Raw genomic sequence first — 57671 nt, 5'->3', positions numbered from 1 at the left:
CGTCGCCAAGGCCGTCGAAGATGCCGGTGCGACAGGTTTCACCATGATTAACACCTTGGTCGGAACACGCTATGACTTGGCCACTCGCAAACCTATCATTGCCAACGGTCAAGGTGGTATGTCAGGGCCAGCTGTCTTTCCAGTAGCCCTTAAACTAATTCGCCAAGTTGCTCTAGCGTCAGACCTTCCAATTATCGGTATGGGTGGCGTCGACAGTGCAGAAGCGGCTATCGAAATGTTCATCGCTGGTGCCTCAGCCATCGGTGTCGGAACAGCCAACTTCGCAGATCCCTATGCCTGCCCTAAAATCATCGACCGCCTCCCTGAAGTCATGGACAAGTACGGTATCACAACACTTGAAGACTTACGCAAAGAAGTTCGAACAGACTTGTTGGGGAAATAGAATAAATTGATCTAAAAGAAAAAGATGGAAACTAAAACTTCCATCTTTTTTGATTATTTTCTTCTTCGAGCTCTGATTCCCTCAATTACAGTAGCAATTGCCTCTAATTCCCCGTCTGTTAAATGTTCACCATCTAGAACTAAGTTAAGTTGAGAGAGTTGTGAAATCTCAATTCCATTTGAATTCTCTTTCTTTATTTCTTCTTCCAGTCCAAATTTTGTAAGTGAATAATATATTTTCTCGTATGACTTGGGTAACTCATCAAAAGATTCCTCAATAAGTCTTTTAAGTTCATCTCTGTATTTCTCAAGCCAATACTGCGTAACCTCTGCGTCTATATCTAATGTTTCAATAAGATCTATTTTTTTATTAAGACGATTTGGTGTTGACTTTAATACATCAATGTTTAGTTCATGTTTCAAGTAGCTATTTTGGTAATCAGCAAAATCACTCCAACTATAACCTATGAAATATACATGCAAATCATAAGGTTCGATGTTCTTTAGATATAAACCTTTAGAATCTACACAAATTTTTCGACCACAACTGTAATATATAGTATCTTTGCCTTTATGTTCAATGGTAAGTTTACTTTTCCATTCCTCAAAACACTCAGTTGTTGTATAGCGATCCCGTAAAGTCTCGTCAAAACCACTAGCTTTAGCAAGAACTAAAAGATAACTCTCTAGGAATTTTTCTGAGGGAAGTCGTTTCCCAGTTTCAACTAGTGAGATAAGTGTTGATGATGTTTTTGTTTCCTGCTTGATATCTTGAGCAGTCAAAGATAGATTTTCACGTTTCTCTTTTAACCATTTTCCAATCATACAGCAACCTCTCTCGTAGTAATATCGATAATGTGTCCATTCGAAATAATGTCTTCACTTATAAACATTTCTATATTTTCTGGTCTCACGAAACTAGAAAATAAGACCTGTTGACCTTTATTTTGTAACCATTTTGTTAGTTTAATAAGTTCTTTTTTAGCCAATTCAGTTTTGAGGGAGTCGACACCCTCAAAAACAAGAAAATCAATTCCTTCAAAAATTTCAGAAACGTTCTGAGAAATTCCATCATCTTTATTTGATGCAATAATATCTTCAAATTCGGTTGCATTGAAGTATTCAACATTTAGTTCTGGGTGTAATTCAATTATTTTCTCGTAAAGAGAATTTAGTACTTTTTTTGTTGTTTCTAGTTCGTCACAATATAGAATAAGAGGAATAGATTCTTCATCCAAATTGGTGATAATTTTTTCAATAGTTTTATCTAGTAAGTTAGTCGGTTCATTGTTGAAGTTTTCTTCAAAACTATCTGAATGTTGATTACTGTAATATTGTAGTGTGCCATATAGATTATGAGCATCAAATCCTTCCCCCAAAAAAGTAACCTTATTTTGTTCACCTGTTGGGTAGGCTTTAATTAATTGGTTTAGTAGAACACCTATATCTATACCGTTTTTTAAAATTGCATCATAGATTTCTGAGTCGTTTTGATTTAATATATTTCCTTTATTTTCTATAAAGTCAAGGAAACTAATGACAATTTTTTCTTCCTCAGGAGAAAAAATTTCAATAGGAGCCTTAAGTGTTGTTTGTAACTGAACTACAAATGTATCAATTACCTCATTCTTAAGTTTATTTTTCTTTTTCGTCTCATAGCGTTCTTTAATTATATCCCATATGTTATTCCTTTTACCTTCCGAAATACTCATAAAGAAACGATCCAAGTAATAAATTATAAAATCTCCCGAGTCAAGTTTTTCGATATGAATATTATCTTTCCATTCCAAATAGTCAGTTTCATCATCTGTCATATTATCACTTACTGAAAGATCTGCTAGTTTATCTAGTATATCATAAAGCATGGTAGCCGATGGCAAGTGCTTATCGACTTGATAATTTTCTATCTGTTTCACTACCTTCTGATATTCATCTGAGTTATTGTTAACTCGAATTTTTTCAGCATGCATTTTCAATAGTTGTTCAAGCATCTTAACACCTCTTTCTAGTTTTACAATGTAATTTTACAACGTAAAAATACAAAAAGCAATAAAATTTACATTAAAATTTTACAATGTAAAAAATGAATGTAATCTATAATATTAGTCAATAGAAGTAGAGGTTTAGGTATTTAGAACAAAAATCCCCCTTTGACATTCCCTTATAAAAGCGCTATAATAAAAAAAATTGAACTGAACCTTTAATCGAGTCCAGAGAGGCGAGAAAGGTGTACTGAGATGCTACGGCATCACTAAAGGGTAGGGACTGCCCTATTTTCGTGCAACCTTCGCTGACTGGCGGAGGTTTTTTGTGTGAAAGGATATAAGAAATGAGAGAAAATCGTCCTGTTATTGCCCTTGATTTCCCGACTTTTGAGGATGTGAAGGCTTTCCTTGCTAAGTTTCCTGCTGATGAAAAGCTCTATGTGAAGATTGGTATGGAACTTTACTATGCGGCTGGGCCTGAGATTGTACGCTACGTTAAAGAGCTTGGTCATAGTGTTTTCCTGGACCTTAAGCTTCACGATATTCCAAATACTGTGAAATCAGCTATGCGTGTCTTGTCTAACCTTGGCGTTGATATGACTAATGTGCATGCAGCTGGTGGTGTGGAAATGATGAAGGCTGCGCGTGAAGGCTTGGGTGATGGTCCAATCTTGATTGCTGTAACTCAGTTGACCTCTACCTCTGAAGAGCAAATGCATGATTTCCAAAATATCCAAACGACACTTCAAGAATCAGTGGTTCATTATGCTAAAAAGACTGCTGAAGCAGGCCTTGATGGTGTTGTTTGCTCAGCACACGAAGTAGAAAAAATCAAAGAAGCAACAAATGAAGATTTCGTTTGTTTGACACCTGGTATTCGTCCAGCAGGAGCAGCAGTTGGTGACCAAAAACGTGTCATGACACCTGCCGATGCGCGCCAAATTGGTTCAGATTACATTGTTGTTGGTCGTCCAATTACACAAGCTGATGATCCAGTAGCAGCTTATCAAGACATCAAGGCTCAATGGACCGGTCAATAAATTTTCAAAAAGACCTTATTTCATAGGAAAATAGACCGAATTAGGTTATAATAAAGAGTAGAAAACGCTTTACGGAGGATAATAATTATGACATTAGCATCACAAATCGCATCTGACTTGCTTGATATCAAGGCTGTTTACCTTAAACCTGAAGAACCATTTACATGGGCATCAGGAATCAAATCACCAATCTACACAGACAATCGTATTACTTTGTCTTATCCAGAAACTCGTACACTTATCGAAAATGGTTTTGTGGAAAAAATTAAGGAAGAATTTCCTGAAGTAGAAGTGATTGCTGGTACTGCAACTGCTGGTATTCCTCACGGTGCTATCATCGCTGACAAGATGAACCTTCCATTTGCCTATATCCGTAGCAAACCAAAAGATCACGGTGCTGGTAACCAAATCGAAGGTCGTGTGGTTAAAGGCGAAAAAATGGTTGTTGTTGAAGACTTGATTTCAACTGGTGGATCAGTACTTGATGCTGTAGCAGCTGCAGAGCGTGAAGGGGCTGATGTTATCGGTGTTGTGGCTATCTTCACTTACGAATTGCCAAAAGCTGAGAAAAACTTCGCTGATGCTGGCGTGAAATTGGTCACTCTTTCAAACTACACTGAGTTGATCAAAGTGGCTAAAGTGCAAGGATACATCACAGCAGACGGACTTCAACTCTTGAAAAAATTTAAAGAAAACCAAGAAACTTGGCAAGACTAAATATCATGATTGAAGGCGGAACGTTTCAGGCGTTTCGTTTTTTTTAGTATAATTTAGGAAGTAATAGAAGCAGGGAGAATATAAGATGTCAGTAAATGAGTGGTCAGATGCAACGGCAATGGCTGAGGCCGTGCGAAATAAGACGGTCAGTCCCCGAGAACTAGTAAAGGATACTATAAGTGAAGCGGAAAGGACGAATACTAAAATCAATGCTATCGTCAGTCAACGTTACGAGAAAGCTTTAGAAGAAGCAGAAACTAGAGACTTTTCAGATAAACCTTTTGCTGGTGTCCCAATTTTCCTAAAGGATTTAGGTCAGGAGCAAGCTGGTGAGCCGTCAACAGCGGGTTCTCGCCTATTTACAAGTTATCGGGCTAAGGAAACGGATAATTATGTTAAGAAACTTGAGGAATTGGGCTTTATTATTTTAGGACGTTCTAGCACTCCTGAGTTTGGCTTCAAAAATATCAGTGATGCTCAGATTCATGGTCCTGTCAATCTACCTGATGATGTGAGGCGTAATGCTGGTGGCTCAAGTGGCGGTGCGGCTGCTATTGTGAGCTCTGGCATTTCTCCTTTGGCCCCAGCTAGTGACGGTGGGGGCTCTATTCGAATTCCAGCTTCCTTTAACGGCCTAATCGGTCTCAAGCCTACCAGAGGACGAATTCCTGTCGGTCCTGGTTCGTTTCGTGGATGGCAGGGAGCCTCTGTCCAGTTTGCTTTGACTAAGTCTGTTCGAGATACAAAATGCTTGCTTTATCATATGCAGACGTGTCAGATGGAAAGTCCCTTTATCTTGCCCAAACTTGACAAAGATTCTTTAGATAAACCAGTTCAACCTCTGAAGATTGCTTTTTCTACTGTCTCTCCTATTGGTGGTAAGGTATCAGAATCTGCTATTGCGGCGACAAAAAAGGCTGCTAGAACATTAGAAAGTCTAGGACATCATGTCCATGAAATCACCTATCAGCCCTTGAATGGGATTGAAGCTATGCAGTCTTACTACATCATGAATAGTGTTGAGACGGCTGCCATGTTTGATGGTATAGAGGCTGGTTTGGGACGTCAGATGACGCTTGAAGATATGGAGTTAATGACTTGGGCTATTTTCCAATCTGGTCAAAAGATTCCTGCCAAAGTTTACTCTAAAGTCCTAACTCAGTGGGACCAGTATAGCCATCAGATGGCGAATTTTCATGAGTCTTACGATATTCTTCTGACTCCTACAGTTGCGGATGTGGCACCTAAGCATGGGCAGTTTGCCCTCTCTGAAAGCCTACAGAACCAACTCAAGCATATGTCTGAGTTTGATTGGCCAAAACAACAAGAACTTATTTGGGATATGTTTGCGGATAGTTTAGATTGGACGCCTTTCACCCAACAAGCTAACCTGACGGGACAACCATCGATTTCTTTACCTGTCTATCGTGATGGGCAAGGGCTGTCCCTTGGTATTCAACTGACAGCCGCCAAGGGAAGAGAAGACCTCCTCTTACACTTGGCCCAACAAATGGAAGAAGGTTCGGTTTTTAGCTAGCTATACTCATTCTCGGTTCAATTTTTTGTAAAACCCTTTCAAATAGTGTAGTCTAAAATTATAAGTTTTTAACTTAACTTTATTATTTGTTTTAAGGAGACATATATAGATGAAAAAGAGATTTTTCGCCGTTTTTAGCTTAATTTTGGCTGCGGTCTTTTTGGTTGCCTGCTCGTCACAAAGTACAGGTGAGAAGAACTGGGAAAAGATTGAGAAACGTGGTAGCATCAAGGTTGCGACTGCTGGAACACTTTACCCACAAACCTACCACGATGATAAGAATAATTTGACTGGTTATGACGTTGAGATTCTCAAAGAAGTTGGAAAACGTCTTAAGTTGAAAATTGAATTCACTGAGATGGGTGTAGATGGCATGCTTACTGCTGTAAATAGTGGGCAAGTCGATATTGCTAACTACTCACTCGAAGACGACAACAAGAATGTTAAAAATTTCTTACGTTCTGAACCATACAAGTATTCCTTCACTTCAATGGTCGTTCGTGAATCGGATAATTCTGGAATCTCTTCATGGAAAGATCTCAAAGGCAAAAAGGCAGCCGGTGCTGCAAGTACAAAGTACATGAAGATTGCCAAAAAAATGGGTGCTGAACTCGTCGTATATGATAATGTTACCAATGACGTTTACATGCAAGACTTGGTAAATGGGCGTACAGACGTTATCGTCAACGATTACTATTTGCAAAAGATGGCAGTAGCCGCTATCAAAGACAAGTACCCAGTTAAGATCAACGACGGTATCTACAGTAACCCTTACTCAACAAGCTTTACCTTCTCATTGAAGAATAAAACCCTTCAAGAAAAGGTCAACAAAGCCATCAAAGACATGAAGAAAGATGGTACCCTTACCAAGATTTCAGAGAAATTCTTTGCTGGTCAAGACGTTACAAAGAAAACAAAAGTTGACTATACTGAGATTGATATCTCTGATGTTGAATAATATAAGCGATCCAATTGGATCGCTTATTTGCTAAAGAAATGTTTAGAAAGTTAGACTTATGATTATTGATTTTTCACTGATTCTAAAAAGCATTCCTTATGTCCTATCAGGTCTGCCTTATACCTTAGGAATCTCGCTTTTAAGCTTTATGGTTGGGAATGTTTTTGCAATCATCCTTGCCTTTATGCGAATGTCTCAAAAGCCTTGGTTAAAGTATCCAGCCCGCATTTATATTTCCATCATGCGTGGGGTTCCTATGTTGGTCGTGCTCTTCATTCTTTACTTTGGTTTGCCTTATGTTGGTGTTCAGCTACCTGCCCTTCTTTGTGCCTTTATTGGCTTCTCCTGTGTTAGTGCCGCTTATATGGCAGAGATTTTCCGTTCATCCATAGTTGCCGTAGATAAGGGGCAGTGGGAAGCAGCTCGCTCTCTTGGTCTTCCTCAGAAGTCTATTATCCGTCGGATTATCTTACCTCAGGCTATGCGTATAGCAGTAGCCCCTCTTGGTAATGTTATTATTGATATGGTTAAGAGTTCCTCATTGGCGGCTATGATTACAGTGCCTGACATTTTCCAAAATGCTAAGATTATCGGTGGGCGTGAGTATGACTACATGTCTATGTATATCCTAATCGCCCTTATTTACTGGACTTTGAGCTTTACTTTAGAACTGCTTGAAGGCTATCTTGAAAAACGTTTAGCCAGCTATTGATTTTTGAAAAAATTGTTTGAATATCTAATAAAATATTGAAATTTATTTAATTCTAATCTTATAAATGTGGTATAATAAAAGCGATTTAAAATCAGAAAGGTCTTTTGGAATGAAGAAGAAAACAGTCGTTGCAACGACACTATCAACCCTACTCGTCTCAACTGCCATCTTGGCTAATGCTGTCCAAGCTGACGAGATAGAAACTCATGCAGCTGTAACAGCACCAAGCACTGAAGTGGTAGCTACAGAGGCAACTACCAATGCGACATCTACTGCAGCAACAACTGGATCAAGCGAGTCTGCAGCTCCAGTAGCTAGTTCAACATCAGTTGTTACTGCTTCTACAGCTGAAACAAGCGAGACACCAGTTGCCACAACCAGTGAAACAGCAACTGCAACCACAACTCCTACAACAGAAGTCGTGACAAATGCTAGCACAAGTGCCAGCAACGACACTGTAACTGTTCTTCACACCAACGATGTTCATGGACGTATGGTTGAAGATGATCGTAACGGAGTTATTGGTGATGCCCTTTTGTCTGGTATCGTCAATGATTCTCGTTCAAAAGGAACAACCCTTGTCTTTGACTCTGGGGACTCATTCCAAGGTCTTCCAATCTCAAACAGCTCTAAGGGTGAGGACATGGCAAGCGTCATGAATGCTGTTGGTTTTGATGCCATGACAGTGGGTAACCATGAGTTCGATTTTGGTCTTGACCAATTGCGTCGTTTGAGCAAACAAATCAATTTCCCAATCATCACATCTAACGTTTATGTGAACGGCGTACGTCTTTTCCAACCATCTACAATCGTTGACAAAACACCTGGTGTTGATGGAGATGAAGTAGTTGTTATTGGTGTTACTACACCTGAGACAGCTACTAAGACACACCCACGTAATATCACTGGTGTCTCTTTCACCGATCCTATTACTGAGGTTAAAGCTGTTGTTGACCAAGTGGAATCAAATGCTCGTGCTGAAGGTAAGGAATACAAGACTTATATTGTCCTTAGTCACTTGGGTATAGATACAACAACTCCAGTTGAATGGCGTGGATCAACATTGGCAGAAGCTCTTTCAAACTATGCACCTTTGAAAGGAAAACGTGTTCTTGTCCTTGATGGTCACTCACACACTCTTCACACAGCAACATACGGCGATAATGTCACTTACAACCAAACTGGTAGCTACCTTAACAATGTCGGCCGCGTCGTTTATAATTCTGACCGTATCTTGTCACATGGCGTGATTTCACACGACGAAGCTAAGAAGAATTATCAAGTTAACCCAACAGTTAAAACTATGATTGATGATATCCAAGCTAAGTACAAGGCAGATTCTTCGAAAGTCGTTATCGAAAATAGTCCAGTTAAACTTAGCGGTGACCGTATGGACGTTCGTGTTCGCGAAACTAACCTTGGTAATGTTGTCGCTGATTCTCTCTTAGATTACGGACAATCAGCCTTCACACACAAGTCTAACCTTGCCGTAACAAACGGTGGTGGTCTTCGTGAAACAATTGCAAAAGACAAACCAATCACTAAAGGTGATATCATTGCCGTTCTTCCATTTGGTAACTCAGTTGCTCAAATTCAAGTGACAGGTCAAAATATCCATGATATGTTTGTCAAATCTCTTGGTTCTATTCTCCAAGTTGACGAAAGTGGTAAAACTGTTCTAGATGAAAATGGTCAACCTCTTCTTGAACCATCTGGCGGTTTCCTTCAAGTATCAGGAGCTCGTGTTTATTATGACACAACACTTCCAGCAGAAAAACGTATCTTATCAATTGACATTTTTGATCCAGAAACTGGTACCTATAAACCACTCAACACTAATAAAACTTACTACCTTGTAACGAATGACTTCTTAGCTGCTGGTGGTGATGGCTACACAATGCTTGGTGGTCCTCGTGAAGAAGGTCCTTCAATGGATACCGTCTTTGCGGATTACTTGACACATGCAGACCTATCTAAGTATGCAGTTATCAATCCAAACTCACGTACCATTTCTATTTCAAGTGCTGATTTTGCTGCCTTGAACAAAAAAGAAAATGCAGAAGACCCTACACTTAATCCATTGAGTCCTGTTACGCCATCTAGCGTTGCTGAAGACCTTAAAACAACTAAACCAGTTGTATCTAAAGTAGTAACGACACCTAATGGTAAAGTATTCTTCGTTTCAACAAGAAACGAAGCACTTAAAGAAACAGAAAAAGTGGCAGAAGCTTCTGCTCAAACTGAAGTTCTTCCTACAACAGGTGATAAGGCCTCACACGCTGGACTCCTTGGACTTGGAATGTTGCTAACTCTCTTTGGACTTAGTGGAAAACACAAAGGTAAAGAGAAATACTAAGAAGTTTGCAGATAAAAAAAGAGTTAACCATTTGGCTAACTCTTTTTTGTTTTCTTGTTGTTGCTATGTGTTTTTCGATACTGACTTGGTGTTTGGTCGTAATAGTGTTTAAATTGACGGTTGAAATTTGATAAATTGTTAAAACCAACATCAGTAGCAATTTCCAAAACTGGTTTTACGCTATTACGGAGCTCCTCACAAGCAGCATGTAGTCTTGCTTGAATGATAAATTCAGTACAAGAGGTGCCAGTATGTTGTTTAAAAATCGTCATAAAGTGTGTCTTACTATATCCCATGAGCTCTGACAACTTTTCAATCGTGAGATTTTCAGCATAATGTTGATTGATGTAATCAATGATTTCACGAATTTTATCATTTTTTCGATAATGATCATCAGAAGTTTTTCGCTTTACCAAACGATAGAAGTAGAGGAGGTAGATTAATTCTTCCAACTTTGACTTGAGAAGAAGTTCATAGTGACGATCTTTCTGACGAATCATCTTAAAAATCTCAAAAAGAAGAGCTTTAATTTCTGTATAACCCTCGTCTGACGGTCTTAGACATTGTTTAAACTTAAAATTGGAATTCTGTAAGGGCTGAAGATAACGGAGACTAAGCAGATCCACCAGAGACTGCCCCAACATATCCAAATGAAAATGAAGGGTATCAGTATGATGAGACTGATTATCTATGGGATGAATCGAATGAAGCTCATTAGGACATATCAAAAAAATATCTCCAGCCTGACTGTCAAAATAGTCATAATCAATATGATAGCGAGCTGTCCCCTCATAAACGTACTGTATTTCAAGTTCAGGATGCCAATGAAATAGAATATCAGGGCGTCCATTTTCGACCTTAGTTTCCGCCAGTCGAAACGGAAGCAGGTTATCATCAAAATCTATCAAATGTTTAAAATCAGTATCAGTAGCTGCTTGACTCATGATTAACCTTTCAAAACCATAGGATAATACCATGATAGCATTTTCTATCTTAAAAAGCATGAGTTAATCGTCTTATAGTATTGGTAGTTTTTTATTTACATAATTTTATTTCTGGAGTTATGTATGTAAAATAAAAAGATGACTAAGCATCCTTTTTACATAAATTTAGTTATGTTTATTTGCCTAGACAGAACTGACTAAAGAGTTGTGTAATGAGTTCATCTGGGGCGGCGTCACCAGTAATTTCTCCTAAAACTTCCCAGGTGCGTGTCATATCAACCTGTAAGAGGTCAACAGGCATGCCTAATTCAAGACCTTGATTGACTGCTTCAAGACTTTCGAGAGCTTTTTCAATGAGTGAAATGTGACGGGAATTTGAGAGATAAGTAGCATCTTTCTCCACTAGGCCAGCATTATCAAAGAAGAGCTGATTGATGCGATCTTCGATTTTGTCAATATTTTCATTCTTTAGGACTGAAATTGGAATGACATCTTCGGGAAGCTCTTCCATTTGGATTGCTTGTGGTAGGTCTGTCTTATTTAGAAGAATGATGCGATTGCTATTTTGACTGATTTCTAGTAATGTACGGTCTTGCTCTGTTAACGGTTCGGAGCTATTAAGCACAAGGAGAACCAGGTCAGCCTCTTCGAGAGCTTTCTTGGAACGCTCAACACCAATCTTTTCAACCACATCATCTGTGTCCCGAATACCAGCGGTATCGATTAACTTAAGTGGAACACCCTTGATATTAACGTATTCTTCAATGACATCACGGGTAGTACCTTCAATATCTGTTACGATAGCTTTCTCCTCGCGTAGGAGATTGTTAAGAAGACTAGATTTTCCGACATTTGGACGACCAATGATTGCCGTTGAAAGGCCTTCTCGTAGGATTTTCCCTCGTTTAGCAGTGGCCAGAAGATTTTCTAAAAGTGCTTGGAACTCTTGCGTTTTTTCACGGACAAGAGCTGTGGTGACTTCTTCAACATCATCATATTCTGGGTAATCAATATTAACTTCGACTTGAGCCAAGGTGTTAAGGATTTCTTGGCGAGTGTTGTTAATGAAATCCTTGAGCGACCCATCAAGTTGAGAGACGGCAACGGCCATAGCCTTATCAGTTTTAGCACGAATCAAATCCATAACAGCTTCGGCCTGAGTCAAGTCCACACGACCATTCAAAAAGGCACGTTTGGTGAATTCTCCAGGCTCAGCCATACGAGCTCCAGAACGAATAAGGAGTTGGAGGATTTCATTAGTCACAGCAACCCCACCGTGAGTGTTAATCTCCACGACATCCTCACGCGTAAAGGTCTTTGGCGCACGCATAACACTTACCATGACTTCATCAATGGTTTCCTCATTTTCGACAATATGGCCGTAATTGATAGTATGTGAAGCAACCGTTTCTAGCTCTCTTCCTTTGAAAACTTTATTAGCAATAGCAATAGCATCGGTTCCAGATAAGCGAACGATACCGATAGCACCCTCACCTAAGGGCGTTGAAATGGCAGTAATCGTATCAAATTCTTTGGTAATTGACATAGTTATTCCTTTGGATTTTTTCTGTATAAGTTTTAAAATGATTTAATTTCATTGTAACGCAAAAGAGCAGTAGTCGCAAGGATTGGTGCTAATAAAGCCAAGAAAAAAGAGCCTAAGCTCTTTTTTTATTTGTGGCGTTCAAAGTATGATTTGGTTTCTTTAATGATGATTGGTGAAAGCACTAGGAGGGCAATCAAGTTAGGCAATGCCATCAAGCCGTTTACGATATCCGCAATTTTCCAAACAACATCAAGTGTGAGGTAACCACCAAGAGCAACCATAACCACAAAAATGAGGCGGTAGAGTGGAAGGAATTTAGTTGATTTAAAAATGAATTCGAAACAACGTTCACCATAGTAAGACCAACCCAAGATTGTTGTAAAGGCAAAAAGAACTAAAGAAAGTGTTAAGGCAATCTCACCAAAAGTTCCGAAAACAGATGAGAAGGCTGCCTGTGTCATTGGGGCACCTTCCAGGCTACCTGACCATTGACCAGTTACAAGGATAGCAAGACCTGTAAGCGTACAGATGATAATCGTATCAATGAAGGTACCTGACATCGAAATCAAACCTTGTTCAACAGGTTCTTCGGTCTTAGCGGCAGCGGCAGCGATAGGAGCTGATCCAAGGCCTGACTCATTTGAGAAGACACCACGCGCAATACCAAGTCGCATAGCGACCATGACTGTTGCACCAGCAAAACCACCTACGGCTGCTTTACCAGTAAAGGCAGATTGGAAGACCATTTCAAGAACTGGTAAAAGTTGATTAAAGTTTGTAAAGATAACCACAAGAGCTGCTAGGATATAAAGTCCAGCCATAAATGGTACGACCTTTTCAGAAACTTTAGAGATAGATTGGATACCACCAAAAATGATGGCAGCAGTTATAAGAGCAAGTAAGATACTTACGATTTTTGGTGACCAGTCAAAGCTGTTTTGAAGTGAGGCGGTGATTGAGTTAACTTGAGAGAAAGTACCAATCCCCAACCATGCAACAAGCACACCTGCAAAGGCAAAGAAGTAGGCCAAAGGTTTAGCAATTGTTTGCCATTTTCCAGAGAAACCATGTGTGATGTAATACATTGGACCACCAGAAACATTACCTTGGTCGTCAAGTGTACGGAATTTAATAGCCAAAAGACCTTCGGAATATTTGGTTGCCATACCAAAGAAAGCGGCAATCCACATCCAGAAAAGGGCACCAGGTCCACCAGTTTTGATGGCTGTAGCTACCCCAACAATGTTACCTGTACCAACAGTTGCAGCAAGAGCTGTCGCAAGGGCTGCAAAACTAGAAATATCACCTTCACCTTTATCTTCAGCAAAGATAAGTTTAAAAGCTTTAGGAAGACGAAGAACTTGCAAAAGTCCAAGACGAAGCGTAAGGTAAATCCCAGTTCCTACAAGAAGGACCAAAAGGGGTGGACCCCAGACAAAATCATCAATGGTAGTAAAAAAGTCTAACATAAATGTAACAATCTCCTTTAACCGAGACGTCAAAAAAGAGGTTTGGCTTAACCAGACCTCTGAGAATACAAAGCTATTATTACAAGTTAAAAACTTGCGATGCTTTCTGTCCTTTTACCTGAGAGTTTCGGTTGTTACCCCTTGCCCCTTCGGTGTCTTGTTTACAGCTAAGGCTGCTTCAAGATCTCTCCAGAAGTCCGTCAATCACCAGTCTTCCTGATGACATCACTCGGTTTTTATTTTATTGTGGTTCTATCTTATCGAAAAAACCGAACAGTGTCAACACTAATTTTCGTCAAAACTATAAAAAACCGAATATTATACTTAAGAATCCCTTTCACCAAAACCTAGAAAAGCTTGGAATAACAATCATTTTAAGCAAACAACCTCCCAATAAAAACAAACGATTATTTGCTAAAGTTATTTCACACTCATTATGAATAGAGTCTGCATTTTCATCCAAAAAATGATAAAATAGTAGAGCTTATTTTTGAGAATGGAGAATATGATGAACCCATTATTAACTGGTATGAATGACAAACAGGCCGAAGCCGTCCAAACGACTGAAGGTCCTTTGTTGATTATGGCAGGTGCAGGATCAGGGAAGACACGTGTACTTACCCACCGAATTGCCTACCTTATCGACGAAAAAATGATCAATCCTTGGAATATTTTGGCCATTACCTTTACCAATAAGGCAGCTCGTGAGATGCGTGAGCGTGCTATGGCTTTAAACCCAGCAACTTCAGAAACCTTGATTGCGACCTTCCATAGTATGTGCGTGCGAATCCTTCGTCGTGAAGCGGACCATATTGGCTACAATCGAAACTTTACTATCGTGGATCCTGGTGAACAACGTACTTTGATGAAACGTATTCTCAAGAATCTTAATCTTGATCCTAAGAAGTGGAATGAACGTGCCATCTTAGGGACGATTTCCAACGCAAAAAATGACCTCTTGGATGAAGTGGCTTATGAGCACCAAGCTGGTGACATGTATACTCAAATCGTTGCTAAATGTTACAAAGCCTATCAGGAAGAGCTCCGTCGTAGTGAAGCCATGGATTTCGACGATTTGATTATGATGACTCTGCGTCTCTTTGACAAAAATCCCGATGTGCTCGCTTATTATCAGCAGCGTTATCAGTATATTCACGTGGATGAATATCAAGATACCAACCATGCTCAGTATCAGTTGGTAAAACTCTTAGCATCTCGCTTCAAGAATATCTGTGTCGTGGGTGATGCTGACCAATCAATCTACGGTTGGCGTGGGGCTGACATGCAGAACATCCTTGATTTTGAGAAGGACTATCCTGAAGCTAGGGTTGTCCTCTTGGAGGAAAACTACCGTTCAACCAAGAAAATACTCCAAGCAGCCAACGAAGTTATCAAGAACAACCGTAACCGCCGTCCTAAGAAACTTTGGACTCAAAATGATGACGGTGAACAAATTGTTTATTACCGTGCTAATGACGAGCGTGATGAAGCTGTTTTTGTTGCTTCAACTATTGATAACATTATTCGTGAAGAAGGTAAGAACTTCAAGGATTTCGCTGTACTTTACCGTACCAATGCTCAGTCTCGTACCATTGAAGAAGCTTTACTCAAGTCTAATATTCCATATACCATGGTTGGAGGAACAAAGTTCTATAGCCGTAAAGAAATTCGTGATGTCATTTCTTACTTGAACTTGATTGCCAATCCTGCTGATAATATTAGCTTTGAACGTGTCGTTAATGAACCTAAACGTGGAGTTGGGCCTGGGACACTAGAAAAGATTCGTAACTTTGCCTATGAGCAAAACATGAGCCTCCTAGATGCTTCAGCTAATATTATCTTGTCTCCTATTAAGGGGAAAGTAGCTCAGGGCGTTTACAATTTTGCTAACATGATTCTGAACCTACGCGACCAGCTAGATGGGCTAAGCATCACTGAAGCTGTAGAGGCTGTTTTGGATAAGTCTGGTTATCTGGATGCTCTTTCGATGCAACAAACACTTGAAAGTCAAGCGCGCATTGAAAATATCGAAGAATTCATGTCTGTTACTAAGAATTTTGACGAAACCAACACCGATGGTACGGAAGACGAGACAGGTATTGATCGTTTAGGCCGTTTCTTAAACGATTTAGCTTTAATTGCTGATACGGACGATGGTGATATGGAAGCAGCAGAGGTAACCTTGATGACTCTCCATGCTGCCAAAGGGCTTGAATTCCCAGTTGTCTTCCTAATTGGTATGGAAGAGGGAGTCTTCCCTTTGTCACGTGCCTCAGAAGAGCCAGATGAACTCGAAGAAGAGCGTCGTTTGGCTTACGTAGGTATCACTCGGGCGGAAGAGATTCTCTTCCTTACCAACGCTAATACGCGTACGCTTTTTGGTAAGACTAGCTATAATCGTCCTAGCCGTTTCTTACGTGAAATTTCAGATGATTTATTACAATATCAAGGTTTAGCACGTCCAGCCAATTCATCATTTGGTGTTCGTTTTACAAAAGAAGAGCCGACACAATTTGGTCAGGGCATGAGTTTACAACAAGCGCTTCAGAACAGAAAAGCAAATGCACAGCCGCAAAGACATACTGGTGTTCAGCCATTTTCAAAAGCCACTGGGGAACTACCTTTTGGTAAGACTTCAGACTCTGGCAGCTCAGCTACTGATTGGGAAATCGGAGATATCGCTCACCATAAGAAGTGGGGAGATGGTACCGTCCTAGAAGTAACTGGAAGTGGCAAGACACAGGAACTTAAGATAAAATTCCCAGAAGTTGGACTTAAAAAAGTCTTGGCAAGCGTAGCACCTATTGTGAAGAAATAGAAAGGGACCAAAAGGTCCTTTTTATAAGCCCTCCCTATCACATTGATAAAAAATTTCTATTAGACAGCTAGCTTTTCTGGGTGTAGAATGAAGGCAACTTTTGTTTTGGAGGACACCCATATGTCACGAGAATTTTCATTTGAAACCTTACAATTACACGCTGGACAAACACCTGACAAGGAAACAAAATCACGTGCTGTTCCAATTTACCAAACCACTTCATATGTTTTTGACGACGCTCAAGAAGGTGAAGATCTCTTTGCCCTTAGAAAGCCTGGTAATATTTACACACGTATTACCAATCCAACAGTAGCAGTACTTGAAGAACGTATTGCAGCCCTCGAAGGTGGTGTTGGGGCCTTGGCTACGGCATCAGGTATGGCTGCAATCACTTATGCTATCCTTGGTTTGGCACATGCTGGCGATCACGTTGTTGCTGCGACAACCCTCTATGGTGGGACATTCAATCTCTTAAAAGAAACTCTTCCACGCTATGGTATCACAACAACTTTTGTAGATGTTGACAATCCTGAAGAAATTGAAGCTGCTATCAAAGATAATACCAAGCTTGTCTTGATTGAGTCTTTGGGAAATCCGCTTATCAATATTCCTGATTTTGAAAAAATTGCTGAGATTGCTCACAATCATAAGATTCCATTGGTTGCTGACAATACTTTTGGAACTCCATATCTCATCAATGTTATCTCCCATGGTGTAGATATCGTGGTTCATTCTGCAACTAAGTTTATCGGTGGACATGGAACAACTATTGGAGGTCTTATCGTCGATTCTGGTAAATTTGATTGGGAAGCTTCAGGCAAATTCCCACAGTTGGTTGACGAGGACCCATCTTACCACAATATCAGCTATACGCGTGATGTTGGCCCAGCAGCATTTGTAACTGCCCTTCGTACACAACTTTTGCGTGACACAGGGGCTGCCTTGGCACCTTTCAATGCTTTCTTGCTCTTGCAAGGACTTGAAACACTTTCACTTCGTGTCGAACGCCACGTCGAAAATACGAAAAAAATCGTAGACTTTTTGGAAAATCATCCAAAAGTTGAAAAAGTTAACTATCCTGGATTACCATCAAGTCCTTACTATGATTTGGCACAAAAATACTTCCCTAAAGGTCCAGGTTCTATTTTCACTTTCCATGTTAAAGGTGGACAAGACGAAGCACGTACCGTAATTGATAGTCTTGAAATCTTCTCAGATTTAGCTAACGTTGCTGATGCAAAATCTTTGGTGGTGCACCCTGCAACAACGACTCACCAACAATTGGCAGAAGCTGATTTACTAGCTTGTGGTGTCACTCCAAATCAAATTCGTATCTCAGTTGGTTTGGAAAACGCAGATGATTTGATTGAAGATTTAAAACTAGCTCTTGATAAAATCTAAGTATTTCAATACAAAATAATTTAGCCAGCTCTTTAGCTGGTTTTTTGTTATACTATCCCTATGAAATTTGTTTTTGATTTGGATGGAACCCTATGTTTTGATGGTATGACCATGTCAAAAGACCTACAAAAGGTTCTTTTAACTGCACCAAAATACGGGCATGACATTATTTTTGCAACAGCACGCTCTTACAGAGACTGTCTTAGTATTTTAGAAGGAGAATTGAGAAAGCTGACAGTAGTTGGCTTAAACGGTGGTGAAATCTTTCAAGATGAACACTTAGTATCGCAATACACAATACCTTCTCCTGCTCTAAGAACGATTGTTAGCTACTGTGATACTTATAATCTCCCTTATTTTATTGATGATACCTTTAATTATGCTATTCAAAATCCTGAGCAAATCCCTTTTCTTTCAAATGTTGATCCATTAAACAAAGCAAGGATTTTGCCTGTTCATGAACTTAATGAGCCTATCAAAGTTGTTATTCCACTTGTAGAGCATGAAGATATACGTGAAGACTTTATCTTTAATCTAAACAAACTGGAATGTTTAGACCTTAGTTATCATGATATCGAAAGGTGTCTTTACATTAATCCTAAAGGTGTAACCAAGGCTAGTACTGTTTTAAACCACTTTGGTAAAGACTTTGTAGCTTTTGGAAATGATCAAAATGATATTTCTCTTTTCAAAAATGCTATATATGGAGTGCAAATTGGTGATTATCCCTACCTAAAAAACTTTGCGGATGAGGTTATTCCTGCAATTAATGCAGTTATTGCTGAAAAAATTAGACTACTGTTTGAAAAGTTCTAAACAAATGCTTAGGCTTATTGCTATATTTACAGTACAATAGTTAAAAAAGTATTGGAGGACTAACATGCCAAAATTTATTGGAAAACCAGTTACGGTAGCAGAAGACAAACAACTTCAAGTTGGAGATACCTTGCGTGACTTTAACTTGACCGCGACAGATTTGACGAAAAAATCACTTTCAGAATTCGATGGAAAGAAAAAAGTTATCTCTATCGTTCCATCAATCGATACTGGTATCTGTTCAACTCAAACACGTACCTTTAATAAGGAATTGTCAGAATTAGACGATACAGTAGTTATTACTATTTCAGTGGACCTACCATTTGCACAAGCTCGTTGGTGTGGTGCTGAAGGACTTGAAAATGCCATCATGCTTTCTGACTACTATGATAATAGTTTCGGTAAAGATTATGGTGTCCTCATTGAAGAATGGCACTTGTTAGCACGTGCAGTTTTAGTGGCAGATGCTGACAATAAGATTACTTATGTCGAATATTTGGACAATATCAATACTGATCCAAACTATGAAGCAGCAGTAGCAGCGGTTAAAAGCTTATAAAATGAGGCTCAGGTCTCTTTTTTATTTTTGCCTTTCTTACAGTTTTTACTTGCAAAAGTATTAGCTTCTTGCTATTATTGTATAGCAATACTCAATATGGATAGTAAAATATAAAAAAGGAGATTCAATGTCTGAAAAAGAAAGACCTCAACTGATTATCGATTACGAAGCTAATACAGACAAACTTGTTCGTTTAGGCGATGTTGTCGATCAATTTAAAGGGAAAGCTGTCCCTGCTAAGGCAGAACCTGGCGAATTTTCTGTCATTAATCTATCGGATATGACACCCAACGGCATTGCCTACGATGACCTAAAGACGTTTTCTGAAGAACGCCGGAAATTATTACGATTTCTCTTAGAAGATGGGGATGTTCTTATTGCTTCTAAGGGAACTGTACAAAAAGTTGCTGTTTTCGAAGATCAGGGCAAGCGAGAAGTTGTCGCCTCATCAAATATCACAGTATTACGACCTAAGGAAAAACTCCGTGGTTTCTACATCAAGTTTTTCCTTGAGACAGAGATTGGTCGTGCCTATTTAGACTATGCTGATAAAGGAAAGGCTGTCCTAAATTTGTCGACAGCTGACCTCTTGGATATCAAAATTCCTGAGATACCAATTGTGAAGCAAGATTATCAAATTGCTGCCTACTTGCGTGGGCGTGCTGATTACCACCGTAAGATGGTGAGGGCAGAGCAGGAGTGGGAAAATATCCAGCATAATGTCACAGAAGCTCTATTTGGAAATTAATCAAAAGCCAGCAAACTAAGATTTGTTGGTTTTTTTTCATTATTCTCGTGTATAATGGAAGTAGTAAATATGTTAATAGGAGGTCATTATGACTACCAACACTATAGATTTATCACAACCTGTTGCAACAATCATTAAAGAGCATCCAGAGGTTAAGGAATTACTGATTGATCTCGGTTTCAAGCCCTTGTCTAACCCAGCTATGCTAAATACTGTCGGTAAGGTAACAAGTCTAAAGGCTGGATCTAAGTTAGCAAATATTCCCTTAGAAAAAATTAAGCAAACCTTACTGTGCAATGGTTATGACGTAATTGGTGACTGATATGGAAGATAATCGTATTCAAATACTCAAAGAAATTCTACTAGATTTGCACCATGGAGCCAGTCCTGAGAGTGTTCAAGAGCGCTTCAATCAACACTTCAAGGGAGTATCTGCCCTCGAAATCTCTATGATGGAGCATGAATTGATGTCATCAGAAGATGGGGTTACCTTTGAAGACGTAATGAGCCTCTGTAATGTCCACGCAAACCTCTTTAAAGGTGCTATTGCAGATGTGGAAGTGGCAGACGCTGATCAAGAGGGCCACCCTGTTTATGTGTTTAAACAAGAGAATTTAGCCCTACGTTCAGCTATTCTCCGTATCCGACGTATCTTAGAAAATATTAGTAAGCCTGAAAATGAAGATTTTAAATCTGACCTGTTCAATGGACTTAAGCATCAGATGACTCTACTTGGTCAATTCCATAATCATTATACGCGTAAAGAAAAGCTTTTCTTTCCAATAATGGAGCGTTACGGCCATGACTCCCCTCCAAAAGTGATGTGGGGAGTAGACGATGACATCCGAAAACTTTTTAGAGCGGCAGAAGCTAAACTAAAAGAACTTCCAGATGCTGATTTAGAAGAATTTTCAAAGTCTTTCGAAGCATTCTCAGAAGAGTTTGAAGCCATGATTTTCAAAGAAGAGGCTATCTTACTTATGATTCTGCTTGAAACCTTCACGCAAGACGATTGGCTTTCGATTGCCGAAGAAAGCGATGCCTATGGCTATGCAATAATAAAACCTACAGCTGTCTGGAAACCTAAGCGTGAACGTTTTGAGGAGGTAAATGCTGATACATCGCAAGAACAATCTGAACTAAGTAGTGACGAACATCTGGACAATACCCGAATTATTGACACTCCCGAAGGGCAGTTCACCATCAGCTTCACTCCAAAACCAAAAACTGAAACTGTCGTAGATAGAGAAACGACTCAGCCTTTTGGCAATGGTTATCTTTCTGTGGAGCAGGCCAATCTCATTCTCAACCATCTTCCTTTGGAAATCACTTTCGTCAATAAAGACGATATTTTCCAGTACTATAATGATAATGTTCCCGCCAATGAAATGGTTTTTAAACGAACACCTAGCCAAATTGGACGAAACGTTGAACTTTGTCATCCGCCAAAAGTGCTTGATAAGGTCAAGAAAATCTTTGAATTACTGAAGAGTGGGGAGCGTGACCAAGTTCCAATGTGGTTCAAATCTGAACGTTTAGGGAAATTCGTTTATGTTACCTATGCAGCTGTTAGAGATGACAAGGGAGACTTTCAGGGTGTCCTAGAATATGTGCAGGATATTCAGCCTTTCTTTGAATTGGAAAGCGACCTTAATAGAGATATCGATTAATAAGCTAGCAGACCTGCGATTGCTTATGACTATAATACTTAAGAGGTTTGAGACTTTGCTCTCTGCCTCTTTATGTTTCTACCTAGCTCTTTAGGATTGCTTTTGATATAATTAAAAGTATGATTTCAGGAATTATTAATCTCAAAAAAGAGGCTGGAATGACCAGTCATGATGCTGTATTTAAACTACGTAAAATATTACAAGAGAAAAAAATCGGACATGGAGGTACCCTTGATCCAGATGTTACTGGTGTTTTACCTATAGCGGTTGGAAAAGCGACTCGTGTTATTGAGTACATGACTGAAGCAGGAAAGGTCTACGAGGGAGAAATTACCATTGGATTTTCAACAACTACCGAGGATGCTAGTGGAGATGTCGTTCAAACAACTCCGGTTACAGAGTTAGATGAAGAAACCGTCGATCTGGCAATGGCTAGTTTTGATGGAGAAATCACACAAATTCCTCCTATGTATTCAGCGGTTAAGGTCAACGGAAAGAAACTTTATGAGTACGCACGCGCTGGAGAAGAAGTAGAGCGTCCACAACGTCAAGTGACAATTTCCGAATTTGTCCGTACCTCTCCCATTGAATTGGAAAACAATACCGCAAAATTCACCTTCCGTGTTGCTTGTAGCAAGGGGACTTATGTCCGTACTTTATCTGTCGATTTGGGTGCTAAACTCGGATACGCGAGTCATATGTCTGCTCTTCGTCGAACAGCCTCAGCTGGTCTAACCTTAGATAAGGCACTAACACTCTCACAAATTTCAGAAATGGTAGAAGCGGGGGATACTTCCTTCCTCCTTCCCATCGAATTTGGTGTTCAGGACCTACCAGCTGTTCAAGTCACTGAGGATGATGCTAAAGAAATTTCATTTGGTCGCTTTATTACTATCGATAGCCAAGAACCCTTAGTTGCGGCCTTTTTAGGAGACAAGGTTCTAGCCATCATGGAAAAGCGAAATCAAGTTTATAAACCTAGAAAAGTATTAAGTCAATGAAAGTAACTTCTATTAATGATTATAAAGATATCCATCAGGAAAAGGAAACGGTTCTTGTCTTAGGGTATTTCGATGCTCTTCACCGTGGTCATAAGGTCCTTTTTGATAAGGCGCGCCAGATTGCTGATGAAAAACAGCTTGAAGTAGCTGTCCTTACCTTTAATGAGAGTCCTCAATTGACTTTTCAAAGGTATACGGATGATCTCCTCCTTCATATCACAGCACCCAAGAGACGTTGTGATCTTTTTGAAGCCTATGGAACAGATCAGCTTTATTTAACAGATTTCAATAGTGATTTTGCTCGAACAAGTTCAGACGATTTCATTGCTCGTTATATTAAACGTCTAAAAGCCCAAGAGGTTGTTGTGGGCTTTGATTACAAATTTGGACATCATCGAACAGATGCGGACTACCTAGCCCGTAATTTTTCTGGTAATGTTCATGTCATTGAGGAGCAACAAAGCGATGGTGAAAAGATTTCGTCAACACGTGTGCGTCAATTAATACGAGAAGGCAAGGTTAAAGAAGCCAATAAACTCCTTGGCCATGAATTCTCTACACGTGGCATCGTGGTGCATGGTGATGCCCGTGGACGTACCATTGGTTTTCCAACAGCAAATTTAGCACCTATTGATAGGACTTTTCTACCAGCTGACGGTGTCTATGTCGCCGATGTTGTAATTGATGGCAAACGTTATCGTTCCATGACTAGCCTAGGAAAAAACGTTACCTTTGGGGGAACAGAACTCCGTCTTGAAGCCAATATCTTTGATTTTGAAGGCGATATTTATGGAAAGACAATTGAAGTTTTTTGGCTGGATTATATCCGTGATATGATTAAGTTCAATAATATCGATGAACTATGTGCTCAACTGGAGGCTGATAAAAAAATCGCGGAAAAATTTTAAGAAAGCGTAGCCAAAACTAATCAAATAATGTATAATGATTAGGAATGTTAAAGTGAAAGGGGTGTTTGCATGGTAACTTTATTTTTATCACCTAGCTGCACCAGCTGTAGGAAAGCACGAGCCTGGTTGACCAATCATGAAGTTGCTTTTGACGAACACAATATTATCACGAGCCCATTAACTCACGATGAGTTAATGAAGGTTTTGTCTTACACGGAAAATGGTACTGAAGATATCATTTCAACCCGTTCAAAAGTCTTTCAGAAGCTGAATATCGATGTGGATGATTTGACCATCAAGGAACTCATTCAATTGATTTCTGAATACCCAAATCTTCTTCGTCGACCTATCATTATGGACAACAAACGCATGCAAATTGGTTTCAACGAAGATGAAATTCGTGCCTTTTTGCCTCGTGATTATAGAAAGCAAGAATTGCGCCAAGCGACCATTCGAGCTGAAATTGAGGGTAACAATGACTAAAGGAAATTATTCCTACCCACTCGATTCATCATGGAGCACTGAGGAAATTACCACAGTGCTTCATTTTTTGAGTCAGGTAGAAAAAGCATACGAGAGTAAGGTTGACCGTGACCAACTCTTGCAAGCCTATAAGGCATTTAAAACCGTTGTTCCAGGCAAAGCGCCTGAAAAACAACTAGACAAGGCCTTTGAAGAAGCTAGCGGTTTTTCAACCTATCAAGCTGTCAAAGCTGCTAAAGCAAAAGATAAAGGATTTGTATCACTTGGAAAATAAACTGATTTTCGCCAAAGAAATCATCAAAGAAGCCGGTGCTTTTATTAAAGAAAGTTTAAGTAAAACTATCACGGTCGAAGAAAAGACGGCTTTTGATGATTTAGTAACTAATATTGATAAACAAACACAAGATTTACTCGTGGCACGTATTAAATCCTCCTTCCCTTCAGACAATATTTTCGCTGAAGAAAATGGCTTGGTTCATAATATCAAAGATGGAAATGTCTGGGTCTTGGATCCTATTGATGGAACGGTCAATTTTATTGTCCAACAAGATAATTTTTGTGTTATGATTGCCTACTATGAAGAGGGGCAAGGAAAATTTGGCCTCATTTATAACGTCATGGCTGATCAACTTTTCTATGGTGGTGGCCAGTTTGATGTGTATTGTAATGACAAGTTGCTTCCAGCATATAAAAACCGACCTTTAGACCGTTGCCTAGTCGCTAGCAATGGAGCTATGTATGCTAAAAATTTTCACGGCTTAAAAGACCTTATTGATAAGACCTTGGGCGTTCGTGTCTACGGTGGTGCTGGTTTAAGCATGTCAAAAGTCCTATCTGGTCAAATTTTAGCTTACTTTTCAGTTATTTACCCATGGGACTATGCCGCAGCAAGTATTATGGGAGAAAAATTGGGTTATCACCTTGAGACCATTACTGGAGAACCACTGGATTATTCTAGTCGTCAAGCTGTGATGCTTGTCCCTAAAGACAGACTTAAAGAAATCAAGCATATTATGGGCTCAGAAAATTAATTTGAAACATAAAACCATACTGGACAAATCAGAACAGCAAGTTCTCTTGGTTAGTCCAGTTTTTTGATAGAAAGGAAACTATGCAATTTCCATCAGACTTTATAGAAAAATATAATAACCTCCTTAGAGATGAAGCTGAGGACTTCTTTGCATCTTTTGATCAAGAAGCCGTATCCGCCTACCGTACCAACCCTTTAAAAAAGCAACAGAAGGACTTTCCTGATGCTATCCCTGAAACACCTTGGGGCCATTACGGTAAAATTTCTGGAAAATCTGCCGACCATGCAACTGGTTTGGTTTATTCTCAGGAACCAGCTGCTCAAATGGTTGCTCAAGTGGCAGCTCCATCCAAGGGAAGTCGTGTTTTAGACTTGGCAGCTGCTCCAGGCGGAAAGTCTACTCATCTTCTTAGTTACCTAGATAATACAGGACTGCTGGTCAGCAATGAAATCAATCCAAAGCGTAGCAAAATTCTGGTTGAAAACATTGAGCGTTTTGGAGCGAGAAATGTTATTGTGACAAACACGTCAGCTGATAAACTAGTCAAAGTTTTCAAAAATTATTTTGATACGATTGTCTTTGATGGACCATGTTCTGGAGAAGGAATGTTTCGTAAGGATCCTGATGCAATCCAATATTGGCATAAGGAGTATCCTAATGAACTGGCACAATTACAGAAGGACATCTTATCAGACGGTTTGAAAATGCTCGCTCCTGGTGGACAATTGATCTACTCAACCTGCACCTGGTCTCCTGAGGAAAATGAAGGTGTTGTTGCTTGGATTTTAGAAAATAATCCTGATCTTGAATTGGTGGCAATCCCTAAATTGAATGGCATGAGTGATGGAATTGATTTTCCAGAAACAGCTCGAATGTATCCACACCATTTCAAAGGTGAAGGCCAGTTTGTGGCAAAATTCCAGGATAAGCGCGTACCTGAGCAAACACGTATCAAAGAGGGAAAATCTAACCTAAACAAGGAGCAGAAGCAACTTTGGGAAGATTTTGCAAAAAAACACCTTAAAACTAGACTGGATGGTTTGCTGCAAGTTTTTGGGGACAATCTCTACCTGCTTCCAAAAGGGCTCCCAGACCTTTCTAAAGTTAAAATCGCTCGTAACGGTTTGCATCTTGGTGTCTTCAAGAAAAAACGTTTCGAACCAAGTTTTGCTCTTGGAATTGCTTTAACATCTGATGAAGTTGTTTCAAGTATAGAGCTAAGTCAAGACCAGTTTGCCCAATACGTTTCTGGTAATGTGGTTACTCTAGATCATACACATCCTAACGGTTGGTATCAGCTTTTAGTGGATGGCAATGGTTTTGGGTTTGCTAAAGTTGTTGGAAATACGGTTAAAAACTACTATCCTAAAGGATTAAGATTTCACATTTAAGAACCTGTAACCAAACTTTAATATGACTTAGTTATCCTATACTTGTTATAATTAGATAGGTGTCTTTTAACAGCATACCTATGAGACACATTCTTACTTATGTTACAAAATGTCGGAGGACAAAAATGAAAAAAACAAAAGTCCTTGCAGTGATTCTGTCACTGGCAATGGCCATGCTGGTTTTAACTGGCTGTGCCTCTTGGATAGACCGTGGCCAGTCCATTACAGCAGTTGGTTCTACGGCCCTTCAACCCTTAGTGGAGGCAGCAGCAGATGGGTTCGCTGAAAAGAACCCTGAGAATATCGTTAACGTCCAAGGTGGCGGTTCTGGTACTGGACTTTCTCAGGTACAATCTGGTGCCGTTCAAATTGGTAACAGTGACCTTTTTGCCGAGGAAAAATCTGGAATCGATGCCAGTAAGCTTGTTGACTATCAAGTTGCCGTTGCAGGAATTGCAGTGATTACAAACAAAGAAGTCTCTGTAGATAACTTGACAACCGATCAACTTCGCAAGATTTTCACTGGGGAAATCACAAACTGGAAACAGCTTGGTGGTAAAGACCTAGAGATTACTATTATTAACCGTGCAGCTAGCTCAGGATCACGCGCAACTTTCGATGCAGTGATTATGGATGGTAAATCACCAATCCGTACCCAAGAGCAAGATTCTAACGGTATGGTTAAGTCAATCGTTGCTCAGACACCAGGTGCTATTTCATACCTATCATTTGCTTACCTTGATGATTCTGTTAAAACATTGAAGTTAAATGGATTTGAACCCAAAGCTGAAAATGTTGCAACTAACGATTGGCCGATTTGGTCCTACGAACATATGTATACCAAGGGAAAACCGGATAGCTATACCAAACAATTCTTAGATTACATGATGAGTGACGAAGTCCAAGAAAACGTCGTCGCAAAAATGGGTTACATTTCCATCCATAGCATGAAAGTTACCAAGGATGCTGATGGTAAAGTCTCAAAGAAGAGTGAGGAGTAAGCATGAAAAATGAAGAATTGGTGAAACAATTAACATCACCCTCTAAAAATTCACGCCTCGAGAAGTTTGGTAAAACAATCACTTTCCTTTGCCTGGCCTTGATTGTTTTCATCGTGGCGATGATTTTACTTTTCGTTGCTCAAAAAGGGCTGGCGACTTTCTTTGTCAATAAAGTTAGCTTGATCGAGTTTCTCTTTAGTGGTGATTGGTCACCATCTGAAGGTAAATTTGGGGCTCTACCAATGATTTTGGGATCATTCGTAGTGACTTTGCTTTCAGCCTTGGTTGCAACCCCATTTGCCATTGGAGCAGCCATCTTTATGACTGAGATTTCTCCTAAAGGGGCTAAATTCCTACAACCCGCTATTGAACTTTTGGTCGGGATTCCATCCGTTGTTTATGGATTTATTGGTCTCCAAGTCGTGGTTCCATTTGTTCGTTTAATTTTTGGTGGAACAGGTTTTGGTATTCTTTCAGGTACCTTTGTCTTGTTCGTCATGATTCTACCAACCGTAACCTTTATGACAACAGATACGCTTCGTGCAGTCCCTCGTCACTATCGTGAAGCTAGTCTAGCAATGGGGGCTACACGCTGGCAAACGATTTGGCGTGTGACACTTAATGCGGCTAAACCAGGTATCTTCACGGCCGTTATCTTTGGTATGGCCCGTGCCTTTGGTGAAGCTCTGGCCATCCAAATGGTTGTCGGAAATTCCGCCGTGATTCCAACTTCTTTAACGACACCAGCAGCAACATTGACATCTGTCTTGACTATGGGAATCGGGAATACAGTCATGGGTACTGTTTCAAACAATGTCCTTTGGTCTCTCGCCCTGGTGCTCTTATTGATGAGTCTTGGTTTCAATATGTTGGTGAAATTCATTACCCGTGAGAGAAAGAGAAATTATGAACGCTAAAAAAATTGATAAAATTGCCATCAGCACGCTTTATGTGATTGCTGGCATTATTGTAACAATCCTGGCAGCCTTGATTCTCTATATCTTGGTTCGCGGGATACCACACATCAGCTGGTCTTTCCTGACTAGTCGATCATCATCCTACAAAGCTGGTGGAGGAATTGGTGTTCAACTCTACAACTCATTCTTCCTATTGGTTATTACTTTGATTATTTCTGTGCCTCTTTCAATGGGAGCTGGCATCTTCTTATCAGAATATGCTAAAAAAGGACGACTTACCAACTTTGTCCGTACCTGCATTGAAATCCTATCTTCACTCCCTTCAGTGGTTGTCGGACTCTTTGGTTATTTGATTTTCGTTGTCCAATTTCAGTATGGATTTTCAATCCTATCAGGTGCCTTGGCCTTAACTGTCTTTAACTTGCCACAAATGACTCGTACGGTTGAAGATAGCTTAAGAACCGTTCACCATACCCAACGTGAAGCTGGCCTAGCTCTAGGTTTGTCTCGATGGGAAACTATCTGTCACGTTGTTGTTCCAGAAGCCTTACCTGGTATTGTTACAGGTATCGTTCTTGCTTCTGGTCGTATTTTCGGAGAAGCAGCAGCGCTTATCTATACAGCAGGTCAATCTGCACCAGCACTTAACTGGAGCGACTGGAATCCGCTTAGCATCTCTAGTCCAATTTCGATTTTCCGCCAAGCAGAGACACTTGCTGTTCACATCTGGAAGGTCAACTCAGAAGGTACGACACCTGACGCCACTGCAGTATCTGCTGGTTCAGCAGCAGTGCTCTTGATTTTCATTCTGATTTTCAACTTTGGTGCACGTCGTTTGGGAGCTTACCTCCATAAGAAATTAACATCCGCTTAAAGGAGTTATTATGACAAAATATAATTGGGACGAGCGTCATATTATCACCTTCCCAGAGAAGGAGCTCGCTCTTGAAACAAAGGACTTGCATGTCTACTATGGTCAAAAAGAAGCCATCAAAGGCATTGACATGCAATTCGAGAAAAATAAAATCACAGCTCTTATTGGGCCTTCAGGATGCGGTAAATCAACTTTTCTTCGTAGTCTAAACCGTATGAATGATACGATTGATATTGCTAAGGTTACTGGACAAATCCTTTATCAAGGAGTCGATGTTAACGCAAGTAATATCAATGTTTATGAAATGCGTAAACATATTGGAATGGTTTTCCAACGTCCAAATCCATTCGCCAAGTCTATTTACAGAAATATCACCTTTGCTCACGAACGTAAAGGTGTAAGAGATAAGCAAACCTTGGACGAGATTGTTGAAACATCACTTAAGCAAGCTGGACTTTGGGATCAAGTTAAAGATGACCTTCATAAATCTGCCTTTACCCTCTCAGGTGGTCAGCAGCAACGTCTTTGTATTGCAAGAGCTATTGCCGTTAAACCGCAGATTCTCCTCATGGACGAACCTGCAGCTTCATTGGACCCTGTAGCTACTATGCAGCTCGAAGAGACCATGTTTGAACTTAAGGAAGATTACTCTATTATTATCGTGACGCACAATATGCAACAAGCAGCGCGTGCTAGTGATTATACAGCATTCTTCTACCTTGGTGATCTTATCGAATATGATGAAACCAAGAAAATCTTCCAAGATGCTGCCCTACAGTCAACCAGTGACTATGTATCAGGACGTTTTGGATAGAAAGGAGCACTTATGACTGAACCAATCATTTCAATCAATGATTTATCGGTGTATTTCAATAAGAAAAAAGCCCTCAATAATGTGACAATGGATTTCTATCCAAATGAAATCACGGCCCTTATCGGTCCTTCAGGATCCGGGAAATCAACCCTGCTCCGTTCTATCAACCGAATGGGAGATTTAAATCCCGAATGGACACTTACTGGTGCTGTTTCATACAACGGTCACAATGTCTACAGTCCTCGAACAGATACCGTTGAACTCCGTAAAGAAATCGGAATGGTCTTCCAACAACCCAATCCTTTTCCAATGTCAATCTATGAAAACGTGGTTTATGGCCTTCGTATCAATGGTATCAAAGATAAGGCTGTTCTTGATCAAGCAGTAGAAGAATCACTAAAGGGTTCTTCAATCTGGGAAGAGGTTAAAGACCGTCTCCATGACTCAGCACTCGGACTTTCAGGAGGGCAACAACAACGTGTCTGTATTGCACGAGTGCTAGCCACATCTCCAAAGGTCATCCTTCTTGACGAACCAACGTCGGCCCTCGACCCTATATCCGCTGGTAAGATTGAGGAAACCCTCTATAACCTTAAAGAACAATACACCTTGTTGCTAGTCACTCGTTCTATGCAGCAGGCAAGTCGTATCTCACAACGAACAGCCTTTTTCCTTGATGGAGAGCTCATCGAGTATTCATCAACGAAAGACATGTTCCTAAATCCACAACATAAAGAAACTGAAGATTATATTACCGGTAAATTCGGTTAAGAAAGGACAGATTACTAAAAAAATTATGATGTTACGAACTCCCTTCGAAGAAGAATTAGAAAAACTCCACAACCAATTTTACGCTATGGGTACAGAGGTTGCAGCTCAGCTTAAGAAAGCTGTACGTGCCTTTATCAGCCATGACCGTGATTTGGCTAAGGAAGTCATTGAAAATGACGAAATCGTTAATAACTACGAAACCAAACTTGAGAAAAAATCACTTGAAATTATTGCTCTACAGCAACCTGTATCAAGTGATTTGCGTACAGTTATCACCGCACTTAAAGCATCTAGCGACGTTGAGCGTATGGGTGACCATGCCGTTGCTATCGCTAAAGCAACCATCCGCATTAAAGGTGAAGAGCGTCTAACTGAAATTGAAGCTGAAATCAAGAAAATGGGGAAAGCAGTCCGCCACATGGTCGAAGATGCTCTAGATGTTTACTTGAACAGTGACGAACGACGCGCTTATGAAATCGCAGCTTCAGATGAAATCATTGATAACTATTTCCGTGATATTCAAGCCATGACAGTAGAAGGTGTTCGTAAGAATCCTGATGCCGCCTTCGCTGCCAAAGAATATTTCCAAGTACTTATGTATTTGGAACGTATCGGTGACTATGCCCGCAATCTCTGCGAGTGGGTTGTCTATCTCAAATCTGGTAAAATCATTGAACTATAGGCAAAGCTTCCAATCTATGTTATAATGGGTCTGTATTGAATAATTCAGACCCTTTTCTTTTGTAAAAGAGTCTAATATCGAAACATTTGTCAGTCTGTTTCGATACGAAAAGTTAGATTAGGAGTATATACGTATGACAGCATCTGTTGCTCGTTTTATCGAAAGTTTCATCCCTGAAAATTACAATCTTTTCTTGGACATTAATCGTTCTGAAAAGACCTTTACAGGGAATGTTGCCATTACAGGTGAAGCCCTTGATAACCATATCTCCCTTCACCAAAAAGACCTTACCATTAGTTCCGTTCTCTTGGATAATGAATCGTTAAACTTCCAAATGGATGATGCTAACGAAGCCTTTCATATTGAACTTCCAGAGACCGGTGTTTTGACGCTTGTCATTGAATTCTCTGGTCGTATTACAGATAATATGACAGGGATTTACCCATCATATTACACCTACAATGGTGAGAAAAAGGAAATTATTTCAACGCAGTTTGAATCTCATTTTGCGCGTGAAGCCTTCCCATCTGTTGATGAACCAGAAGCTAAAGCTACTTTTGATTTCTCATTGAAATTTGATGCTGAAGAAGGCGATATAGCCTTGTCAAACATGCCTGAAATCAATAGCCATTTGCGTGAAGAGACTGGGGTTTGGACTTTTGAGACAACCCCTCGTATGTCTACATACCTCCTTGCCTTTGGTTTTGGAGCTCTTCAAGGTAAGACAGCGAAAACACAAAACGGTACTGAAGTTGGTGTCTTCGCTACAGTTGCACAAGCTGAAAACAGCGTTGACTTTGCCCTTGATATTGCCGTTCGTGTCATTGATTTCTACGAAGACTACTTCCAAGTCAAGTATCCTATCCCATTGTCATACCATCTCGCACTTCCTGACTTCTCAGCAGGTGCCATGGAAAACTGGGGTCTTGTTACCTATCGTGAAGTTTACCTTCTTGTAGATGAAAATAGCTCAGCTGCAAGCCGTCAACAAGTAGCCCTTGTAGTTGCCCACGAATTGGCTCACCAATGGTTCGGTAACCTTGTTACAATGAAATGGTGGGATGATCTCTGGCTTAACGAAAGCTTTGCCAATATGATGGAGTATGTTTCAGTAGATGCCATTGAGCCTAGCTGGAATATCTTTGAAGATTTCCAAACAACTGGTGTGCCTCATGCCCTCCAACGTGATGCTACAGACGGTGTTCAGTCTGTCCACATGGAAGTCAATCACCCAGATGAGATTAATACCCTCTTTGATAGTGCTATCGTTTATGCTAAAGGTAGCCGTCTCATGCATATGCTTCGCCGTTGGTTAGGTGACGAAGCCTTTGCTAAAGGACTTAAAGCTTACTTCGAAAAACATCAGTACAACAACACTATTGGACGAGATCTCTGGAATGCCCTTTCTGATGCTTCTGGTAAAGATGTCTCTAGTTTCATGGATACTTGGTTGGAGCAACCAGGTTACCCTGTTGTTAGTGCAGAAGTAGTTGACGACACTCTCATTCTTAGTCAAAAACAATTCTTCATTGGTGAACATGAAGATAAAGGTCGTCTTTGGGAGATTCCATTGAACACAAACTGGAAGGGGCTCCCAGACACACTCTCAGAAGAGCGTATTGAGATTCCAAATTATAACCAGCTTGCTGCTGAAAATAAAGGAGCTCTTCGCCTTAATACAGCAAATACAGCACATTACATCACAGATTATCAAGGTGAACTCTTGGACCAACTCTTAGAGGAATTTGCTAACCTTGATACTGTAAGTAAACTTCAGATTTTGCAAGAACGCCGTCTTCTTGCTGAAAGTGGCCGTATCTCGTATGCAAGCCTAGTTGCTCTTCTTGATTTTGTCGAAAAAGAAGAAAGCTTCTTGATTGCTCAAGCTAAGTCTCAAATCCTCGCTGGTTTGAAACGCTTTATCGATGAGGATACAGAAGCAGAAGTGCATTACAAGGCTTTAGTACGTCGTCAATTCCAAAATGACTTTGAGCGTCTTGGTTTCGATGCCAAAGATGGAGAATCAGATGAAGACGAAATGGTTCGTCAAACAGCTCTTAGCTACTTGATTCAAGCAGACTATCAACCAGCAGTCCTTGCGGCCGCAAGTGTTTTCCAAGCTCATAAAGAGAACATTGAAAGCATCCCTGCAAGTGTCCGTGGTCTCGTTCTCATTAACCAAATGAAACAGGAAGACAGTCTAACTCTTGTTGAAGACTATGTCAATGCATATGTAACAACAAATGATAGTAATTTCCGTCGTCAATTGACTCAAGCAGTTTCATACCTTAAAAACCAAGAAGGTCTCGACTACGTGCTAGGTCAGCTTAAAGACAAACATGTCGTTAAACCTCAAGACTTGTACCTATGGTATATGAATTTCCTCAGCAAATCATTTGCACAAGAAACCGTTTGGAACTGGGCGAAAGATAACTGGGATTGGATTAAGGCAGCCCTAGGTGGCGATATGAGCTTTGATAGCTTTGTTAATATCCCAGCTGGAATCTTTAAAACGCAAGAACGTCTTGATCAATATATTGCTTTCTTCGAGCCACAAACAAGTGATAAAGCCTTAGAACGTAATATCTTGATGGGAATTAAGACAATTGCCGCACGAGTAAACTTGATTGAAAAAGAAAAAGCAGCCGTTGAATCTGCCCTTAAAGATTATTAATAAGTAAAACAAGCTTTCCATGGAGGAGAGTTTGTTTTTTGTGTGTAATATTTTACATAAATTTAGTTATGTTTATGTATGATCATAAAATACTTTTAGCATAATTAAATTTATGTAAACTAAGAAATAACCACTCCAAATAGGAATGGTTAGACTAGGGTAATTATAAATTATCTAGAGCATTTTTTTGCTCATCATTGACGATATGAGTATAAAGATCAGTGACCTGAGTGGAAGCATGGCCAAGTTGGTGGCTAACTAAAACTTGAGACTTGGTAGCATCATAAAGACGTGTTGCCAGAGTGTGTCGTAGTTTATGGGGAGTCACACGTATCTTGAAATCCTGAGAATATTTGGCAACCATTTTTTCGATACTTGAAGCATCAATACGGTTTGGAACCCCTCGATATTCCGTTAAAAATAGGGCAAGGTCTTGCTTTTCAGCCTTATAGCGTTTATCACGGATACTAAGATAATTTTCAAGATAAGGTTTTGCAAAACTTGCTACATTAACTGAGTCTCGTTTGCCACCTTTTCGAGTAACATCAATGACCATCATTTTCAGATTGATATCTTTAAGGTCCAGGTTAACAGCCTCAGAAAGTCGAACCCCTGAAGCCAGTAGCAAGGCTATTATCGCTAAATCACGTTCTTTATTCTTGTAAAACGAAGATTTTGCGCGATTTGAGAGCTTAACTTCGTATTCATTTTCGACATAATCAAGAAATTCCAGGGTTTCATCGCCTAGAAAAAGTTTCTGCTTGATATTCTCAGCACGCGCAGCCAAGGTTTCTTTCTTTTTCTTAGTCGAAACTTTTTTCATGACGTTACGATAGAAATATGGCTCACCGTCAGGACCCTCGACCTCCTCAGTTAAATACTTATAGAGACTAGATAGAGCTGAAAGCGTACGGTTAATGGTTGTTTGAGAAACTCCCTGTTTCTTGGAATAGGTATTTAAGGACGGACGTTCACGTAGATAGAGCACAAATGACTCCATGTCTTTTTTAGTTAGATTTTCCAGGGTTTTGATGTCAATTGAGGCAATATCATGAGCATCTGAAATACCTGAGTCAATCAACCAGTCAAAAAAGCGTTTATATTCCTTAAGGTATTCGTATAAGGTCGTAAAAGAATATGGAACCGATAGTTTAGACTGATAATACTCCAAGACAAACCACGGCATTAGAGATTTGTATTCTTCAATTTTTTCGAGTAAGAGTTCACGTTTCATTTGTTTTTTCTCCAAAATTACTTAATAGAAGTATATCACACCCTTATCTTTCTTTCAAGAAAATTACAGTTTTTCGGAAAGATGTTATAGGATGTTTTCTCTTAGAGGCTTTATAGGTTTACTATCTGAATATATAAAATACCACACTAGGTCAATCAGATACTAACTTCCAGAACCAATGCGAAAATATCTATATCGTTATTTCACTTTGAAAGATTTTTCCCAAGAAAAAACAACCTGGAGTTTTCCAGATTGTTCAAACAATGATTAAGCTACGATAGCTTTTGCAACCTCCTCGGTTGTCATACGTGAGAAATAATGTGTTGTGTCAATAGTTTTAAGTTTTGCCAAGACATCTTCGTACTCGTAAGGTACACCAACCAACAAGTCTTCAATATCTGATACATCTCCGATACCAAAGAAATCTCCGTAAATCTTAACAGATTTAATGATTGAATTTTCAACGTTGGCATAGGTTGAGATTTTACCAGCTGGGTAACGAACATTACGTTCTACTGTGTATTCTGGTGACTGTCCGTAAGTCCAATCCCATGTATTGAATTGTTTCTCATAAGAGTCTTGAATCTTAGCCAATTCGCTTTCAGAAAGGACGTATTCTGTCATTTCTGGGTAGAATTCTTTCATTTTTTCCAAGATTTTATCTGAGAATTCATTTACAGTGATTTTTTCTGGCAATTCGTCGACGATGTTGGTCACACGAGCACGTACAGATTTAACGCCTTTTGATTCGATTTTGTCTTTGCTGACTTTAAGGGCTTGACCAAGAACCGACATATCAACGTCAAAAAGCAAGCAACCATGGTGCATCATACGACCTTTATAGTAAGCTTGAGCATTTCCACAGAACTTTTTACCATCGATTTCAAGATCATTACGACCAGTAAATTCAGCCTTAACTCCCAAATCAGCAAGTGTAGCGATTACAGGTTGAGAGAAAGTCTTAAAGTCAAAAGCACCTTCATCTGCCTTATTAGAGATGATGGTATAGTTCAGGTTATTCAAATCGTGATAAACAGCGCCACCACCAGACAAACGGCGAACAACCTTGATACCATGAGCATCTGTATATTCTTTGTTAATCTCTTGAATGGTATTTTGGTGTTTACCAACAATGATAGCTGGACGGTTAATCCAAAGAATGAACAATTCTTCTTCATTCACCAATTCACGAAAAGCATAGGCTTCCAAAGCAATATTATAGGCAGGATCGTTTGATGTATTTACGATATATTTCATTAGCTCTCCTCTTGTAATGTGATACTTATATTATAAAGGAAAACAGTGACAAAGTACACGAAGACGCCTTAGGTATAAGGATTTTCATGATATAATAGTATAAAATATGTGGGGAGTTTTGACATGATACAAAATCCTAGTAAATTGAGTCTCTTTTTCTCAAGGCTAACTAATAAAATAAATAAAAAGTTCAAAATAGCCTTAGCTCTGCTTCTTTTTGTAACCCTTGGAATTTTTCTCTATAATGCCTACCAAAGAGCTTACAAGCCTTATCTCTATGATAAGGAGAATTACTATTACAAGGCTTATCATTACAGTGTCAAGAAGATAATACCTCAAAGAAAAGTTGTCAAAGATATTGAGATTGAGGTTCTACACTTCGGAAAAGACGATTTTCCAGATGATTTGTCTGCCTATAAGGTCGGCCATTATATTGATAAAGGAATTGATCCCCGAAGACTTTTCTTACATATTACTTTTACAGATAATACCAATATGACTTTACCATTTGGACAGGTGACCTCTACTGAAAACTATTATGAAGAATATCAAAACTATTTCGATCATAAAGTATTTGAAGTCGGTCCAGGCTTTGATAAAGAATGGTTTTCTAATGCTGAGAACTACAGACAAATAATTCAGCGTTTCCCTGGATTACATGATAAAACAATGGATGCCGACTTCGAATTATATCTAAGAGATTTTCTTTTTTTGATAGTTCCTGGGGATACCCTATATCAAACTGGAGCTGTCAAAGATGGTGTTAGAGAGTACCAGTTTCAGTTGAAAAATCCTAAATCAGGAAAAATGCAAAGTTATATTATCTATGGAAATGAAGGTGACATTCCGATATGGGATTGGCAGACTCCCTTCGTTACCTTTGAAAAGAATTATGCTAACAAAGAAAGAATTCAAGACTTCTTCGATGACTACGATATTAGAGAGTATGGGGATTACTGGGATGGAATGTACAATATAACGTTTCCTCACTTAAATAGCTTTAGGGGTGACAAATACAACTTTTACAAGATGGCCTTTTACTCAGATGAATTTACAAATTTTCCACTAAGCCTTGATTTAACAGGTAAGAGCGAGAATTTTAAAATTACCATAACAGATTCATACCTACAAGAAGAATCCAGAACTGCAAAAGATCAAATCCATTATCTAAAATACTCAACATCTAAAACTTATGATGCATCAAATAAAGAAGCATATATTAATGATATATTGAATCATTATCATAACTGACAGAATTAAATTTATGTAAACACAGCTAACCATCTAAATTAGCTGTGTTTTTTTCATGAAAAAAACAAGACCATTTCTGATCTTGTTTCCTTCTATGCAACTAGATTTTTATTTTGTGTGCCAGATGTCTTTGTCATACTGTTCGATTGTACGGTCAGATGAGAAGAACCCTGCTTCAGCGATGTTGTAAACAACTTTTTTGTTCCATGCATCTTGATCTTCGTAAGCTGCGTATACTTCTTCTTTCTTGTCGATGTATTCAGCCAAGTCAATCAATGTCATGAACCAGTCTTTAGAGATAAGTTCTTTTTGGAGACGTTCCAAGCGTTCTTTATCTCCAACTTTAACGAGGTCTTCACTTACGATAAAGTCAACAGCTGCTTTGATATTAGCATCTTTTTTGTAGTAATCACGTGATACATAACTTTCTTTTTCGTAAAGGTCGATGATTGTATCAGAGTCTTTACCGAACGTGAAGATGTTTTCTGGTCCTACCAATTCAGCAATCTCAACGTTGGCACCGTCCATTGTACCAAGAGTGAGGGCACCGTTAAGCATGAATTTCATGTTACCTGTACCTGAAGCTTCTTTAGAAGCCAATGAGATTTGCTCTGAGATATCAGTTGCTGGGATAAGGTGTTCAGCAACTGTTACGTTGTAGTTTTCAACCAAGTGAACGTTGAGGTATTTGCTTACTTCTGGATCATTGTTGATGAGTTCAGAAAGTGACAAGATCAAGTGGATGATGTCTTGCGCAATAACGTAAGCAGGAGCTGCTTTACCACCAAAGATGATAGTAATTTTACGTTTTGGAAGGTTTCCTTTTTTGATTTCCAAGTATTTGTGGATGACATACAAAGCGTTCATTTGTTGACGTTTGTATTCGTGGAAACGTTTGATTTGAGTATCAATAATTGAGTTTTCATCAAGATCGATACCTTTGTTAGCTTTAAGATAACGTTTAAGAGACAATTTGTTATCATATTTGATTTCAGCCAAACGTTTGTGAACTGCTGGATCATCTGCAAAGGCAGCCAATTTTTCCAATTGAGTTGCGTCAGTAAGGTAACCATCGCCAATCAATTCTTTGATGTAATCAGCAAGTTCTTGGTTTGAGAATTCCAACCAACGACGGAATGTAATACCGTTTGTTTTGTTGTTGAAGCGTTCTGGGTAAAGGTCGTAGAATGGTTTCAACTCAGAAGATTTAAGGATTTCTGTGTGAAGTGCTGCTACACCGTTAACGCTTGTAGAGAAGTGGATATCCATGTGTGCCATGTGAACACGTTTGTCTTTGTCAATGATTTGAACACGTGGATCTTCGAATTTTTCACGAATGATAGCATCCAATTTCTTGATGATAACAACAAGGTGTGGAACAACTTCTTCAAGGTAGTCAAGAGGCCATTTTTCAAGGGCTTCAGCCAAGATAGTGTGGTTTGTGTAACCAACCATTTTGCTTACGATTGCTACTGCTTCATCAAATTCAAATCCATGTTTTTCTGTCAAAAGACGGATCAATTCTGGAATTACCATTGATGGGTGAGTATCATTGATTTGTACGTAAGCGTAATCTGGAAGATCATGAAGGTTAGATCCACGTTCGATAGCTTCGTCAATCAAAAGTTGAGCAGCATTTGATACCATGAAGTATTGTTGGTAGATACGCAAGAGCTCACCTTTACGAGTTGAGTCATCTGGGTAAAGGAAAAGTGTCAAGTTCTTTTGGATTTCGTCTTGATCAAAAGTGATTCCTTTATCAATCAAACCGTAGTCCACACCATTGATATCAAAGAGGTTAAGGTAGTTCTTAGTTTCTTTCTTATAACCCAAGATATCCAAACGGTCCAAACGAGATTTCAAAGTAAAGTTTTTGAATGGAACATCGTAAGAGATATCAGTTGGTACCAACCATGATTGATCTTCAATCCAGTAGTTTGGTTCTGCATCTTGTTTGTTATCTTTGAAGACTTGTTTGAAGAGACCACAGTGGTAGTTAAGACCAACACCTTCACCGTTGATGCCAAGTGTTGACATAGAATCGATGAAACATGAAGCCAAACGTCCCAAACCACCGTTACCAAGAGATGGTTCTGGTTCAACGTCTTCAATTTCGCTGATTGATTTACCAGCAGCATCCAATTCAGCCTTAACATCTTTGTAGATACCCAAGTTGATCAAGTTGTTAGACAAAAGTTTACCGATCAAGAATTCAGCTGAGATATAGTAAACTTTACGTTTGCTATCGTTTTTAGGTTTTGGAGCAGCTGCTTCTTTTACGAATTCCAACAAAAGATAGTAGATTCCTTCGTTTGAAAGGTCCTTAAGATTTTTGTTTTTTGCTTCAACATATTGTGTAAATGTAGCCATTTTAGTTATTACCTCGATTATATCTTTCTGTAATGTCTGTCAAAAATTCTTTCTTGTCGACAGTAATTTCACCTGGAAGCATACGCCATTTCCAGTTTTGACCAACTGTGTTAGGGAAGTTTGTACGGCTATTTTCAGGTTTATCAAGGATATCCTGCATAGTCGCAATAGCTGTGTTGCTTACAGTAGCAAAGAGGGTGCGAAGAAGAGCACGTGTGATTGGTTCACCTTGACGACGGTTGATGTATGCATCAGTATAATCACGTTGCTCTTGCGTCAAGTTGTCGTACCAACCGTTGATTACTTCGTTATCATGTGTACCTGTGTAGGCAACTGAATGTTGTGTGTATACGTGTGGAATGTCAATGCTATTTCCAGTAGTATCGTAGAATCCAAATTGAACAATCTTCATTCCAGGGTAACCACAGTCTGCAAGAAGTTTACGTGTCTTATCATCAATGTTACCAAGGTCTTCGGCAATGATTTTAAGATCACCCAATTCTTCTTTAACCACTTTGAAAAGGTCATAACCAGGTCCAGGAACCCATTCACCATTTTCAGCAGTTTCATCTCCTCCAGGAATTTCCCAGAAGTCAGAGAACCCTTTGAAGTGGTCAATACGCAAGTAATCATAAAGTTTAAATGATTCTTGAATACGGAATACCCACCAAGCATAATTTTCTGCTTTGTGTTTATCCCAAGCATAGATTGGGTTACCCCAAAGTTGACCAGTTGCTGAGAAGTTATCAGGTGGAACTCCTGCAATGTAACGCGGTTTACATTCAGCGTCTAGTTTGAAGAGATGTGGTTGAGTCCAAACTTCAACACTATCAGCTGAAATGTAGATTGGCATGTCACCGATGATTTGAATACCATTTTTGTTAGCATAAGCTTTTAGTTCTGCCCATTGGCTAAAGAAGAGGTATTGTACTACTTGGTGATATGTGATAACATCAGCAAGTTCTTTGCGAAGTTTCTCAAGAGTTGCTTCATCGCGTTTAACTGCTTTTTTATCATCCCAATCTTGAAGTGCTTTGTTATCGAAGTGTTCTTTGATAGCCATGAAATCAGCATAATCAGCTAACCAGTTAGCATTTTTAGTTTTAAAAGATTCGAATCTTTTAGTTTCTTTCTTATCTGCTAAAATTGCTTTAACTGCTTTTTCAAGAATTGGACGACGTGCTTCGTAAACTTTAGCATAGTCAATAAACTCAGGATCTGACCCAAAGTCAGCGTTTTTAACATCAGCTTTAGTTAAAAATTTGTCACGAATAAGGAAATCCAAATCGATAAAGTGTGTATTTCCTGCTACCGCTGAGAATGATTGGTAAGGTGAATCCCCATAACTTGTTGTAGTAAGTGGCAAAATCTGCCAGTAAGTTTGTTTTGTTTCTTTTAAGAAATCAACAAAGTCATAGGCTGCTTGACCGAAAGATCCGATCCCGTAGTCACCTGGAAGTGATGTGATGTGCATCAAAACACCGCTTGCTCGTTTGTTCATAACGTTTACCTCAAATTATTTTTTACACTTATTATTATAATGCAAACGTTTGCATTAGTCAAGAATTTTTAACAAAAAAATAAAAAATTTATAGCTCTTTAAAATAAAGTTCGTAAAACAAGCGCTTACATTACGGGAGTATTTTCTTAAATCTTTATTTCTATTGAATTCGAAAAATAGGTTTCTTTTTAAACGAAAAAAGTAGCCGGCTGTTTTTCTAACCAACTACTTGGATGCTCCTTAACCTATTAGGGATAAGTTCAGACGCTTTCTCTTTCTATAAGTTTAAATGGAATAATGACTTTTTGCGACTTAATCTTAGTCGCTTTAAGAATCCCAAGAAGGTTTTGAACACTTTCTTTAGCTAGTGCCTGAATATTAATGTCAAATGTGGTCAAGAAAGGATGCATGATTTCAGCAAAAGTCGAATTATTGAAAGAAATAATGGCATAATCTTCAGGAACTCTAAATCCTTGGTTGTTTAACCATTGAATGAGACGAAGGGCAATAAGGTCATCCTTAACAATCAAAGCTGTCGGAGAAAATCTTTCCAATTCCTTTTTAAAAGTCTCGATTGTTCGAGCTGAAAATACAAGTTCAGGTAAGACATCCAAATTTAGATTGTCTGCCACTTCCTGATACCCTTGATAACGTTCCTGTCCTACTTGCCCAAATAAATCGTCTGTGACAAAACCAATCTTTCGGTGACCTTTTGCCTGTAAGTAGTTCACAGCTTCATGACCTAATTCCTTATTATCATTATCAATATAGGTTACTTTATTTTCATTATCCACTGCTGCTCCAACCACTACAAAAGGTACTTTTTGTTTTAATAAGTAATCTTTAACCGGATCTTTCTTTTCTGAATAGAGAATTATAAAGCCATCTGCCCGTTTTTGGCGATGCATGAGCTCAACTTGCTTGACTAATTCCTCTAGAGTAGCACCCGTAGCAATACTAACGACCTGAGAATGACAACTAGCCTCTTCATTGATTGCTGTTAAAATCTCCATATAGAAGGGCTGGCTGATATTTTCACGGTCTGTTAAGGGAGGAAGAACAACACCTAAACTATGAGTTAAGCCTGTTGCCAACATTTGTGCTGCTGAGTTTGGTACATAACCTAATTCTTCCATAGCTGCTCTTACTTTAATTTTTGTTTCTTCTGATATAGCCGAGTTATCTTTTAATGTCCTACTTACCGTTGATGGGCTGACTCCAGCCTTCTTAGCAACATCTTTAATTGTAGCCATTATGTCCCTCTCATTCTCATAAAATTTTCTATATAGTCGTAAAATATAAGAACAATTATAAACTAGATAGGTGTTTTATGCAATCGTTTGCAAAAAAAATAATTTTTTTATAAAATACTTGACAAACGATGAAAGCGATTGCATAATGGTTATCGTAAACTAAATTTCTGGAGGAAATAGAAATGAAAAAATGGCAAAAGGTATTACTTGGTAGTGCTGGACTTCTCGTGGCTGGGTCGCTCTTGGTGGCTTGTGGGTCAAACTCAAGCAAGAGCTCAAGCTCAGATAGCAAGACTTTGAAACTTTGGGTACCAACTGGTGCTAAGAAATCTTACTCAGATACAGTAGCACAGTTTGAAAAGAAATCTGGTTACAAAGTTGATATGGTTGAAATGGAAGATCCAAATGCTCAAGAAAACTTGACTAAGGATGCTTCTACTGCTGCAGATGTCTTCTCACTTCCACATGACCAACTCGGTAAATTGGTAGACGCTGGAGCTATCCAAGAAATCCCAGAGCAATACTCAAAAGAAATTGCTGAGCAAGATACTGAACAAGCTGCTGTAGGTGCTCAATACAAAGGTAAAACTTACGCCTTCCCATACGGTATCGAAACTCAAGTTACATACTACAACAAATCTAAACTTAATGAAGAAGATGTGAAATCATATGAAACAATCACTTCTAAAGCTAAATTTGGTAGCAACTTGAAAGAAGTTAATGCTTATGTAACTGCTCCTCTCTTCCTTTCAGTTGGTGACACACTCTTTGGTCCTAACGGTGAAGATGTGAAAGGTACTAACTGGGGTAACGAGGCTGGTGTGAATGTTCTTAAATTCATCGCAGCTCAAAAAGACAATAAAGGATTTGTCAATGTCGATTCAGCTAACATGATGGCTAAATTCGAAGATGGTTCTGTTGATGCTTTCCAATCAGGACCATGGGACTACGCTGCAGCTGCTAAAGCTGTTGGTAAAGACAATCTTGGTGTTGCTGTTTACCCAACAGTTAATATCGGTGGTCAAGACGTTCAACAAAAAGCCTTCATGGGTGTTAAACTTTACGCAGTTAACCAAACACCATCTAAAGGTAACGCAGAACGTATCGCTGCTTCTTACCAATTGGCACAAGCTTTGACAAGCAAAGACAGTCAAAATAACCAATTCACTAATGAAGACCGTCACATCATCCCAGCTAACAAAGAAGTTCAAGCTTCTGAAGCTGTTCAAAAGGATGCTCTTGCACAAGCTGTAATCACTATGGGTTCATCTGATCAGTACACAACTGTTATGCCTAAACTTAGTCAAATGTCAGTCTTCTGGACTGAAAGTGCTGCTCTTATGAGTGATGCATATAACGGTAAAATCAAGGAAGACCAATTCCTTACTAAATTACAACAATTTGATAAAGATTTGGCAGCAGCTAAATAAGAATCCTAACTATGAGAAGGTAAAGAGGCAGGTCAGGTTCCTAGCCTCTTTATCTATCACTAATTAATCATTTATCTGAGGAGATATCTATGTCACAAACAATCTACGACACAACTCCTATGCGCCAGGTCTTCAAAGAAGGTACATGGGATGTCAAATTGTCCTTTCTGGTAATGGGATTGGCAAACTTGGTCAACAAACAGTTCACCAAGGGCTTGCTCTTCCTCCTTTCTGAGATTGCCTTCTTAGTAGCCTTCGTTATCCAAATCATCCCTGCACTTAAAGGTATGATTACCTTAGGGACTCAAGAACAAGGTGAGGCCGTTAAAGAAGTTAATGGGGTTAAGCTTACTGTTCAGGTCGCTGGAGATAACTCTATGCTCTTGTTGATTTTTGGACTTGCTTCACTGATCTTCTGTGCAGTCTTCGCTTATATTTACTGGTGTAACCTTAAGAGTGCTCGTCATCTCATGGCTCTCAAACAGTCTGGACGTAAAGTTCCTAACTTTGTCGAAGACTTCAAGACCTTGGCCGATGGTCGTTTCCACATGGGACTTATGACTATACCATTGATTGGAGTTTTGCTCTTCACAATCTTGCCTTTGATCTACATGATCTGTTTGGCCTTTACTAACTTTGACCACAATCACCCAGCACCTAAATCACTCTTTGACTGGGTTGGTTTCTCAAGTTTTGGTGAAGTTTTGCAAGGTCGTATGGCTGGTACTTTCTTCCCACTTTTGACATGGACCTTGATTTGGGCAGTTGCTGCAACAGCAACAACTTTCTTCTTCGGTATTGTCCTTGCTCTCTTGCTCAACACTAAGGGGCTTAAATTCAAGAAAGTATGGCGTACACTCTTTGTTATCACTATCGCCGTTCCTCAGTTCGTATCCCTTCTTTTGATGCGTAACTTCCTTAATGACCATGGTCCTTTAAATGGTTTGCTTCAAACCTTGCATCTCACTAATGGGCCTATTCCATTCTTGACTGATCCTCTCTGGGCTAAGTTCTCTATTATCTTTGTTAATATGTGGATTGGTATTCCGTTCACAATGTTGGTCGCAACTGGTATCATCATGAACTTGCCAACTGAGCAGATTGAAGCTGCTGAAATTGATGGAGCAAGCAAATTCCAAATCTTCAAGAGCATCACTTTCCCACAAATTCTCTTGATCATGGCACCATCATTGATTCAACAATTCATCGGTAATATCAATAACTTCAACGTTATCTACTTCCTTACTGGTGGTGGACCTACTAACTCTGAATACTATCAAGCGGGTTCAACTGACCTCTTGGTAACTTGGCTCTACAAACTGACTGTTAGCGCTAAAGACTACAACTTGGCATCTGTTATCGGTATCTTGATTTTCGCCATCTCTGCAACATTCAGTCTCTTGGCCTACACAAGATCATCTTCATTCAAGGAAGGGGCTGCTAAATAATGAAACGTAAGAAAAATCTTTACCTAACTGGTACTTATATTCTATTGACAGTTCTAGCTGTTATCTGGTTGATTCCTATTATTTGGATCTTCCTTACAAGTTTCCGTGGTGAAGGAGCTAATGCGGTTCCTTACTTCTTCCCTAAGACTTACACTTTTAATAACTACATTAAACTGTTTACCAGCGATGCTTATCCATTTGGAAAATGGTTCATCAATACCTTCATCGTTGCCACATGTACATGTATCCTCTCAACTTTGATTACCGTTGGGATGGCCTACTCACTTAGTCGTATTAAATTCAAACACAGAAATGGCTTCTTGAAATTGGCACTTGTACTTAACATGTTCCCTGGTTTCATGTCTATGATTGCGGTCTACTATATTTTGAAGGCCCTTAATTTGACACAAACCTTGACATCTTTGGTTTTGGTTTATTCTGCTGGGGCAGCACTTGGTTTCTACATTGCGAAAGGCTTCTTTGATACCATTCCTTACTCATTGGATGAATCAGCAATGATTGATGGGGCAACTCGTCTTCAAATCTTTACCAAAATTACCTTGCCACTTTCTAAACCAATCATCGTCTACACTGCCCTCATGGCCTTCATGGGACCTTGGGTAGACTTCATCTTTGCATCTGTTATCCTCGGTGACGTTAAAGATAAATATACCGTTGCCCTTGGACTCTACCAAATGCTTAACCAAGACGCTATCAATGAATGGTTCCTTCCATTTACCGCAGGTGCTATTATCATCGCCATCCCAATCACTCTTCTCTTTATCTTCATGCAGAAATACTATGTTGAAGGTGTAACCGGCGGATCAGTTAAATAATAAAGGATAAATGATATGACAACTCTTAAACTGGATAAAATTTACAAAAAATACCCAAATGCAACTCACTACTCTGTTGAAGATTTCAGTATCGACATCAAAGACAAGGAATTCATCGTTTTCGTAGGTCCTTCAGGATGTGGTAAATCAACAACTCTCCGTATGGTTGCTGGACTTGAAGAAATCACTGAAGGTAAACTCTATATTGATGGTGAAGTAGTTAATGACAAATCACCAAAAGACCGTGACATTGCCATGGTATTCCAAAACTACGCACTTTACCCACACATGACTGTTTATGAAAATATGGCCTTTGGTCTTAAACTTCGTAAATATAAAAAAGACGATATTGACAAACGTGTGCGTGAAGCTGCTGCTAGCCTTGGGTTGACTGAGTTCTTAGATCGTAAGCCGGCAGACCTTTCTGGTGGTCAACGTCAGCGTGTAGCTATGGGACGTGCCATCGTTCGTGATGCTAAAGTCTTCCTCATGGATGAACCTCTCTCAAACTTGGATGCTAAACTTCGTGTCACTATGCGTGCTGAAATTGCTAAAATTACTCGTAATATTGGCGCAACAACCATCTATGTTACTCACGACCAAACAGAAGCCATGACTCTTGCTGACCGTATCGTTATCATGAGTTCTACTAAAAATCCTGATGGTTCTGGTACTATCGGTCGTATCGAACAAATTGGTACACCTCAGGAACTTTACAATGAACCAGCCAACAAATTTGTTGCTGGATTTATCGGAAGTCCTGCTATGAACTTCTTCAATGTTAAGGTTGACGGCAATCGTATCACTAACTCTGAAGGCTTGGATATTGCAATTTCTGAAGGTCAAGCTAAAATCTTGAAAGAAACAGGTTATCAAGGCAAAGAAGTTATCTTTGGTATCCGTCCTGAAGATGTTTCAAGCAGTCCAATCGTTCAAGAAGTATATCCAGATGCCAATGTAGATGCTGAAGTCGTCGTTTCAGAGCTTCTTGGTGCAGAAACAATGCTTTACCTAAAACTTGGAGAAACTGAATTTGCTGCCCGTGTTGATGCGCGTGACTTCCACAATCCAGGTGAAAAAGTAAACCTTACTTTCAGCGTTGCAAAAGGTCATTTCTTCGACGCTGAGACAGAAAAACGTATCAGTTTGTAAAATAAAAAAATCAGCCTTCTTGAGCTGATTTTTTGTATGGCATGATTAAACTACCTTCTAACTTTTGCTTCCTGACACTCACTAAACAACTCTCTCAATCTATGATATAATATCCCTTGGCACCTCGACACCGCCTACGAAGGGAGGTGAGTTTGCCTATGATGGATTTACTATTCAAAACTATCATCGGACCTATTGTGGTCGGTGTTATCCTTCGTCTGATCGACAAGTGGTTAAACAAGGATAGATAGTGCTAAAAAAGACCCCGAGCTTATGTGGAAGTTAGCTTGGGGTCTTTTCTTGCCTATGATATAGACTTACTATTCAATACAAGTGTATTATGTCATAAAAGCTTAGAATTGTCAAGAAACTAGAGTATCTAGGAACTAGTCTTTCTTCTCAGTCTCATGATCCTTTTTATCTTCATCAGTCTTACTTACAGCTGCTTTAAATTCGGCTAGCATTTTACCGATGGATTGGCCGAGTTCTGGCAAGCGTTTAGGACCAAAGATGAGGAGGGCTCCTAGGACAATAATGATAAGTCCTGGGGCTCCGATATCACGTAGAATTCCCATGAGATTTCCTTTCTATTTATCTTTATATTTTCTTTGTTTACGTTTATAAATGAACTTACTTAGAGTTACGCTAACTTCATAAAGCAAGATTAAGGGTGCCGTCATGGCCAGGTCGCTGATAAAGTCAGCTGGTGTTAGAATGACCGCCAAAACCAAGAGAATAAAGTAAGCATAGCGTCTATAATGTGTCAGAAAAACTGGTGTTATTATGCCGATAGATGTCAAAAAACTCACAACTACGGGGAGTTCAAAGAGAACGGCCAAAGGCACTGTCGTATGCAGTAAGAAACTAAGGTAGTTCTGTGCTGTAATTTGTGTATTAAAGAGCCCTTCGCCTAGTTTTAAAAGCACCTCTAAGATAGCTGGACTAACAAAATAATAACCAAAAGCCAAACCCAATACAAAACAGACAAAAGTTGCTGGGATATAAGCAAAGATAGCACGCGCTTCATTGTCCCTCAAACCTGGTTTCACAAACTTCCAAATCTGGTAGGTGGTGAAAGGCAAAGTAACCGTAAAAGCCATGAGACTAGCCAAGTTAATGTAAATCCAAAGAATATCGTTAGGCCCTAGAACTAATAAAGGCTTGTCAAATCCTCTGGTTAGATAAGCATAGAGTTGCCTAGCAAACAACAGAGTAATACAAAAAACTAGGAAAAAGCATAACACTACTGCAATGAAACGTCTCCGAAATTCCACCAGATGCTCAACAATAGTCATCTCATCTTCATTTCTTGCCATGCTGTTTCACCGTCACAAAGGCAATAATAGCAATAAAGATAAGTTGTGGAATCAAGACTTCCCAGCTTGGATAGATACCAGCCCAATCAATGGTTGGGAAACCACTAATCAAATGATTAGACATCATATTAGTCAACTGAAGGGCATGAATGCTGACACCGAGCATCTTGAAGGCCAAGGCATAAATCAACCAAGTCAAAATAAAGAAAATGCGGTGCGGTTTAATATAGTGACTCGCTTTAGTCATAGCCACAGCAATGATAACAAGAACTGCAATGGCTGAAGCAATACCAATCAAGAAATTAGCTGTCGTGATACGTGGGACAATACCGACATAGAAAAGAATAGTCTCGGCACCTTCACGGAAGACAGCCAAGAAACTGAGGGCAAACATGGACACAAAGCTTCCAGTAGCCGTCACCATCTTCATCTGGCGGTCCATAAAGTCATTCCACTGTTTGACTGAAGACTTACTATGGAGCCAAATTCCAATCAGAATCATCATCGCAACTGCAAAGATACCAACGCCACCTTCAATAATTTCACGGTTGGCCCCCGAGGTCACAGCTGGAAAAACAACTTGTAAGATAACAGCTATAACTGCGCTGGCAAGAACACCAGCAATGGCTCCGCCATAAACCCATTTGAGTCCCTTACGCATCTTAGCTGCCTTAAGAGTTGTCACAAGAGCCATGACGATGAGGAGGGCTTCAACCCCTTCACGCAAGAGAATCAACATGGCATCAAATGCATTATAAGAAGCACTTGTATCGATAGCTGATAGGTCTGTAATTAAGGCTTGCAGTTTGTCCTGATAAGCTTTTTCTTTCCCCTTAACCATGATAACCGGTGTTTCACTCTCCACGCGCGTATAGAGGCTTGGGTTAGTCGTGCTCACGTCACCTTCAATGGTTGGCCAGATAGTGATGAACTTCTTCATAGTTGCCGCAGCCGTTTTTTCATCACCTGATTGGAATTGACCGAGAGCTTTTTCCAAGAGCTTAATACCATCTTTTAGGGTTAAACTTGAGCTTGTGCTATCAAGAGGGACGCCCTTGATAAAGTCATCAATCCCACCCTTGAGATCATCATAGGATGACTGGATGCTGGTGAAATCAGTAGGCTCCGTCTCAATACTGCTTCGCAAAAGTGAAATAGCCGTCTCAATCTTGCCGTAGTAGGCAGTACTGTGGTCACGGACAACAGCTTCATTTCGCGTCCAAGCATTATTCAATTCGCCATAAGTTTTGCGGGTCTCAGCTAGGTCTTTAGCCGTAATGGCATCCTGTAAGTTTTTGAAATAAGGCTCTAGGCGTGTTTCAAGTTTTTCCTTTTCGGCATCTAAATCAACAGGATTTTGCTCTTTCTCAAATTTAAGAAGGGCTGACGAAATGGAGGTTAGGTCCTCTTCTGTCACGTCACCCTTAATATCAAGAGCCTTGCTAACTTTTTTACCTGCCTTGGAATCGTGATTTTCTTTAGTTTCGAAATCAGTCTTAATCTCAGCAACCAATTCCTTAGCTTTAGCTTGATCTTTATTTTGAACAGCTGTTGTCGCATCTGTAATTTTGATATAGAGGTCACTGTATGATTCAGCAGCTACTGGATAGGTCCAGAATAAGGCTAAAAGCCCAAGCAAAACGAGGAGTTTATTCAAAGAGTGCTTGACCAAGGTAGCCTCCTTTCTCCACGCCAGCAAAGCAAGCAAAGAGCCCACTTCCGATATGGGTGATGTACTCGTTCATCTTGTCTACAGCACCAAGATTGGTCTGAATTTTAACAAAACGGTCTGGATCCTTCTGGTAGGCAATGAAAATCAAACCTGAATCAAACTGGCCAGTTCTCTCATCAATGCCATCTGAATAAGAATATGAACGACGTAAGATAGGAAGGTCTACTTCTTTAGCCAAACGGACATGCGAATCTACAGGAAGTTTAGATAAATCTACTTCATCAAACTCATCTTTCTTTCCAAAAGGTGCGCCTGATTCCTTGTAACGACCAAAGGTGTTTTCCTGCTCTTGCAAATTAGTACGATCCCAAGTTTCAAGGTGCATCTGTACCAGACGAAGAGCCATATAAGAACCACCCTTCATCCAATCTTGACTATCAGTCCAGACAACCTTGTCGAATTCCTTTTCTGTCGTAACATTGGCAGTACCGTCCTTGAAACCAAAAAGATTTCGAGGCGTTTCCTTGCGGTCTCCAATTGCAGCAAAACCTGATTTGCTCCACTTCATGGTAATTTTATTACGACCTTTACGAATCAGATTGCGGACAGCGTGGAAAGCTACTTGTTCATCGTCCGCACAGGCTTGAATCACGATATCACCACCCGTATACTTGTCCTGCAACTGCTCCTTAGGAAATGGAGGCAAATCACGGAAGAGCTTAGGACGTTTGGATTCTAAACCAAGTTTTTTAAGAAAATCAGCCGAAACTCCAAAAGTCAGACTCAGGCGATAGGGATTGAGTCCTACCGTTTCGCCTGTATCCGTAGGAGGCAAGAGGGCATTAGAACCATCTTTTTTGACTAACTCTCCTTCGACCAATTTACTACTATAATCGGTCCAGTCTTTAAAAAGCTGGATGACATCTTTTTTATCGGTTGTATGAAGATCTAGCACCACCAAGTAGCAAGCCTTCTGCATAGGAGTCGTAATCCCAGCCTGGTGCTTGCCAAAGAAGCTAATATCTTCATCACCATCATAAGCCTTTTTACTTGAACTATCCTGATTAGCGAAAAAAGCAGATGCACCAGAAAGACCAAGCGCAAGCCCAGCCCCTCCAATACCTGCTTTTTTAAGAAATTCACGACGGTCCATTTTTTGATCTAAAAATTTTTCGTCAGTCATTTTTCTTATTTCCCATCTAGGATAACACCCATTTGTGATAATGGTTCACCAAGTTTAGTTACAGCTTCGGCCAATTCCTTAGTATCTGCCTCACTCAAATCTGTATAAGACTTATAGTTTTTCTCATCAGTCATGTGTTTGTCCAAAAGACCATTCACATTCTTGAATTCAGTTTCCAGAGTCTTAACAAGTTTAGCATCTTTCTTTTGGATCAACGGCTTGAAAAGTTCAAAGATTTTTTCTGCCCCTTCAATATTGGCACGGAAGTCGTAAAGATCCGTGTGTGAGAAGACCTCTTCTTCACCTGTAATCTTTTGAGTGGCAACTTCATTAAGAAGGTCAACAGCACCTGTCAACATGATATCTGGAGTAACTTTAACAGTTGCAATTTTAGCTTTGAGTTCCTTAATATCGTTAACCAATTGATCTACATAGGCAGCTGTACCCTCTGTCGTGTTGTCTTGCCACATGATACGTTCGATACGGTGGAACCCTGACCAACCGTCTTCTGATTTATTTTCGTCCATGTAATCAACCAAACGGTAGTCGATTTTCACGTCAGACTCACCAAAGCTTTCTGCAATCGGTTCTGAACGCTCGTAAGCCATACGAATCAATGGGTATTGTTTCTTAGCTTCTTCAAGATTTCCTGACTTGAGGGTTTCACTGAATCCTTCAGTATCTTTCAAAAGCTGATCAATTTCGCCTTCTACGAAAGTCTTATAATCACTTGTGGCCTGCTTCAATTGCTTTTGCTCACTGGCTGTGAGTTTTGAGGTAGTTGAGCTTGAATTACTTGAATTACCAGATTTGGCACAAGCCGTCAATAAAAGTCCTGATGCCAAAAGAACAACACCAAGTTTGCTAAGTTTTTTCATGAATGTCTCCTATTTTCAAGATAGTGTTCGACATTTGTCGTTATATATGTGAATCGTCGTTTTAACATTAATAAAGAACGAACGATGATAAGTCAATAATGATCTCTCGTATGTAAGAGAACAATATCTAAACTAACAGAAGAAACCAGCACTGTCAACGGTTTTAGGCTATTTAAGAACTATTCTAAAGAGCAGATAAGAATGATTCTAAATAAAAGAAAAACAACAGGAAATAACCTGTTGCTACTTATTATTTTGTACGACGTTTTCGAAGGAATCCTAGGCTAAGAATGCTTAGAAGACCTGCTAAAAAGAGTCCACGATTTGTCTTTTCACCAGTGGATGGCAGTTGTTTATCAGTCTGACGACTAGCTTCAGTCTTAGCCTGACCATTGTCACGATTAACAAGTTCAGCATCTCCAACAAGGTCCTCTTTACCTGAAGCCTTGACATTTGCTTTAGTTGCCTCAGTATCTTTACCACCAAATGACCCGGTCTTTTCAGAAGGCTGATCTACTGCCTCAGTTGGCGTCTGAGCATTAGTCAAACGAATAATAGTCGCTGTTAGTGGATCCAAGGTCAAGATGTGATTGTTGATTGTCACACCTGATAACTCACTAATTCCGGATAAATTGACTTGACTGCCATCTGCCAAAACCAGATAGGATAGGCCATTTGTAATCTTACTCAAATCAAACTGACGAGCCTTGCTATCGGCATTGACATAGACAAGGTAACGGTCTCCATTCGAAGCAACAGTTTGGTATCCCAATACCAAATCTTCTTGAGCGACATTGTCCTGACCAGGAACTGTCAATAGCGTTAGACGTGCATCTACATCTGCTTTTGATTTGAAATTGAAGGCATCTGTCGACTTACGTAAGGCGATCAAACCTTTGGTAAAGGCGCGAGTTTTCGTATTTTCTGGGAAGGCCTGGCTATCAGTCGCCTTAGTCCAGTCAAAATGGTTAACCGCGTCACTAGAATCATAAGAATCATGGATAAAGTAAGGATAGTCAAATGGATTGCCCTTTTCATCCACTAAGAGATGTGACTTATTTGGCACCTTGTCCTCAGACACAGGATAACGGTAGGCAGGATCACGGAACTGTTTGGTGCGGCCGTATTCCTGACCAGAGTGAATAAATGGTGTTCCCTGAGCAGTCAATACCATGAGGTTTCCTAGACGCAAACGACGATGAATTTCAGCATTATTCTCAGGCTTGCTTGGATCCTTCTTGATTGATTGGGCGATGATATCAAAAAGGGTCAAATTATCGTGAGCAGCAATATATTGAATCACATCACCTGGAGAATCAGCCTCGAAGTTAGTTGGTTGTGCCTTGATATTGTCAAAGACCTTATTAATATCACGTTTGCCACCTGTGATAAAGGCAGGTGTCCCCTCGTTTGGATAACCTGATTTGAGGGTGTTTCGAATATCGTCTGAAAATACAGCTACGGTATCTGTGTCTTTCATCCAAGACTGATCGGCAGGCTGAACAGGGCTATTTTCATCGCCAGTATAAGTCACCCAGCCCTCACCAAGCATAATAAGGTTTGGATTAAGGGCACGTGCAGCATGGTAAGCTTGCTCGATACTTTCAGCATCATGGTCACCCATCATATCAAAACGGAAACCATCCACCTTGTACTCCTTAGTAAGATAAGCAATCGAATCAACCAAGACACGACGACTCATATAGTGAGTCGTGCCTAGACGACCCCCTCCAAAACTCGAACGAGGAGTACCATCAGCATCCATAAAGTGATAATAATTTGGCTCAAGGTCTTCAAAAATAGCTGTCTTGGCTGTATGATTATAGACTACATCCAAGATAACGCCCATACCGTGGGCATGAATAGCAGCAACTAAATTCTTGAATTCTTCGATACGTTTAGCTGGTTCACTTGGGTTTTCAGAATACATACCTGTCAAAGAGAAATAGTTTTGTGGATCATAGCCCCAGTTGTAGTTACTATCACTTGATGCATAGGCATCCAAACGCTTCCCATTTTGCATTTCATTGACAAAATAGTAGCTTAATACTGGTAAAAGCTGAATATGGGTAACACCGAGATCTTTAAGATAATCCAAACGCTCTGCAAAGGCTGCAAAAGTCCCAAACTGGTGTTTCAATTCAGCTGAGATAGCCTTATCAGAGGTGAAATCTCGGACATGAGCCTCATAAATGATGGCATCTTCTCGAGATTTAAAGTTTGGAATCTTAGCGTAGTCAAGATCTTTTGGTCCATAATTAGCAGGATCTACAAAGGCAGCCTTGGCAATCTTGTGTTCAGGTCCCTTGCTGGCATTGTCACTATTCCAAGCAGCCAAAGACTTAGCATAAGGATCCAAAACGATTACAGACTGATCACCACGTTTAATGCGATATTGATAGAAATAACCTGTTAAGTTTTCCAAACCAAGATCAGTCGCAAGCAAGTCAGCTTGCCAAGTACCTCGAGGTCCTTTGCTTAGGGCATGTTCAGCAAGAACCATGTCTTGATTATTCTTATCATAGACAATGATATCTACTTGATCTGCACTTGGTGACCAAAGTGTCACATGTGCCTTAGTACCATTCTCTTGAAGACGAGCACCCAATTCACCATCGTAACTGTAGAGCACATCCTTCAATTGCCAACTCTCAGACGTTTTAAAACTATCATTGCCCAAAGTGACCTTGTAAGGCAGATTTTCCGCAGCAAAATCACCTGTTAATGTAGCTTTTTTGAGTTTAGCATCCAACTCAAGCTGTTTAAGAGTTGCACTGTTTCCATCCTTGTCTGTCACCTTTAGGTCTTTGAGAATGTCTTCAGATGAGACCTCGTCTAAGTTGGTGAAGCTGAGTTCAATTTTGCTTGGACTAAGTTGCTGAGCCCCAGTCAAACGCACATCCTTAACAAAATAAGGGTTGGTGTAGACTGTCGTATCAGTATCTCGTACGAAAAGCTGACGAGTTTTTTTCAAGTCACTAAATTTATAATCATTTGGTTGAATTTTCACATCATCTCCTATTTTGCTCTCATCTAAGAGTAAAAATCCAATAGATTTAGCAGCCTCGGTTAGCGGAATGTCTAAATAGGCACCATACTTACCATTTGGTTGAAAATTAACACCATCAGGCCAATTACTTGGGGCATCCTTTACATCTCCCCAATACCATACAGACTTATTACTATAGTCGCCATCCGTACGGAAATAATTGATACGAACGTGATCTTGAGGGATAGGTTGATAACTGTAAACTTGAAAATCCTTGTCAATCCAAGCCTCATTCATTTGAGGACTAAGAATTTCTACTGCTTTATCCCCTGAAAGGTTCGTTCCAGCAGCATTATTAATCAAGAAACTAAGCTTTTTAGGTGTTGAAGACAGCTTCACATCCAAGTAAACACCATAATTATCCTGTTTGGCTTCTGCAAATGAGGTTGCTCCTGTTGGCCAAGCACCTTTCTGAGATGATGGCGTCTCCACATCATCCCAAGTCCAAAGCCCAAGTGATGCCTTATCCTGACTTGGCAACTCTTGGAAATGCAAGCGAATAGTCCCCTCAGCAATAGGTTCCTCAGATGCATTAGTGAGAGCTTGACTATTATTAGTACTTACTGTTTTTGGCGTGTTTTCGCTAGTTTCAGTTAGCTTGGTAGGCTCAGTACGGCTAGTATTTTCTGCTGGAAGAGAAACTGGCTCATTTTCCTTGGACACTGTGGCATTCTCAGCTGTTAGAGGAGCTGTTGGCGTTTCAGTTACTAGACCACTGGTGGTAAGACTAGAATCAGCTGATTCTACCTGTGTACTTGAGGCAGGTGTTGACACTACTTCTTCTGCCTTGACTCCATGAGTAGCAGCAAAGCTCAAAAAAACAGCTCCAATGGTTACAGAAGCCAACCCTAACTTGTACTTGCGAAGACTATAACGAAGGACTTTTTCGTCATTAGTTTGAGTATTCCTTTTCATACTAACTCCTTTTGGTTAACATTTTCATATTTTTTAATATACCATTTAGATTAGATTTATGCAAGCGTTTTCGCTCTTTGAAAATAAAAAGAGAACCATTAGATTCTCTCAATTTCTTAATTATAAACAGAATAATAACGCTTAATTCCTGCTACAATCGCATTGGCCAAAGTTTCTTGGTAAGCAGAAGTCGTTAAGCGAGCTGCTTCTTGAGGATTTGACAAGAAACCTAGTTCTAGAAGGACTGCCGGCGCTGTTGTTTCTCGCAAGACCGCAAAGGTGCGACGCTTAACGCCCTGATTCTGAGCTCCAGTTGCGTTAATAAGGCTAGACTGAATAGCATTTGCCAGGGTATCGCTCATACTCAAACGAGTCGGATTGGCATGGTAAGCTGCATTAATACGTGATGGGTATTCTGCAAAAGGTTGGTAATAATAAGTCTCGATACCTTGCACATCAGAGCTTCCTGAAGCATTGATATGGATACTTACGAAGATATCTGATTCAGAGGCATTAGCTGCACGAGAGCGGTCCGTCAAATCAACATAGGTATCGCTGGTACGTGTGGTCACAACTTGATAACCTTCTGATTCTAGTTTAGCTTTCACACGGCTTTGGATGGCCAAAGTCAAGCTCTTTTCAGAAATACCAAAGTACGAAGCTCCTGGATCATAGCCACCATGGCCAGCATCGAGATAGAC

At 39.7% G+C, this 57671-nt stretch carries 50 protein-coding genes and 1 riboswitch (1 of these 51 running past the window's edge); of the genes, 33 read left to right on the top strand and 17 right to left on the bottom strand.

What is annotated here, in order from left to right:
- Positions 1 to 403: the 3' portion of a dihydroorotate dehydrogenase gene (locus HMPREF1517_RS05335; RefSeq protein ID WP_037599876.1), read on the top strand. The gene continues 554 nt to the left of window position 1, outside the view; 403 of the gene's 957 nt are visible here — the last part of the coding sequence; the start codon falls outside the window, past its left edge; it ends in the stop codon at positions 401 to 403.
- Positions 404 to 456: 53 nt separating this feature from the next.
- Here HMPREF1517_RS05335 and HMPREF1517_RS05330 read toward each other — a convergent pair whose 3' ends face one another.
- On the bottom strand, positions 457 to 1227 hold the full coding sequence (locus HMPREF1517_RS05330; RefSeq protein WP_037599872.1) for a helix-turn-helix domain-containing protein: 771 nt from the start codon (positions 1225 to 1227) through the stop codon (positions 457 to 459).
- Complete coding sequence (locus HMPREF1517_RS05325; RefSeq protein ID WP_037599869.1) at positions 1224 to 2393, bottom strand: DnaA ATPase domain-containing protein; 1170 nt, start codon at positions 2391 to 2393, stop codon at positions 1224 to 1226. Before HMPREF1517_RS05325 ends, HMPREF1517_RS05330 begins: the two co-directional genes overlap by 4 nt.
- 338 nt (positions 2394 to 2731) lie before the next feature.
- On the opposite strand from HMPREF1517_RS05325, the gene pyrF reads away from it, so the two are divergent.
- The 6 genes from pyrF (at position 2732) to nt5e (ending at position 9707) form a co-directional block, all read left to right on the top strand.
- Entirely contained in the window at positions 2732 to 3427 is a 696-nt protein-coding gene (gene pyrF / locus HMPREF1517_RS05320; RefSeq protein WP_037599866.1) for an orotidine-5'-phosphate decarboxylase, read from the top strand.
- 87 nt (positions 3428 to 3514) lie between these two features.
- A complete protein-coding gene (gene pyrE / locus HMPREF1517_RS05315; protein WP_004182503.1) occupies positions 3515 to 4144 on the top strand; it encodes an orotate phosphoribosyltransferase in 630 nt (209 codons plus the stop codon).
- Between the two features lie 85 nt (positions 4145 to 4229).
- Positions 4230 to 5681: an amidase gene (locus HMPREF1517_RS05310; RefSeq protein WP_037599864.1), complete on the top strand. Its 1452-nt coding sequence runs from the start codon at positions 4230 to 4232 to the stop codon at positions 5679 to 5681.
- Between the two features lie 109 nt (positions 5682 to 5790).
- The gene (locus tag HMPREF1517_RS05305) at positions 5791 to 6639 is read left to right on the top strand and encodes a transporter substrate-binding domain-containing protein (RefSeq protein WP_037599861.1); all 849 of its coding nucleotides are present in this window, start codon (positions 5791 to 5793) and stop codon (positions 6637 to 6639) included.
- A 58-nt stretch (positions 6640 to 6697) separates the two neighbouring features.
- Positions 6698 to 7351 (top strand): amino acid ABC transporter permease, encoded by a 654-nt coding sequence (locus tag HMPREF1517_RS05300; RefSeq protein WP_037599859.1) that lies wholly within the window; start codon positions 6698 to 6700, stop codon positions 7349 to 7351.
- Positions 7352 to 7460: 109 nt separating this feature from the next.
- The gene (nt5e, locus tag HMPREF1517_RS05295) at positions 7461 to 9707 is read left to right on the top strand and encodes a cell surface ecto-5'-nucleotidase Nt5e (protein WP_037599857.1); all 2247 of its coding nucleotides are present in this window, start codon (positions 7461 to 7463) and stop codon (positions 9705 to 9707) included.
- Between the two features lie 35 nt (positions 9708 to 9742).
- On the opposite strand, the gene HMPREF1517_RS05290 is transcribed toward nt5e, so the two are convergent.
- The 3 genes from HMPREF1517_RS05290 to HMPREF1517_RS05280 all read right to left on the bottom strand — a co-directional run bounded on the left by HMPREF1517_RS05290 (position 9743) and on the right by HMPREF1517_RS05280 (position 13666).
- Complete coding sequence (locus tag HMPREF1517_RS05290; protein WP_081370884.1) at positions 9743 to 10684, bottom strand: AraC family transcriptional regulator; 942 nt, start codon at positions 10682 to 10684, stop codon at positions 9743 to 9745.
- Between the two features lie 142 nt (positions 10685 to 10826).
- The gene (mnmE, locus tag HMPREF1517_RS05285) at positions 10827 to 12197 is read right to left on the bottom strand and encodes a tRNA uridine-5-carboxymethylaminomethyl(34) synthesis GTPase MnmE (RefSeq protein ID WP_037599855.1); all 1371 of its coding nucleotides are present in this window, start codon (positions 12195 to 12197) and stop codon (positions 10827 to 10829) included.
- Positions 12198 to 12322: 125 nt separating this feature from the next.
- Positions 12323 to 13666 (bottom strand): alanine/glycine:cation symporter family protein, encoded by a 1344-nt coding sequence (locus tag HMPREF1517_RS05280; protein WP_037599853.1) that lies wholly within the window; start codon positions 13664 to 13666, stop codon positions 12323 to 12325.
- 96 nt (positions 13667 to 13762) lie between these two features.
- A riboswitch (glycine riboswitch) is annotated at positions 13763 to 13869 on the bottom strand.
- A 305-nt stretch (positions 13870 to 14174) separates the two neighbouring features.
- Here HMPREF1517_RS05280 and pcrA point away from each other — a divergent pair.
- From pcrA to HMPREF1517_RS05180, 20 genes are all read left to right on the top strand, one after another.
- Positions 14175 to 16484, top strand: a complete 2310-nt coding sequence (gene pcrA / locus HMPREF1517_RS05275) for a DNA helicase PcrA (protein ID WP_037599851.1) — start codon at positions 14175 to 14177, stop codon at positions 16482 to 16484.
- Between the two features lie 120 nt (positions 16485 to 16604).
- Positions 16605 to 17885, top strand: a complete 1281-nt coding sequence (locus HMPREF1517_RS05270; RefSeq protein WP_037599849.1) for an O-acetylhomoserine aminocarboxypropyltransferase/cysteine synthase family protein — start codon at positions 16605 to 16607, stop codon at positions 17883 to 17885.
- Between the two features lie 60 nt (positions 17886 to 17945).
- A complete protein-coding gene (locus HMPREF1517_RS05265; RefSeq protein ID WP_037599847.1) occupies positions 17946 to 18701 on the top strand; it encodes an HAD hydrolase family protein in 756 nt (251 codons plus the stop codon).
- Positions 18702 to 18765: 64 nt separating this feature from the next.
- Positions 18766 to 19260, top strand: coding sequence for a thiol peroxidase (tpx, locus tag HMPREF1517_RS05260; RefSeq protein WP_037599845.1), 495 nt, complete (start codon positions 18766 to 18768; stop codon positions 19258 to 19260).
- Positions 19261 to 19387: 127 nt separating this feature from the next.
- Positions 19388 to 20008, top strand: a complete 621-nt coding sequence (locus HMPREF1517_RS05255) for a restriction endonuclease subunit S (RefSeq protein WP_037599843.1) — start codon at positions 19388 to 19390, stop codon at positions 20006 to 20008.
- An 88-nt stretch (positions 20009 to 20096) separates the two neighbouring features.
- A complete protein-coding gene (locus HMPREF1517_RS05250; protein ID WP_037599840.1) occupies positions 20097 to 20330 on the top strand; it encodes a DUF1858 domain-containing protein in 234 nt (77 codons plus the stop codon).
- Between the two features lies 1 nt (position 20331).
- Entirely contained in the window at positions 20332 to 21678 is a 1347-nt protein-coding gene (locus tag HMPREF1517_RS05245) for a DUF438 domain-containing protein (RefSeq protein WP_037599838.1), read from the top strand.
- 119 nt (positions 21679 to 21797) lie between these two features.
- Positions 21798 to 22679: a tRNA pseudouridine(55) synthase TruB gene (gene truB, locus HMPREF1517_RS05240; RefSeq protein WP_037599836.1), complete on the top strand. Its 882-nt coding sequence runs from the start codon at positions 21798 to 21800 to the stop codon at positions 22677 to 22679.
- Positions 22676 to 23587, top strand: a complete 912-nt coding sequence (locus HMPREF1517_RS05235; RefSeq protein ID WP_002885105.1) for a bifunctional riboflavin kinase/FAD synthetase — start codon at positions 22676 to 22678, stop codon at positions 23585 to 23587. The genes truB and HMPREF1517_RS05235 overlap by 4 nt, the downstream gene beginning before the upstream one ends.
- Before the next feature lie 69 nt (positions 23588 to 23656).
- On the top strand, positions 23657 to 24070 hold the full coding sequence (locus tag HMPREF1517_RS05230; RefSeq protein ID WP_002884908.1) for a Spx/MgsR family RNA polymerase-binding regulatory protein: 414 nt from the start codon (positions 23657 to 23659) through the stop codon (positions 24068 to 24070).
- Positions 24063 to 24344: a UPF0223 family protein gene (locus HMPREF1517_RS05225; protein WP_037599834.1), complete on the top strand. Its 282-nt coding sequence runs from the start codon at positions 24063 to 24065 to the stop codon at positions 24342 to 24344. Before HMPREF1517_RS05230 ends, HMPREF1517_RS05225 begins: the two co-directional genes overlap by 8 nt.
- Positions 24334 to 25101 carry an inositol monophosphatase family protein gene (locus HMPREF1517_RS05220; protein WP_002884962.1) on the top strand — a complete coding sequence of 256 codons (768 nt, stop codon included), beginning with the start codon at positions 24334 to 24336 and terminating at the stop codon, positions 25099 to 25101. The genes HMPREF1517_RS05225 and HMPREF1517_RS05220 overlap by 11 nt, the downstream gene beginning before the upstream one ends.
- Before the next feature lie 80 nt (positions 25102 to 25181).
- Entirely contained in the window at positions 25182 to 26492 is a 1311-nt protein-coding gene (locus tag HMPREF1517_RS05215; protein ID WP_002885069.1) for an RsmF rRNA methyltransferase first C-terminal domain-containing protein, read from the top strand.
- A 125-nt stretch (positions 26493 to 26617) separates the two neighbouring features.
- The gene (locus tag HMPREF1517_RS05210) at positions 26618 to 27493 is read left to right on the top strand and encodes a phosphate ABC transporter substrate-binding protein PstS family protein (protein WP_037599829.1); all 876 of its coding nucleotides are present in this window, start codon (positions 26618 to 26620) and stop codon (positions 27491 to 27493) included.
- A gap of 2 nt (positions 27494 to 27495) precedes the next feature.
- Complete coding sequence (gene pstC / locus HMPREF1517_RS05205; protein WP_002885101.1) at positions 27496 to 28410, top strand: phosphate ABC transporter permease subunit PstC; 915 nt, start codon at positions 27496 to 27498, stop codon at positions 28408 to 28410.
- Entirely contained in the window at positions 28400 to 29284 is an 885-nt protein-coding gene (gene pstA / locus HMPREF1517_RS05200) for a phosphate ABC transporter permease PstA (protein ID WP_013990602.1), read from the top strand. Before pstC ends, pstA begins: the two co-directional genes overlap by 11 nt.
- A 10-nt stretch (positions 29285 to 29294) precedes the next feature.
- Complete coding sequence (gene pstB / locus HMPREF1517_RS05195) at positions 29295 to 30098, top strand: phosphate ABC transporter ATP-binding protein PstB (RefSeq protein ID WP_002890957.1); 804 nt, start codon at positions 29295 to 29297, stop codon at positions 30096 to 30098.
- Between the two features lie 12 nt (positions 30099 to 30110).
- The gene (gene pstB / locus HMPREF1517_RS05190; protein WP_037599826.1) at positions 30111 to 30869 is read left to right on the top strand and encodes a phosphate ABC transporter ATP-binding protein PstB; all 759 of its coding nucleotides are present in this window, start codon (positions 30111 to 30113) and stop codon (positions 30867 to 30869) included.
- 28 nt (positions 30870 to 30897) lie between these two features.
- A complete protein-coding gene (gene phoU, locus HMPREF1517_RS05185) occupies positions 30898 to 31551 on the top strand; it encodes a phosphate signaling complex protein PhoU (protein ID WP_004182526.1) in 654 nt (217 codons plus the stop codon).
- A 133-nt stretch (positions 31552 to 31684) separates the two neighbouring features.
- Positions 31685 to 34225, top strand: a complete 2541-nt coding sequence (locus HMPREF1517_RS05180; protein WP_037599824.1) for a M1 family metallopeptidase — start codon at positions 31685 to 31687, stop codon at positions 34223 to 34225.
- 163 nt (positions 34226 to 34388) lie between these two features.
- Here HMPREF1517_RS05180 and xerS read toward each other — a convergent pair whose 3' ends face one another.
- A complete protein-coding gene (xerS, locus tag HMPREF1517_RS05175) occupies positions 34389 to 35459 on the bottom strand; it encodes a tyrosine recombinase XerS (protein ID WP_037599822.1) in 1071 nt (356 codons plus the stop codon).
- Positions 35460 to 35726: 267 nt separating this feature from the next.
- Complete coding sequence (locus HMPREF1517_RS05170; protein WP_037599820.1) at positions 35727 to 36716, bottom strand: lipoate--protein ligase; 990 nt, start codon at positions 36714 to 36716, stop codon at positions 35727 to 35729.
- Positions 36717 to 36839: 123 nt separating this feature from the next.
- Here HMPREF1517_RS05170 and HMPREF1517_RS10265 point away from each other — a divergent pair, with 123 nt between their 5' ends.
- Positions 36840 to 37967, top strand: coding sequence for a hypothetical protein (locus HMPREF1517_RS10265; RefSeq protein WP_084639279.1), 1128 nt, complete (start codon positions 36840 to 36842; stop codon positions 37965 to 37967).
- A gap of 108 nt (positions 37968 to 38075) precedes the next feature.
- Here HMPREF1517_RS10265 and glgP read toward each other — a convergent pair whose 3' ends face one another.
- The 3 genes from glgP to HMPREF1517_RS05145 form a co-directional block, all read right to left on the bottom strand.
- On the bottom strand, positions 38076 to 40337 hold the full coding sequence (glgP, locus tag HMPREF1517_RS05155; RefSeq protein ID WP_037599817.1) for a glycogen/starch/alpha-glucan family phosphorylase: 2262 nt from the start codon (positions 40335 to 40337) through the stop codon (positions 38076 to 38078).
- A gap of 1 nt (position 40338) precedes the next feature.
- Positions 40339 to 41838, bottom strand: a complete 1500-nt coding sequence (gene malQ / locus HMPREF1517_RS05150) for a 4-alpha-glucanotransferase (protein ID WP_037599815.1) — start codon at positions 41836 to 41838, stop codon at positions 40339 to 40341.
- Positions 41839 to 42098: 260 nt separating this feature from the next.
- Positions 42099 to 43091 (bottom strand): LacI family DNA-binding transcriptional regulator, encoded by a 993-nt coding sequence (locus tag HMPREF1517_RS05145; protein ID WP_037599813.1) that lies wholly within the window; start codon positions 43089 to 43091, stop codon positions 42099 to 42101.
- A 182-nt stretch (positions 43092 to 43273) separates the two neighbouring features.
- Between HMPREF1517_RS05145 and HMPREF1517_RS05140 the strand changes: the two genes are divergently transcribed.
- The 5 genes from HMPREF1517_RS05140 to HMPREF1517_RS10260 all read left to right on the top strand — a co-directional run bounded on the left by HMPREF1517_RS05140 (position 43274) and on the right by HMPREF1517_RS10260 (position 48208).
- Positions 43274 to 44521, top strand: a complete 1248-nt coding sequence (locus HMPREF1517_RS05140; RefSeq protein ID WP_002884898.1) for an extracellular solute-binding protein — start codon at positions 43274 to 43276, stop codon at positions 44519 to 44521.
- An 89-nt stretch (positions 44522 to 44610) separates the two neighbouring features.
- A complete protein-coding gene (locus tag HMPREF1517_RS05135) occupies positions 44611 to 45969 on the top strand; it encodes a carbohydrate ABC transporter permease (protein WP_037599811.1) in 1359 nt (452 codons plus the stop codon).
- Positions 45969 to 46805 carry a sugar ABC transporter permease gene (locus HMPREF1517_RS05130; RefSeq protein ID WP_004182537.1) on the top strand — a complete coding sequence of 279 codons (837 nt, stop codon included), beginning with the start codon at positions 45969 to 45971 and terminating at the stop codon, positions 46803 to 46805. Before HMPREF1517_RS05135 ends, HMPREF1517_RS05130 begins: the two co-directional genes overlap by 1 nt.
- A gap of 15 nt (positions 46806 to 46820) precedes the next feature.
- A complete protein-coding gene (locus HMPREF1517_RS05125) occupies positions 46821 to 47957 on the top strand; it encodes an ABC transporter ATP-binding protein (protein WP_037599808.1) in 1137 nt (378 codons plus the stop codon).
- A 158-nt stretch (positions 47958 to 48115) separates the two neighbouring features.
- Positions 48116 to 48208 (top strand): type I toxin-antitoxin system Fst family toxin, encoded by a 93-nt coding sequence (locus HMPREF1517_RS10260; RefSeq protein ID WP_004182539.1) that lies wholly within the window; start codon positions 48116 to 48118, stop codon positions 48206 to 48208.
- Between the two features lie 135 nt (positions 48209 to 48343).
- Here HMPREF1517_RS10260 and HMPREF1517_RS05120 read toward each other — a convergent pair whose 3' ends face one another.
- The 7 genes from HMPREF1517_RS05120 to HMPREF1517_RS05090 all read right to left on the bottom strand — a co-directional run.
- The gene (locus HMPREF1517_RS05120; protein WP_037599806.1) at positions 48344 to 48532 is read right to left on the bottom strand and encodes a twin-arginine translocase TatA/TatE family subunit; all 189 of its coding nucleotides are present in this window, start codon (positions 48530 to 48532) and stop codon (positions 48344 to 48346) included.
- 12 nt (positions 48533 to 48544) lie between these two features.
- Positions 48545 to 49273, bottom strand: coding sequence for a twin-arginine translocase subunit TatC (gene tatC / locus HMPREF1517_RS05115; RefSeq protein ID WP_037599804.1), 729 nt, complete (start codon positions 49271 to 49273; stop codon positions 48545 to 48547).
- The gene (locus HMPREF1517_RS05110) at positions 49260 to 50945 is read right to left on the bottom strand and encodes an FTR1 family iron permease (protein WP_037599802.1); all 1686 of its coding nucleotides are present in this window, start codon (positions 50943 to 50945) and stop codon (positions 49260 to 49262) included. Before HMPREF1517_RS05110 ends, tatC begins: the two co-directional genes overlap by 14 nt.
- Positions 50923 to 52128 (bottom strand): iron uptake transporter deferrochelatase/peroxidase subunit, encoded by a 1206-nt coding sequence (gene efeB / locus HMPREF1517_RS05105; RefSeq protein WP_037599800.1) that lies wholly within the window; start codon positions 52126 to 52128, stop codon positions 50923 to 50925. Before efeB ends, HMPREF1517_RS05110 begins: the two co-directional genes overlap by 23 nt.
- A 5-nt stretch (positions 52129 to 52133) precedes the next feature.
- Positions 52134 to 53006, bottom strand: coding sequence for an iron uptake system protein EfeO (gene efeO / locus HMPREF1517_RS05100; RefSeq protein WP_037599798.1), 873 nt, complete (start codon positions 53004 to 53006; stop codon positions 52134 to 52136).
- Between the two features lie 250 nt (positions 53007 to 53256).
- Positions 53257 to 56970: a pullulanase gene (locus HMPREF1517_RS05095; protein ID WP_037599795.1), complete on the bottom strand. Its 3714-nt coding sequence runs from the start codon at positions 56968 to 56970 to the stop codon at positions 53257 to 53259.
- 116 nt (positions 56971 to 57086) lie between these two features.
- On the bottom strand, positions 57087 to 57671 hold a 585-nt coding region (locus tag HMPREF1517_RS05090; RefSeq protein WP_037599793.1), incomplete at its 5' end, for an N-acetylmuramoyl-L-alanine amidase family protein.

The organism is Streptococcus sp. ACS2, from assembly GCF_000525585.1.
Taxonomy (GTDB): domain Bacteria; phylum Bacillota; class Bacilli; order Lactobacillales; family Streptococcaceae; genus Streptococcus.
This window is presented reverse-complemented; position numbering and strand designations above follow the sequence as displayed.

Coding starts and splice junctions, on each gene's coding strand:
- HMPREF1517_RS05330 (WP_037599872.1), bottom strand. CDS start 1,227: ATGATTGGAAAATGGTTAAAAGAGAAACGTGAAAATCTATCTTTGACT.
- HMPREF1517_RS05325 (WP_037599869.1), bottom strand. CDS start 2,393: ATGCTTGAACAACTATTGAAAATGCATGCTGAAAAAATTCGAGTTAAC.
- pyrF (WP_037599866.1), top strand. CDS start 2,732: ATGAGAGAAAATCGTCCTGTTATTGCCCTTGATTTCCCGACTTTTGAG.
- pyrE (WP_004182503.1), top strand. CDS start 3,515: ATGACATTAGCATCACAAATCGCATCTGACTTGCTTGATATCAAGGCT.
- HMPREF1517_RS05310 (WP_037599864.1), top strand. CDS start 4,230: ATGTCAGTAAATGAGTGGTCAGATGCAACGGCAATGGCTGAGGCCGTG.
- HMPREF1517_RS05305 (WP_037599861.1), top strand. CDS start 5,791: ATGAAAAAGAGATTTTTCGCCGTTTTTAGCTTAATTTTGGCTGCGGTC.
- HMPREF1517_RS05300 (WP_037599859.1), top strand. CDS start 6,698: ATGATTATTGATTTTTCACTGATTCTAAAAAGCATTCCTTATGTCCTA.
- nt5e (WP_037599857.1), top strand. CDS start 7,461: ATGAAGAAGAAAACAGTCGTTGCAACGACACTATCAACCCTACTCGTC.
- HMPREF1517_RS05290 (WP_081370884.1), bottom strand. CDS start 10,684: ATGGTATTATCCTATGGTTTTGAAAGGTTAATCATGAGTCAAGCAGCT.
- mnmE (WP_037599855.1), bottom strand. CDS start 12,197: ATGTCAATTACCAAAGAATTTGATACGATTACTGCCATTTCAACGCCC.
- HMPREF1517_RS05280 (WP_037599853.1), bottom strand. CDS start 13,666: ATGTTAGACTTTTTTACTACCATTGATGATTTTGTCTGGGGTCCACCC.
- pcrA (WP_037599851.1), top strand. CDS start 14,175: ATGAACCCATTATTAACTGGTATGAATGACAAACAGGCCGAAGCCGTC.
- HMPREF1517_RS05270 (WP_037599849.1), top strand. CDS start 16,605: ATGTCACGAGAATTTTCATTTGAAACCTTACAATTACACGCTGGACAA.
- HMPREF1517_RS05265 (WP_037599847.1), top strand. CDS start 17,946: ATGAAATTTGTTTTTGATTTGGATGGAACCCTATGTTTTGATGGTATG.
- tpx (WP_037599845.1), top strand. CDS start 18,766: ATGCCAAAATTTATTGGAAAACCAGTTACGGTAGCAGAAGACAAACAA.
- HMPREF1517_RS05255 (WP_037599843.1), top strand. CDS start 19,388: ATGTCTGAAAAAGAAAGACCTCAACTGATTATCGATTACGAAGCTAAT.
- HMPREF1517_RS05250 (WP_037599840.1), top strand. CDS start 20,097: ATGACTACCAACACTATAGATTTATCACAACCTGTTGCAACAATCATT.
- HMPREF1517_RS05245 (WP_037599838.1), top strand. CDS start 20,332: ATGGAAGATAATCGTATTCAAATACTCAAAGAAATTCTACTAGATTTG.
- truB (WP_037599836.1), top strand. CDS start 21,798: ATGATTTCAGGAATTATTAATCTCAAAAAAGAGGCTGGAATGACCAGT.
- HMPREF1517_RS05235 (WP_002885105.1), top strand. CDS start 22,676: ATGAAAGTAACTTCTATTAATGATTATAAAGATATCCATCAGGAAAAG.
- HMPREF1517_RS05230 (WP_002884908.1), top strand. CDS start 23,657: ATGGTAACTTTATTTTTATCACCTAGCTGCACCAGCTGTAGGAAAGCA.
- HMPREF1517_RS05225 (WP_037599834.1), top strand. CDS start 24,063: ATGACTAAAGGAAATTATTCCTACCCACTCGATTCATCATGGAGCACT.
- HMPREF1517_RS05215 (WP_002885069.1), top strand. CDS start 25,182: ATGCAATTTCCATCAGACTTTATAGAAAAATATAATAACCTCCTTAGA.
- HMPREF1517_RS05210 (WP_037599829.1), top strand. CDS start 26,618: ATGAAAAAAACAAAAGTCCTTGCAGTGATTCTGTCACTGGCAATGGCC.
- pstC (WP_002885101.1), top strand. CDS start 27,496: ATGAAAAATGAAGAATTGGTGAAACAATTAACATCACCCTCTAAAAAT.
- pstA (WP_013990602.1), top strand. CDS start 28,400: ATGAACGCTAAAAAAATTGATAAAATTGCCATCAGCACGCTTTATGTG.
- pstB (WP_002890957.1), top strand. CDS start 29,295: ATGACAAAATATAATTGGGACGAGCGTCATATTATCACCTTCCCAGAG.
- pstB (WP_037599826.1), top strand. CDS start 30,111: ATGACTGAACCAATCATTTCAATCAATGATTTATCGGTGTATTTCAAT.
- phoU (WP_004182526.1), top strand. CDS start 30,898: ATGTTACGAACTCCCTTCGAAGAAGAATTAGAAAAACTCCACAACCAA.
- HMPREF1517_RS05180 (WP_037599824.1), top strand. CDS start 31,685: ATGACAGCATCTGTTGCTCGTTTTATCGAAAGTTTCATCCCTGAAAAT.
- xerS (WP_037599822.1), bottom strand. CDS start 35,459: ATGAAACGTGAACTCTTACTCGAAAAAATTGAAGAATACAAATCTCTA.
- HMPREF1517_RS05170 (WP_037599820.1), bottom strand. CDS start 36,716: ATGAAATATATCGTAAATACATCAAACGATCCTGCCTATAATATTGCT.
- HMPREF1517_RS10265 (WP_084639279.1), top strand. CDS start 36,840: ATGATACAAAATCCTAGTAAATTGAGTCTCTTTTTCTCAAGGCTAACT.
- glgP (WP_037599817.1), bottom strand. CDS start 40,337: ATGGCTACATTTACACAATATGTTGAAGCAAAAAACAAAAATCTTAAG.
- malQ (WP_037599815.1), bottom strand. CDS start 41,838: ATGAACAAACGAGCAAGCGGTGTTTTGATGCACATCACATCACTTCCA.
- HMPREF1517_RS05145 (WP_037599813.1), bottom strand. CDS start 43,091: ATGGCTACAATTAAAGATGTTGCTAAGAAGGCTGGAGTCAGCCCATCA.
- HMPREF1517_RS05140 (WP_002884898.1), top strand. CDS start 43,274: ATGAAAAAATGGCAAAAGGTATTACTTGGTAGTGCTGGACTTCTCGTG.
- HMPREF1517_RS05135 (WP_037599811.1), top strand. CDS start 44,611: ATGTCACAAACAATCTACGACACAACTCCTATGCGCCAGGTCTTCAAA.
- HMPREF1517_RS05130 (WP_004182537.1), top strand. CDS start 45,969: ATGAAACGTAAGAAAAATCTTTACCTAACTGGTACTTATATTCTATTG.
- HMPREF1517_RS05125 (WP_037599808.1), top strand. CDS start 46,821: ATGACAACTCTTAAACTGGATAAAATTTACAAAAAATACCCAAATGCA.
- HMPREF1517_RS10260 (WP_004182539.1), top strand. CDS start 48,116: ATGATGGATTTACTATTCAAAACTATCATCGGACCTATTGTGGTCGGT.
- HMPREF1517_RS05120 (WP_037599806.1), bottom strand. CDS start 48,532: ATGGGAATTCTACGTGATATCGGAGCCCCAGGACTTATCATTATTGTC.
- tatC (WP_037599804.1), bottom strand. CDS start 49,273: ATGGCAAGAAATGAAGATGAGATGACTATTGTTGAGCATCTGGTGGAA.
- efeB (WP_037599800.1), bottom strand. CDS start 52,128: ATGACTGACGAAAAATTTTTAGATCAAAAAATGGACCGTCGTGAATTT.
- efeO (WP_037599798.1), bottom strand. CDS start 53,006: ATGAAAAAACTTAGCAAACTTGGTGTTGTTCTTTTGGCATCAGGACTT.
- HMPREF1517_RS05095 (WP_037599795.1), bottom strand. CDS start 56,970: ATGAAAAGGAATACTCAAACTAATGACGAAAAAGTCCTTCGTTATAGT.